Source organism: Mangrovibacter yixingensis (genome assembly GCF_020523985.1).
Lineage (GTDB): Bacteria > Pseudomonadota > Gammaproteobacteria > Enterobacterales > Enterobacteriaceae > Mangrovibacter > Mangrovibacter yixingensis.
Window position 1 is genome coordinate 1 of record NZ_JAIVKM010000002.1, and the last position, 54,708, is coordinate 54,708.

The 54,708-nt window shown below is 50.5% G+C and carries 66 protein-coding genes, 1 other RNA gene, 2 pseudogenes and 1 other annotated feature (1 of these 70 only partly in view); of the genes and pseudogenes, 16 read left to right on the forward strand and 53 right to left on the reverse strand.

Translation table 11 applies throughout. The annotated features are described in order from the left end of the window. Positions 1-400: 400 nt before the first annotated feature. The 3 genes from clpB to rluD form a co-directional block, all read right to left on the reverse strand. The gene (gene clpB / locus LC084_RS10560) at positions 401-2,974 is read right to left on the reverse strand and encodes an ATP-dependent chaperone ClpB (protein ID WP_226571211.1); all 2,574 of its coding nucleotides are present in this window, start codon (positions 2,972-2,974) and stop codon (positions 401-403) included. Positions 2,975-3,103: 129 nt separating this feature from the next. Beyond that, positions 3,104-3,832: a purine nucleoside phosphorylase YfiH gene (gene yfiH / locus LC084_RS10565; RefSeq protein ID WP_226571212.1), complete on the reverse strand. Its 729-nt coding sequence runs from the start codon at positions 3,830-3,832 to the stop codon at positions 3,104-3,106. Then, the gene (gene rluD, locus LC084_RS10570) at positions 3,829-4,809 is read right to left on the reverse strand and encodes a 23S rRNA pseudouridine(1911/1915/1917) synthase RluD (protein WP_226571213.1); all 981 of its coding nucleotides are present in this window, start codon (positions 4,807-4,809) and stop codon (positions 3,829-3,831) included. The genes yfiH and rluD overlap by 4 nt, the downstream gene beginning before the upstream one ends. A 132-nt stretch (positions 4,810-4,941) precedes the next feature. Between rluD and bamD the strand changes: the two genes are divergently transcribed. The 4 genes from bamD to pheA all read left to right on the forward strand — a co-directional run bounded on the left by bamD (position 4,942) and on the right by pheA (position 7,692). Next, entirely contained in the window at positions 4,942-5,679 is a 738-nt protein-coding gene (gene bamD / locus LC084_RS10575) for an outer membrane protein assembly factor BamD (RefSeq protein ID WP_226571214.1), read from the forward strand. Between the two features lie 268 nt (positions 5,680-5,947). Beyond that, positions 5,948-6,280, forward strand: a complete 333-nt coding sequence (gene raiA, locus LC084_RS10580; protein ID WP_226571215.1) for a ribosome-associated translation inhibitor RaiA — start codon at positions 5,948-5,950, stop codon at positions 6,278-6,280. A 103-nt stretch (positions 6,281-6,383) separates the two neighbouring features. After that, positions 6,384-6,510: a sequence feature (Phe leader region), on the forward strand. Further along, positions 6,385-6,456 carry a pheA operon leader peptide PheL gene (gene pheL / locus LC084_RS10585; protein WP_197499305.1) on the forward strand — a complete coding sequence of 24 codons (72 nt, stop codon included), beginning with the start codon at positions 6,385-6,387 and terminating at the stop codon, positions 6,454-6,456. (Overlaps the previous feature by 72 nt.) Before the next feature lie 21 nt (positions 6,511-6,531). Then, complete coding sequence (gene pheA, locus LC084_RS10590) at positions 6,532-7,692, forward strand: bifunctional chorismate mutase/prephenate dehydratase (RefSeq protein WP_226571216.1); 1,161 nt, start codon at positions 6,532-6,534, stop codon at positions 7,690-7,692. A 29-nt stretch (positions 7,693-7,721) separates the two neighbouring features. Here pheA and LC084_RS10595 read toward each other — a convergent pair whose 3' ends face one another. The 3 genes from LC084_RS10595 to aroF form a co-directional block, all read right to left on the reverse strand. Further along, positions 7,722-8,591 (reverse strand): SMP-30/gluconolactonase/LRE family protein, encoded by an 870-nt coding sequence (locus tag LC084_RS10595; protein ID WP_226571217.1) that lies wholly within the window; start codon positions 8,589-8,591, stop codon positions 7,722-7,724. Between the two features lie 68 nt (positions 8,592-8,659). Continuing rightward, on the reverse strand, positions 8,660-9,781 hold the full coding sequence (gene tyrA / locus LC084_RS10600) for a bifunctional chorismate mutase/prephenate dehydrogenase (RefSeq protein WP_226571218.1): 1,122 nt from the start codon (positions 9,779-9,781) through the stop codon (positions 8,660-8,662). A gap of 12 nt (positions 9,782-9,793) precedes the next feature. After that, the gene (gene aroF, locus LC084_RS10605; RefSeq protein ID WP_226571219.1) at positions 9,794-10,864 is read right to left on the reverse strand and encodes a 3-deoxy-7-phosphoheptulonate synthase AroF; all 1,071 of its coding nucleotides are present in this window, start codon (positions 10,862-10,864) and stop codon (positions 9,794-9,796) included. 847 nt (positions 10,865-11,711) lie between these two features. On the opposite strand from aroF, the gene lpxP reads away from it, so the two are divergent. Then, positions 11,712-12,626 carry a kdo(2)-lipid IV(A) palmitoleoyltransferase gene (gene lpxP, locus LC084_RS10610; protein WP_226571220.1) on the forward strand — a complete coding sequence of 305 codons (915 nt, stop codon included), beginning with the start codon at positions 11,712-11,714 and terminating at the stop codon, positions 12,624-12,626. A 167-nt stretch (positions 12,627-12,793) separates the two neighbouring features. On the opposite strand, the gene rplS is transcribed toward lpxP, so the two are convergent. From rplS to ffh, 5 genes are all read right to left on the reverse strand, one after another. Then, on the reverse strand, positions 12,794-13,141 hold the full coding sequence (rplS, locus tag LC084_RS10615) for a 50S ribosomal protein L19 (RefSeq protein WP_165463469.1): 348 nt from the start codon (positions 13,139-13,141) through the stop codon (positions 12,794-12,796). A gap of 45 nt (positions 13,142-13,186) precedes the next feature. Then, the gene (trmD, locus tag LC084_RS10620) at positions 13,187-13,957 is read right to left on the reverse strand and encodes a tRNA (guanosine(37)-N1)-methyltransferase TrmD (RefSeq protein ID WP_036104045.1); all 771 of its coding nucleotides are present in this window, start codon (positions 13,955-13,957) and stop codon (positions 13,187-13,189) included. Between the two features lie 29 nt (positions 13,958-13,986). Then, positions 13,987-14,535: a ribosome maturation factor RimM gene (rimM, locus tag LC084_RS10625; RefSeq protein WP_226571221.1), complete on the reverse strand. Its 549-nt coding sequence runs from the start codon at positions 14,533-14,535 to the stop codon at positions 13,987-13,989. Between the two features lie 18 nt (positions 14,536-14,553). Then, positions 14,554-14,802, reverse strand: a complete 249-nt coding sequence (gene rpsP, locus LC084_RS10630; RefSeq protein WP_226571222.1) for a 30S ribosomal protein S16 — start codon at positions 14,800-14,802, stop codon at positions 14,554-14,556. 225 nt (positions 14,803-15,027) lie between these two features. After that, the gene (gene ffh, locus LC084_RS10635; RefSeq protein WP_226571223.1) at positions 15,028-16,389 is read right to left on the reverse strand and encodes a signal recognition particle protein; all 1,362 of its coding nucleotides are present in this window, start codon (positions 16,387-16,389) and stop codon (positions 15,028-15,030) included. A gap of 163 nt (positions 16,390-16,552) precedes the next feature. On the opposite strand from ffh, the gene LC084_RS10640 reads away from it, so the two are divergent. Beyond that, the gene (locus LC084_RS10640) at positions 16,553-17,338 is read left to right on the forward strand and encodes a cytochrome C assembly family protein (RefSeq protein ID WP_226571224.1); all 786 of its coding nucleotides are present in this window, start codon (positions 16,553-16,555) and stop codon (positions 17,336-17,338) included. A gap of 27 nt (positions 17,339-17,365) precedes the next feature. Continuing rightward, positions 17,366-18,658: an HlyC/CorC family transporter gene (locus tag LC084_RS10645; protein WP_226571225.1), complete on the forward strand. Its 1,293-nt coding sequence runs from the start codon at positions 17,366-17,368 to the stop codon at positions 18,656-18,658. A 72-nt stretch (positions 18,659-18,730) separates the two neighbouring features. On the opposite strand, the gene grpE is transcribed toward LC084_RS10645, so the two are convergent. After that, complete coding sequence (grpE, locus tag LC084_RS10650; RefSeq protein ID WP_226571226.1) at positions 18,731-19,315, reverse strand: nucleotide exchange factor GrpE; 585 nt, start codon at positions 19,313-19,315, stop codon at positions 18,731-18,733. A gap of 123 nt (positions 19,316-19,438) precedes the next feature. Here grpE and nadK point away from each other — a divergent pair, with 123 nt between their 5' ends. The 3 genes from nadK to bamE all read left to right on the forward strand — a co-directional run bounded on the left by nadK (position 19,439) and on the right by bamE (position 22,636). Beyond that, the gene (gene nadK, locus LC084_RS10655; RefSeq protein WP_226571227.1) at positions 19,439-20,317 is read left to right on the forward strand and encodes an NAD(+) kinase; all 879 of its coding nucleotides are present in this window, start codon (positions 19,439-19,441) and stop codon (positions 20,315-20,317) included. A gap of 86 nt (positions 20,318-20,403) precedes the next feature. Then, a complete protein-coding gene (gene recN, locus LC084_RS10660) occupies positions 20,404-22,065 on the forward strand; it encodes a DNA repair protein RecN (RefSeq protein WP_226571228.1) in 1,662 nt (553 codons plus the stop codon). 223 nt (positions 22,066-22,288) lie between these two features. Beyond that, positions 22,289-22,636: an outer membrane protein assembly factor BamE gene (gene bamE / locus LC084_RS10665; protein WP_226571229.1), complete on the forward strand. Its 348-nt coding sequence runs from the start codon at positions 22,289-22,291 to the stop codon at positions 22,634-22,636. Positions 22,637-22,741: 105 nt separating this feature from the next. On the opposite strand, the gene LC084_RS10670 is transcribed toward bamE, so the two are convergent. Together LC084_RS10670 and LC084_RS10675 are read right to left on the reverse strand one after the other, a co-directional pair. Then, positions 22,742-23,035 (reverse strand): RnfH family protein, encoded by a 294-nt coding sequence (locus LC084_RS10670; RefSeq protein ID WP_226571230.1) that lies wholly within the window; start codon positions 23,033-23,035, stop codon positions 22,742-22,744. Then, the gene (locus tag LC084_RS10675; RefSeq protein WP_226571231.1) at positions 23,025-23,462 is read right to left on the reverse strand and encodes a type II toxin-antitoxin system RatA family toxin; all 438 of its coding nucleotides are present in this window, start codon (positions 23,460-23,462) and stop codon (positions 23,025-23,027) included. Before LC084_RS10675 ends, LC084_RS10670 begins: the two co-directional genes overlap by 11 nt. A 147-nt stretch (positions 23,463-23,609) precedes the next feature. Between LC084_RS10675 and smpB the strand changes: the two genes are divergently transcribed. The 4 genes and pseudogenes from smpB to LC084_RS10695 all read left to right on the forward strand — a co-directional run. After that, on the forward strand, positions 23,610-24,092 hold the full coding sequence (gene smpB / locus LC084_RS10680) for an SsrA-binding protein SmpB (protein ID WP_036104014.1): 483 nt from the start codon (positions 23,610-23,612) through the stop codon (positions 24,090-24,092). A 97-nt stretch (positions 24,093-24,189) separates the two neighbouring features. Beyond that, positions 24,190-24,553: a transfer-messenger RNA gene (gene ssrA, locus LC084_RS10685) on the forward strand. Between the two features lie 227 nt (positions 24,554-24,780). Beyond that, a complete protein-coding gene (locus tag LC084_RS10690; protein ID WP_226571232.1) occupies positions 24,781-25,803 on the forward strand; it encodes a hypothetical protein in 1,023 nt (340 codons plus the stop codon). A 178-nt stretch (positions 25,804-25,981) separates the two neighbouring features. Beyond that, positions 25,982-26,140, forward strand: a pseudogene (locus tag LC084_RS10695) (transposase domain-containing protein); the annotation flags it as partial. On the opposite strand, the gene LC084_RS10700 reads toward LC084_RS10695, so the two are convergent. Next, a complete protein-coding gene (locus tag LC084_RS10700; RefSeq protein WP_226571233.1) occupies positions 26,106-26,672 on the reverse strand; it encodes a recombinase family protein in 567 nt (188 codons plus the stop codon). The pseudogene LC084_RS10695 and the gene LC084_RS10700 sit on opposite strands and share 35 nt — an antisense overlap. Before the next feature lie 29 nt (positions 26,673-26,701). Between LC084_RS10700 and LC084_RS10705 the strand changes: the two genes are divergently transcribed. Together LC084_RS10705 and LC084_RS10710 are read left to right on the forward strand one after the other, a co-directional pair. Beyond that, the gene (locus tag LC084_RS10705) at positions 26,702-27,223 is read left to right on the forward strand and encodes a phage tail protein (RefSeq protein WP_226571234.1); all 522 of its coding nucleotides are present in this window, start codon (positions 26,702-26,704) and stop codon (positions 27,221-27,223) included. After that, complete coding sequence (locus LC084_RS10710) at positions 27,223-27,825, forward strand: tail fiber assembly protein (RefSeq protein ID WP_226571235.1); 603 nt, start codon at positions 27,223-27,225, stop codon at positions 27,823-27,825. The genes LC084_RS10705 and LC084_RS10710 overlap by 1 nt, the downstream gene beginning before the upstream one ends. Here LC084_RS10710 and LC084_RS10715 read toward each other — a convergent pair. The 38 genes and pseudogenes from LC084_RS10715 to LC084_RS10905 all read right to left on the reverse strand — a co-directional run. Beyond that, positions 27,822-28,298 (reverse strand): tail fiber assembly protein, encoded by a 477-nt coding sequence (locus LC084_RS10715; RefSeq protein WP_226571236.1) that lies wholly within the window; start codon positions 28,296-28,298, stop codon positions 27,822-27,824. The genes LC084_RS10710 and LC084_RS10715 overlap by 4 nt on opposite strands. Before the next feature lie 12 nt (positions 28,299-28,310). Beyond that, the gene (locus tag LC084_RS10720) at positions 28,311-28,943 is read right to left on the reverse strand and encodes a gp53-like domain-containing protein (protein WP_226571237.1); all 633 of its coding nucleotides are present in this window, start codon (positions 28,941-28,943) and stop codon (positions 28,311-28,313) included. 2 nt (positions 28,944-28,945) lie between these two features. Then, positions 28,946-29,527, reverse strand: coding sequence for a YmfQ family protein (locus LC084_RS10725; RefSeq protein WP_110026509.1), 582 nt, complete (start codon positions 29,525-29,527; stop codon positions 28,946-28,948). After that, positions 29,518-30,585 carry a baseplate J/gp47 family protein gene (locus LC084_RS10730; protein WP_226571238.1) on the reverse strand — a complete coding sequence of 356 codons (1,068 nt, stop codon included), beginning with the start codon at positions 30,583-30,585 and terminating at the stop codon, positions 29,518-29,520. Before LC084_RS10730 ends, LC084_RS10725 begins: the two co-directional genes overlap by 10 nt. Continuing rightward, positions 30,578-30,991 (reverse strand): phage GP46 family protein, encoded by a 414-nt coding sequence (locus LC084_RS10735; RefSeq protein WP_226571239.1) that lies wholly within the window; start codon positions 30,989-30,991, stop codon positions 30,578-30,580. Before LC084_RS10735 ends, LC084_RS10730 begins: the two co-directional genes overlap by 8 nt. Beyond that, complete coding sequence (locus LC084_RS10740) at positions 30,988-31,545, reverse strand: phage baseplate assembly protein V (RefSeq protein WP_226571240.1); 558 nt, start codon at positions 31,543-31,545, stop codon at positions 30,988-30,990. Before LC084_RS10740 ends, LC084_RS10735 begins: the two co-directional genes overlap by 4 nt. After that, positions 31,545-32,615 carry a phage baseplate assembly protein gene (locus tag LC084_RS10745; protein WP_226571241.1) on the reverse strand — a complete coding sequence of 357 codons (1,071 nt, stop codon included), beginning with the start codon at positions 32,613-32,615 and terminating at the stop codon, positions 31,545-31,547. The genes LC084_RS10740 and LC084_RS10745 overlap by 1 nt, the downstream gene beginning before the upstream one ends. Then, positions 32,612-33,934, reverse strand: a complete 1,323-nt coding sequence (locus LC084_RS10750; protein WP_226571242.1) for a DNA circularization protein — start codon at positions 33,932-33,934, stop codon at positions 32,612-32,614. Before LC084_RS10750 ends, LC084_RS10745 begins: the two co-directional genes overlap by 4 nt. A gap of 167 nt (positions 33,935-34,101) precedes the next feature. Next, positions 34,102-34,641 carry a hypothetical protein gene (locus LC084_RS10755; RefSeq protein WP_226571243.1) on the reverse strand — a complete coding sequence of 180 codons (540 nt, stop codon included), beginning with the start codon at positions 34,639-34,641 and terminating at the stop codon, positions 34,102-34,104. A gap of 83 nt (positions 34,642-34,724) precedes the next feature. After that, on the reverse strand, positions 34,725-36,599 hold the full coding sequence (locus LC084_RS10760) for a phage tail tape measure protein (protein ID WP_226571244.1): 1,875 nt from the start codon (positions 36,597-36,599) through the stop codon (positions 34,725-34,727). Positions 36,600-36,683: 84 nt separating this feature from the next. Further along, the gene (locus LC084_RS10765) at positions 36,684-37,007 is read right to left on the reverse strand and encodes a phage tail assembly protein (protein ID WP_226571245.1); all 324 of its coding nucleotides are present in this window, start codon (positions 37,005-37,007) and stop codon (positions 36,684-36,686) included. After that, positions 37,004-37,360, reverse strand: a complete 357-nt coding sequence (locus LC084_RS10770; protein WP_110028288.1) for a phage tail tube protein — start codon at positions 37,358-37,360, stop codon at positions 37,004-37,006. The genes LC084_RS10765 and LC084_RS10770 overlap by 4 nt, the downstream gene beginning before the upstream one ends. After that, entirely contained in the window at positions 37,360-38,856 is a 1,497-nt protein-coding gene (locus LC084_RS10775) for a phage tail sheath subtilisin-like domain-containing protein (RefSeq protein WP_226571246.1), read from the reverse strand. Before LC084_RS10775 ends, LC084_RS10770 begins: the two co-directional genes overlap by 1 nt. After that, on the reverse strand, positions 38,853-39,041 hold the full coding sequence (locus tag LC084_RS10780) for a DUF2635 domain-containing protein (protein WP_226571247.1): 189 nt from the start codon (positions 39,039-39,041) through the stop codon (positions 38,853-38,855). The genes LC084_RS10775 and LC084_RS10780 overlap by 4 nt, the downstream gene beginning before the upstream one ends. 3 nt (positions 39,042-39,044) lie before the next feature. Then, positions 39,045-39,605, reverse strand: a complete 561-nt coding sequence (locus LC084_RS10785) for a phage tail terminator protein (RefSeq protein WP_226571248.1) — start codon at positions 39,603-39,605, stop codon at positions 39,045-39,047. After that, positions 39,605-40,111: a hypothetical protein gene (locus LC084_RS10790; protein WP_226571249.1), complete on the reverse strand. Its 507-nt coding sequence runs from the start codon at positions 40,109-40,111 to the stop codon at positions 39,605-39,607. The genes LC084_RS10785 and LC084_RS10790 overlap by 1 nt, the downstream gene beginning before the upstream one ends. Continuing rightward, positions 40,104-40,493, reverse strand: coding sequence for a phage head closure protein (locus LC084_RS10795; RefSeq protein ID WP_226571250.1), 390 nt, complete (start codon positions 40,491-40,493; stop codon positions 40,104-40,106). Before LC084_RS10795 ends, LC084_RS10790 begins: the two co-directional genes overlap by 8 nt. Then, a complete protein-coding gene (locus LC084_RS10800) occupies positions 40,490-40,819 on the reverse strand; it encodes a head-tail connector protein (protein ID WP_226571251.1) in 330 nt (109 codons plus the stop codon). The genes LC084_RS10795 and LC084_RS10800 overlap by 4 nt, the downstream gene beginning before the upstream one ends. Positions 40,820-40,861: 42 nt before the next feature. Next, a complete protein-coding gene (locus LC084_RS10805) occupies positions 40,862-42,070 on the reverse strand; it encodes a phage major capsid protein (RefSeq protein WP_226571252.1) in 1,209 nt (402 codons plus the stop codon). 12 nt (positions 42,071-42,082) lie between these two features. Continuing rightward, positions 42,083-42,733 carry an HK97 family phage prohead protease gene (locus tag LC084_RS10810; protein ID WP_226571253.1) on the reverse strand — a complete coding sequence of 217 codons (651 nt, stop codon included), beginning with the start codon at positions 42,731-42,733 and terminating at the stop codon, positions 42,083-42,085. Next, positions 42,723-43,949: a phage portal protein gene (locus LC084_RS10815; RefSeq protein ID WP_226571254.1), complete on the reverse strand. Its 1,227-nt coding sequence runs from the start codon at positions 43,947-43,949 to the stop codon at positions 42,723-42,725. The genes LC084_RS10810 and LC084_RS10815 overlap by 11 nt, the downstream gene beginning before the upstream one ends. After that, positions 43,949-44,131: a hypothetical protein gene (locus tag LC084_RS10820; protein ID WP_110028250.1), complete on the reverse strand. Its 183-nt coding sequence runs from the start codon at positions 44,129-44,131 to the stop codon at positions 43,949-43,951. The genes LC084_RS10815 and LC084_RS10820 overlap by 1 nt, the downstream gene beginning before the upstream one ends. Positions 44,132-44,143: 12 nt before the next feature. Then, entirely contained in the window at positions 44,144-45,877 is a 1,734-nt protein-coding gene (locus LC084_RS10825; protein WP_226571255.1) for a terminase large subunit, read from the reverse strand. Then, positions 45,874-46,368, reverse strand: a complete 495-nt coding sequence (locus tag LC084_RS10830) for a phage terminase small subunit P27 family (protein ID WP_226571256.1) — start codon at positions 46,366-46,368, stop codon at positions 45,874-45,876. The genes LC084_RS10825 and LC084_RS10830 overlap by 4 nt, the downstream gene beginning before the upstream one ends. Positions 46,369-46,496: 128 nt before the next feature. Then, positions 46,497-46,847, reverse strand: coding sequence for an HNH endonuclease (locus tag LC084_RS10835; protein ID WP_226571257.1), 351 nt, complete (start codon positions 46,845-46,847; stop codon positions 46,497-46,499). Between the two features lie 177 nt (positions 46,848-47,024). Continuing rightward, a complete protein-coding gene (locus LC084_RS10840) occupies positions 47,025-47,291 on the reverse strand; it encodes a hypothetical protein (protein WP_226571258.1) in 267 nt (88 codons plus the stop codon). Then, a complete protein-coding gene (locus LC084_RS10845; RefSeq protein WP_226571259.1) occupies positions 47,288-47,596 on the reverse strand; it encodes a hypothetical protein in 309 nt (102 codons plus the stop codon). Before LC084_RS10845 ends, LC084_RS10840 begins: the two co-directional genes overlap by 4 nt. Before the next feature lie 107 nt (positions 47,597-47,703). Beyond that, the gene (locus LC084_RS10850; RefSeq protein WP_226571260.1) at positions 47,704-47,982 is read right to left on the reverse strand and encodes a hypothetical protein; all 279 of its coding nucleotides are present in this window, start codon (positions 47,980-47,982) and stop codon (positions 47,704-47,706) included. 11 nt (positions 47,983-47,993) lie between these two features. Beyond that, a complete protein-coding gene (locus LC084_RS23205; RefSeq protein ID WP_264193495.1) occupies positions 47,994-48,455 on the reverse strand; it encodes a lysis protein in 462 nt (153 codons plus the stop codon). After that, positions 48,455-48,991, reverse strand: a complete 537-nt coding sequence (locus tag LC084_RS10865) for a lysozyme (protein ID WP_226571263.1) — start codon at positions 48,989-48,991, stop codon at positions 48,455-48,457. Before LC084_RS10865 ends, LC084_RS23205 begins: the two co-directional genes overlap by 1 nt. Continuing rightward, positions 48,991-49,296, reverse strand: a complete 306-nt coding sequence (locus tag LC084_RS10870; RefSeq protein ID WP_226571264.1) for a hypothetical protein — start codon at positions 49,294-49,296, stop codon at positions 48,991-48,993. Before LC084_RS10870 ends, LC084_RS10865 begins: the two co-directional genes overlap by 1 nt. Positions 49,297-49,449: 153 nt before the next feature. Continuing rightward, positions 49,450-49,644, reverse strand: a complete 195-nt coding sequence (locus LC084_RS10875; RefSeq protein WP_226571265.1) for a hypothetical protein — start codon at positions 49,642-49,644, stop codon at positions 49,450-49,452. Positions 49,645-49,859: 215 nt separating this feature from the next. Continuing rightward, complete coding sequence (locus tag LC084_RS10880) at positions 49,860-50,924, reverse strand: DNA-methyltransferase (protein ID WP_226571266.1); 1,065 nt, start codon at positions 50,922-50,924, stop codon at positions 49,860-49,862. Positions 50,925-51,074: 150 nt separating this feature from the next. Then, positions 51,075-51,278: pseudogene (locus LC084_RS10885) on the reverse strand (DprA-like winged helix domain-containing protein). A gap of 164 nt (positions 51,279-51,442) precedes the next feature. Continuing rightward, a complete protein-coding gene (locus tag LC084_RS10890) occupies positions 51,443-52,327 on the reverse strand; it encodes an SDH family Clp fold serine proteinase (protein WP_226571267.1) in 885 nt (294 codons plus the stop codon). A 573-nt stretch (positions 52,328-52,900) separates the two neighbouring features. Then, positions 52,901-53,659 (reverse strand): antitermination protein, encoded by a 759-nt coding sequence (locus LC084_RS10895; protein ID WP_226571268.1) that lies wholly within the window; start codon positions 53,657-53,659, stop codon positions 52,901-52,903. Positions 53,660-53,672: 13 nt separating this feature from the next. Beyond that, complete coding sequence (locus tag LC084_RS10900) at positions 53,673-54,665, reverse strand: DUF968 domain-containing protein (protein WP_226571269.1); 993 nt, start codon at positions 54,663-54,665, stop codon at positions 53,673-53,675. Then, positions 54,662-54,708, reverse strand: partial view of a phage antirepressor KilAC domain-containing protein gene (locus LC084_RS10905; RefSeq protein WP_226571270.1) — the final stretch only. It continues 655 nt past the right edge of the window; the window shows 47 of its 702 coding nt (coding positions 656-702); its start codon lies beyond the right edge, outside the window; the stop codon is at positions 54,662-54,664. The genes LC084_RS10900 and LC084_RS10905 overlap by 4 nt, the downstream gene beginning before the upstream one ends.

The window sequence follows — 54,708 nt, forward strand, 5'->3', positions numbered from 1 at the left end:
ATGAATTAACTGTTAGTCACTCTTTAAGACTTGATAATTTTTAGCGTCTTTCGACGTTAAGATATCAGTGCTTATGAGTGCCCACACAGATTGTCTGATAAATTGTTAAAGAGCAGTGCCACCGTATTTCCGGGTGGCGCGGGCTGCGTATATTACGCTTTCCCGCTGCAGAGTCAAGCATTTATTTTCACTTAACTTTGCCTGACAGGCCGGTTTGTTTGCCGTTGTGCCGTGTCAGTGGTGGCGCATTATAGGGCCTAATCCGAAGCTGGCAAGTGTTTAATACGAAAAAAATATCGTTCGATTACTTTCCAGGCAAATTACGTCTCTAAATATGATTTCTGGATAAAACTTATACAAAAACAGGCCCTGCAGGGCCTGTTTTTGTTATTTTTGTGATTTACTGCACTGCAACAATCGCGCCGTCTTTAACTTTCAGCTCAACTGTTTTACCCGGAACCAGCTGACCCGACAAAATCTGTTGAGCCAACGGATTCTCAATCTGCTGCTGAATAGCTCGTTTCAACGGCCGAGCACCATAAACTGGGTCATAGCCATTTTCACCAAGCATAGCCAGCGCTTCATCCGTTATATGAAGTTCATAACCTCGTTCTTCTAAACGTTTATACAACCGCTGCAACTGAATATTGGCAATAGAAGCAATATGGCGTTCTGAAAGTGGATGGAAAACAACCACCTCATCAATACGGTTAATAAACTCTGGCCTGAAACTATGGGTCACAACCCCCATCACAAGTTCTTTCATATTGCCGTAATCGAGCTCACCAAACCGTTCCTGGATTAAATCAGACCCCAGGTTTGAAGTCATGATGACTACTGTATTCCTAAAATCGACGGTTCTCCCCTGGCCATCAGTAAGACGCCCATCATCCAATACCTGTAATAAGATATTGAATACATCAGGATGTGCCTTTTCAACTTCATCCAACAAAATGACTGAATACGGGCGGCGACGTACGGCTTCAGTCAAATAGCCACCTTCCTCATAGCCGACATATCCTGGAGGTGCCCCAACCAGACGGGAAACCGAGTGTTTTTCCATAAACTCAGACATATCTATACGGACCATCGCGTCATCACTATCAAACATAAAGTTCGCCAGAGATTTACACAACTCCGTTTTCCCAACCCCTGTCGGCCCAAGGAACAAGAAAGAACCGATTGGGCGATTAGGATCAGAAAGCCCCGCACGGCTACGGCGAATGGCATTCGACACAGCCTGGACCGCTTCATCCTGACCAATTACACGCTGATGCAATTGATCTTCCATACGCAACAGCTTATCTCTCTCGCTTTCCAACATGCGCGACACAGGGATCCCCGTCCAACGGGCAAGTACTTCAGCAATTTCGGCATCAGTCACTTTGTTGCGTAACAGGCGCATCGTTTTACCTTCAGACTGCGTTGCTGCTGCCAGTTGTTTCTCCAGTTCAGGAATTTTACCGTACTGCAGCTCAGACATTCTTGCCAGGTCGCCAGCACGGCGAGCCTGATCAATGGCAATTTTAGCCTGTTCTAATTCAGCCTTGATGGTTTGGGTACCGGACAACGACGCTTTTTCAGCTTTCCATTCCTCTTCCAATTCCGCGTAATCACGCTCTTTCTGAGATAACTCATCATTGAGCATTTCCAGACGCTTTTTACTGGCATCATCAGATTCTTTCAGTAACGCCTGCTGTTCCAGTTTTAACTGAATGATTCTGCGGTCAAGACGGTCCAGCTCTTCAGGTTTCGAGTCAATCTGCATACGAATGCTGGAAGCTGCTTCGTCGATCAGGTCAATTGCTTTATCTGGTAACTGCCGGTCGGCAATATAACGATGCGACAACGTGGCCGCAGCAACAATGGCCGGATCAGTTATTTGTACATGATGATGCAATTCATAGCGTTCTTTTAAACCACGTAAAATAGCGATGGTGTCTTCAACGCTGGGTTGCGCGACAAATACTTTCTGGAAACGACGTTCCAGCGCAGCATCTTTTTCAATATACTGACGATATTCATCAAGCGTGGTTGCACCAACACAGTGTAATTCCCCACGGGCAAGTGCAGGTTTCAGCATATTGCCTGCATCCATTGCGCCATCGGCTTTACCAGCACCAACCATAGTGTGTAATTCATCAATAAACAGAATGACATTGCCTTCCTGTTTAGATAGATCATTCAGAACCGCTTTCAAGCGTTCTTCGAATTCACCACGGTATTTAGCCCCCGCTACCAAAGCCCCCATATCCAGAGCCAGTACACGACGGCCTTTCAAACCTTCAGGTACTTCGCCATTGATAATACGTTGGGCAAGCCCTTCCACGATGGCAGTTTTACCTACACCAGGTTCACCAATTAATACCGGATTATTTTTAGTACGACGTTGCAATACTTGAATAGTACGGCGAATTTCCTCATCACGGCCAATAACCGGGTCGAGTTTGCCTTGTTCCGCACGTTCAGTCAGGTCAAGCGTATATTTTTTTAAGGCTTGCCGCTGGTCTTCGGCCCCCTGATCATTCACGTTTTCCCCTCCGCGAATTTGTTCAATCGCTTGTGTAATATTGGCAGTTGTTGCTCCAGCAGATTTCAGAATATCTGCCAGTGAACCACGCGACTCAAGTGCCGCCAGGACGAACAATTCAGACGAAATAAAGTTATCGTCACGTTTTTGCGCCAGCTTGTCACACATGTTTAATACACGGACCAGGTCCTGCGAAGGCTGAACATCTCCTCCGGTACCTTCAACCTGAGGTAACCGGGATAACGCATTTTCCAGGGCGCTTTTAAATTGAGTGGTATTAACGCCAGCAGAAGTCAGTAAAGGACGTACAGAACCTCCCTCCTGATTGAATAAAGCACTCATCAGGTGAAGCGGTTCGATAAATTGATTGTCGTGCCCAAGAGCAAGAGACTGAGCATCAGCGAGAGCAAGCTGGAATTTATTAGTAAGACGATCCAGACGCATAATTCCTCCCATAACAGGTCAAATTTGCTACTGGAGATTAAATGAGGTCATCCCTCAATTATTCAAGGTTAATGACCATAATTATGTTTGGGAAAAGTTACACGTACCGGATCGTCTTGATTTAATAGGTTATATCAGCCAGACAAAACTTGCCATACGTCCGGTCTTTCCGTCCCGACGATAAGAGAAAAACGTACTGGATTCACTGAATGTGCAATGATCACCACCGTAAACTTGGGTAATACCCAGATTTGCCAGGCGCTGGCGAGCCAGTTGGTAGATATCAGCGAAATATTTCTCACCTGCTGACCGAAATGCCTGCTGTGCTTCCGGAGCCTTTTCCATAAATGCGGACCGTACTTCCGGGCCAACTTCAAAGGCCTCAGGGCCAATCGCTGGGCCTAGCCATGCAAGTAAATTGGCGGGTTCATCTTCAAAACAAGCAACGGTCGCTTCAATAACACCTTCACACAACCCACGCCAGCCTGCATGTGCAGCCGCCACTTCCGTACCAGCAGTGTTACATAATAAAACGGGCAAACAGTCAGCCGTCATTACCGCACACACTTTTCCTCTTTGCCGGGTATATACCGCGTCTGCACGCTTATTTTCCCAGGGAGTATCCAGGTTAAGCACGTGGGTTCCATGTACTTGTTCAAGCCATTCGGGTTTTGCTGGCAAACCGGCAGCCGTATAAAAAAGTTGCCGGTTTTGTTCAACATGAGCGGCATCATCACCACAGTGAGCGCCCAAATTCAGGCTCCCCCAGGGTGGCTGACTCACCCCGCCAATTCGGGTACTACTGCATGCCATTACACCTTCAGGCAACGGCCACTGCGGGGTGATCACTTTTGTCATAACCAGTCCACTTGATCTTTGTAGGTTTCGAAATCGTCACGCATTACTGCAATAAGATCAACCATGTCTTGTGGAATAGGCGCATGCCATTCCATTTCTATCCCTGAAATGGGGTGATACAAACGGAGCATAGTTGCATGTAACGCCTGCCTGTCGAATTTACGTAAGGTGTCAATAAACGCTTCAGAAGCACCTTTCGGTGGACGAGGACGACCGCCATACAGAGGGTCACCAACCAGAGGGTGACTGATGTGTGCCATATGTACACGTATCTGGTGAGTACGCCCGGTTTCCAGGCGCAAACGCAGGCGAGTATGAACCCGGAACTGTTCCATAATCCGGTAATGAGTCACGGCGTGTTTGCCCATAGGATGCACAGCCATATGGGTACGTTTAGTGGGATGCCGGCTGATAGGTTCATTAACCAAGCCACCAGCTGTCATATGCCCAATTGCCACTGCTTCATATTCACGGGTAATTTCCCTGCGTTGTAAAGACTCAACCAGGCGCGTTTGCGCTGGAACCGTTTTTGCAACCACCATCAACCCAGTAGTGTCTTTATCCAGGCGATGCACAATCCCTGCACGTGGAACATCAACAATCGGTGGGTAATAATGCAGCAGTGCGTTCAGAATAGTACCATCCGGATTTCCAGCTCCCGGATGGACAACCAAATCGCGCGGTTTATTAATGACGATGATATCTTCATCTTCATACACGATATCCAGTGGGATATCCTGCGGCTCAAATCGTGCTTCTTCTTCAATTTCTGCATTGATGGAAACTAACTCGCCACCAAGCACTTTTTCTTTGGGCTTATCGCAAAGCAGACCATTAATTTGAACGCGGCCCTGCAAAATCCACTCTTTTATCCGAGAACGGGAATAATCCGGGAACAATTCAGCCAAAGCCTGATCTAAGCGTTGGCCGAGCTGAGTTTCGGAAACCGTTGCAGTGAGTTGTACTAGTTGTGCCATATACAGCTTCTTTGTTTAACGTTGGGTTTTTACGGCTTTGCCGTTTAATATAGTGTGCTATTGTAGCTGGTCTTGACCGGAAGCTTCACGGAAAGTCTCCCGGAATAACATTTTGAGGAAAGCCAAAACGTCATGATGCGTATGAAATATCTGCTGGCAGCCGCCACACTGAGCCTTGTTCTGGCTGGTTGCTCCAGCTCCAAAGATGAGGTTCCTGATAATCCGCCTTCTGAAATTTACGCGACTGCTCAGCAAAAGCTGCAGGACGGTAACTGGAAAGCGGCGATAAAGCAACTTGAAGCGCTGGATAACCGTTATCCGTTTGGCCCATATTCGCAACAAGTTCAGTTGGATCTTATCTACGCCTATTATAAAAACGCAGACTTGCCGCTGGCACAGGCAGCGATTGACCGCTTCCTGCGTCTGAACCCCACGCATCCGAATATCGATTACGTGCTTTACATGCGCGGCCTGACCAACATGGCGCTCGATGACAGCGCCTTGCAGGGTTTCTTCGGTGTGGATCGTTCCGACCGTGACCCGCAACATGCTCGTGATGCGTTTAACGATTTCTCCAAACTGGTACGTGGTTACCCGCACAGCCAGTATGCGAACGATGCAGAGAAGCGGATGCTGTTCCTGAAAGACCGCCTGGCAAAATATGAGCTCTCCGTGGCGCAATATTACACCAGACGAGGCGCATGGGTTGCTGTTGTTAACCGCGTGGAAGGCATGCTGAAAAACTACCAGGATACACAGGCTACTCGTGATGCCTTGCCTCTGATGGAAAATGCTTACCGCAAAATGCAGTTGGATGCACAGGCAGATAAAGTCGCTAAAATTATTGCGTCAAATAGCCCTAACACCTGATTAGCGGTTCAGACAAAAAACGGTAGCCAATGGCTGCCGTTTTTTTATGCTATTGACACACAAACTGTCACTTTTGCAGTTGTGTTATCCAGTCAACTATGGCGCTTTTTAGCGTATTCGACAAGGCCTAAATAGCCTCATCCTGTCCTGCCTCACAAAACACGTTAGATTGACAAAAAGTGACAAAATTACGTGATTTTACTCACGCATTTTGACATTCAGCGAGGTATGCTGAAATCACCAAGACGGAAAGACAAGAGGTAAATTTATGACAATGAACATTACCAGCAAACAAATGGAAATCACCCCAGCTATTCGCCAGCATGTTACCGAACGTCTCTCCAAACTGGACAAATGGCAAACGCATCTTATTAATCCGCATATTATTTTGTCCAAAGAACCTAAAAGTTTTGTTGCCGATGCAACCATCAACACACCGAATGGGCATCTTGTGGCCAGTGCAAAACATGAAGATATGTACACCGCCATTAATGAGCTGATAACCAAACTGGAGCGCCAACTGAATAAGGTACAGCACAAAAGTGAAGCCCGCCGGGCAGATGCTTCAGTTAAAGATGTGATTAGTGCCGAAGAGGCATGATACATCGCAGGTACATTATCTAACGCGCCCTGCGGGCGCGTTTTTTATTGACAGAACGAAAACTCTGCAGGTACTTTACTGTCATCACTTTCAGAGAAACATACATGAAACAACGTCTGTTCTTCTTCGCATTCTTCTTTATCTTCCCCATTTCGGGGGGGCGATTCGTCATATAAGAAGCACGCGAAGACGAATAAGCAGGCCTCCCCAAACCGGGAGGCCTTTTTTATAGCTAACAAAAAGGTTGAGTTATGACTCCGGAAAATCCATTACTGGCCCTGCGGGACAAAATCAGCGCAGTTGATGCAAAACTGCTGGATCTCCTGTCTGAGCGTAAAGCGCTGGCGGTGGAAGTAGGTAAAGCTAAACTGGCGACACACAGACCTGTGCGCGATATCGACAGAGAAAAAGATTTGCTTGAGCGCCTTATTGTTCTGGGTAAACAAAAGCAACTCGACGCACACTATATTACCCGCCTGTTCCAATTAATTATTGAAGATTCAGTTCTTACCCAACAAGCCCTTCTGCAACAAAACCTGAATAAAACGAATCCGCATACTGCACGAATTTCTTTCCTGGGCCCGAAAGGCTCCTGGTCACACCTGGCTTCACGCCAGTATGCCGCCCGCCATTTTGAAGAGTTTGTTGAATGTGGGTGCAATAAATTTCAGGATATTTTTAGCCAGGTCGAAACAGGTCAGGCCGATTACGCCGTTGTTCCACTGGAAAACACCAGTTCTGGCGCAATTAATGATGTCTACGATTTACTGCAGCACACTAATCTATCAATTGTTGGTGAGCTGACACTGCCTATTGACCACTGCGTACTGGTTTCCACAACAACAGACCTGGATACCATAAAAACCGTTTACAGCCACCCACAGCCATTTCAACAATGCAGCCAGTTTATCAATCGCTACCCGCACTGGAATATTGAATACTGTGAGAGCACCGCAGCGGCAATGGAAAAAGTGGCACAGTCTTCAGACCCTTCTGTCGCGGCTTTGGGGAGTGAACCTGGCGGCGCTTTGTATGGCCTGCAAGTTTTGGAACGCAATCTCGCAAACCAGAAGCAAAATATTACCCGATTTGTCGTACTGGCTCGCAAACCAGTGAATGTTTCTGACCAGGTTCCAGCCAAAACCACACTGCTTATGGCTACCGGGCAGCAGGCAGGAGCACTGGTCGAGGCATTGCTGGTTTTGCGTAACCACAACCTGATCATGACCAGGCTGGAATCCCGACCGATTCACGGTAACCCGTGGGAAGAAATGTTTTACCTGGATATTCAAGCCAACCTACAATCCAGCGCCATGCAACATGCTTTGGCTGAGTTGGAGAACATCACCCGTTACCTAAAAGTATTGGGGTGCTACCCCAGCGAAAATGTGATTTCTGTTGAACCGGCATAACAGTCTTTCACCAGCAGAACAGCCCATAGCTAGCCCGAAAAACGGGTTGCAACTATCCCTTCCACATCAACCGGCAGGGTGAAGATAGCACCTGACAAGGGGTACTCAGCCTGCCCCTCGTCACTCATATTTTCCCGGGTTGTAGTAATAAACAACGTGCGCATATCCGCGCCACCAAAACAGACCATAGTGGGCATCGGTACCGGCAAATGCACTTCCAACAATTGCTGCCCTTGGGGTGAGAAACGGGCAATGCGACTGCCACCATGAAATGCACTCCAGTAGCACCCTTCAGCATCCACTGCAGCCCCATCAGGCAACCCTTCTGCAGGAGTAAAATCACGGAACACCCGGCGTACACCAGGGTAACCCTGTTCATCCATTCTGCTCTGATAAATTACACGGTTAGGGGAATCAGAGTTATACATATATTCGCCAGAAGGACTGAACGCCAGCCCATTCGCTCCCTGCAAATCACACTGAATAACTTGTGATTGCAAAGTGCGGTCAACACGCACCAGCAGCGCGGCATTAAAATCACCAGGCCCCCAGAAAGTGCCGGCATAAAAGTTACCCTGGCGATCGGTTCCCCCATCGTTAAACCGTGCAAGCAGTGGGTTATTCGGGTTATCACACACTTTATGCAGCAAAATACCATTTGCATTGCTCAGCCAGATACCACTGCGCATTGCCACAATAAAACCGCCTGACTGGCGTAAGGCGAAACACCCTACTTCTTCCGGAAAGCGAATAATACGGTGCTGGCGCGATGATAGCTGGAAACAATGAATTTCCTGTTCCAGGATATCGGCCCAGTACAGTGCTCCGGCCTGCTCATCCCAAACAGGGCTTTCTGGCAAGTGCCCGATATAATCCAGTAACAGTTCTGGCTCGCCCATAGCTTCCCCCAAAATAAAAAAGCCAGCAGACCTACTCTGCTGGCTTTCAAGTATAAAACCTGTTTTGCTTATTGGCGGTTATCGTTTGCCTGGCGTAACAAATTTCGGCTTTCTGCCTGGAAATGCTGCGCGTAATCACCAAACCAGTGTTCAACTTTACGGAAACTATCGATAAAGGCTTGCTTATCGCCATGCTCTATCAGGCTCAGTGCTTCACCAAACCGCTGATAGTAACGCTTGATAAGCGCCAGATTATTTTCGGAAGACATAATAATATCGGCATATAACTGCGGATCCTGTGCGAACAGGCGCCCAACCATTGCCAGTTCAAGCCGGTAAATCGGCGAAGACAGCGCTAACAGTTGGTCCAACTGGACATTCTCTTCAGCCAGATGCAAGCCATAAGCAAAAGTTGCGAAATGGCGCAATGCCTGAATAAACGCCATATTTTGGTCATGCTCAACAGCACTGATGCGGTGTATACGCGCCCCCCAAACCTGAATTTGTTCGAGGAACCATTGATACGCTTCCGGCTGACGGCCATCGCACCATACAACGACTTGTTTAGCGAGGCTGCCAGTATCGGGACCAAACATTGGGTGCAACCCCAAAACAGGCCCTGAATGGGCAGCCAACATCGCCTGTAGAGGCGAGTTCTTCACCGAAGCAAGATCAACCAGGATACAATCCTGCGGCAATGGAGGAAGCTGTTTAATCACTTGCTCAGTCAGGTGAATAGGGACACTGACAATAACCATTCCAGCATCATGCAAAAGTGCTTCCGCCTGCCCCCAATCCCCCTGCTCCAGTATTTTCACCTGATAACCAGACAACACCAGCAGTTTTTCAAATAGCCGCCCCATTTGACCCGCACCGCCAATAATGACGACAGGACGTAACCCCGGCATTAGAGTCTTAAAGCCTTTATCGTTCTCGCTGGAATAAGACTCACGCATCACCCTGCGCAACACGTCTTCGATAAGATCCGGAGGTACCCCAAGCTTTTCAGCCTCATGACGACGAGAGGCCAGCATTGACGCTTCCCGTTCTGGAACATAAATCGGCAGGCCGTAACGGCTTTTTACTTCACCAACTTCAGCAACCAGCTCAAGGCGACGAGCCAATAACCCGAGTAACGCTTTATCCACTTCATCAATTTGATCGCGCAGTGCAGTCAGTTCTGCAACCATTAATTCGTCCTCTTAAGCCTGACGCGCAGTAATATGCTCACGAAGATCTTCATGGATATTACACAGCAACGCCTCGGTCGTTTCCCAACTAATGCAAGCATCGGTCACGGAAACACCGTATTTCATTTCGTTGCGAGGTTGCTCAGATGACTGGTTGCCTTCAAATAAGTTACTTTCAATCATCAGGCCAATAATAGAATGATTGCCATCTTTTATTTGAGCGACAGCCGATTCCGCAACCCCTGTTTGACGGCGGTAATCTTTGTTTGAGTTGCCATGGCTGCAATCTATCATCAGAGATGGACGGAGTCCCGCCTTCTGCATCTCTTTTTCACATTGAGCAACATCTTCAGGGCCGTAGTTTGGTGCCTTACCACCCCGTAAAATAACATGGCCATCCGGGTTACCCTGGGTTTGCAGCAGGCAAACCTGTCCTGCCTGGTTAATCCCCATAAACCGGTGTTGCATAGAAGCGGCACGCATCGCATTAATTGCGGTAGCAAGGCTACCATCGGTCCCATTTTTAAAGCCAACAGGCATAGACAGCCCGGAAGCCATTTCACGGTGAGTTTGCGACTCAGTTGTGCGGGCACCAATTGCAGACCAACTAAACAGATCACCCAAGTATTGCGGGCTGTTCGGATCCAGTGCTTCTGTTGCCAGTGGTAACCCCATACCAACCAGTTCCACCAGTAAGCGGCGCGCAATTTTTAGGCCAGCTTCGACATCAAAAGAACCATCCATATGAGGATCGTTAATCAGCCCTTTCCAGCCAACGGTAGTACGCGGTTTTTCAAAATAGACACGCATCACCAGATACAAGCTATCGCCAACTTGTTCTGAGAGCGTTTTAAAACGACGTGCGTATTCAATTGCTGCTTCGGGATCATGAATAGAACAAGGACCACACACCACTAACAAGCGCGGATCGCGCCCGGCAATAATATTTGCAATGGTTTTACGAGATTCAGACACTTGTGCTTCCTGCTCTGCGCTAAGCGGAAACTGCGCTTTCAGTTGATCAGGCGTAATCAAAATTTGTTCATCAGCGATGTTGATATTATTAAGTGTGTCTTTTTGCATGGTGGCAGTCCTGTAAAAACGAAGTTTGCGATATTTTCCCCGAAAGGCGCGTTAACCTTACCACAGCAGGTAAAGATTTCAATCCAAAATACGTAATCATTTCTTTACACCACTAATTTAATTGCTATAAAACGAACTAATTCGCCATAAAATCGTAAAGATATAATTACACCACTTGGAACGAAATTGCTAACACACTGATCTCACGCCACTCAGCACTACATGTGTTTACAACAAAAAAACAGATATTTTTTCCACTCATACAAACCTGGGAAAAGCCATGTGCTTAATAAATACGCTATTCCCAGACAAACGAAATGATAACAAACGTTACTATCATAAGGTTATTCACATACTGTCAGCACGAGCCAAAATTCATATGCCACGACTCGTCTCAATGGTTTTTTTGATTTTTGCTGGCGGTTTTTCCTGGCAGAGTGGAGCTACTGGCTCAGCGAGGCTTAGCTAAGCCCAGAATGTGCTTCTCCCACAGCAAACAATATTTGGGTTCGTTGATCTCTTCGGATAACGCGGCAAATATGCAAGTTGGAATCACCCACACACGTTTTAATGGCGGCACAGATAATTACGGTGACTCACTGAAAGACTGGGTGACAAATTTCCGGTAGCCAATAATGCAACACGTGAAGGGCGTGCTGTAAACCGCCATAGAGCAAGCGTTATTACAACGCCTTAATTAGCCTACCCTTTAATTTGATTAAACATTCGTAAACAGGTGAATCGTTTCATACTCCAGTTGTCTAAATATCATATTCACAATATAAATAGGCTGGTTGACAATCTATTTTTTCTACCAGCCACCCAGCTTCATGTCACTGGAGAATGCATGCTTTCAGGCTTCAAGAAATCCTTCCTTCACCCAAGAAACTGGTTAACCTGGCTTGGTCTTGGTGTTTTATGGGCAATAGTTCAGCTTCCTTATCCGGTTATTGCCTGTATTGGCCGCACACTAGGTAAAGCCTCACGCCCTTTTCTTAAACGCCGGGAGAAAATAGCCAGACGTAACATTGAATTATGCTTTCCTGATATGAGCACAGTTGAAAAAGATAAACTTATCGATGACAACTTTATTTCTCTCGGCATGGGGTTGGTAGAAACAGGCATGGCGTGGTTCTGGAGCGATTCACGTGTGAGAAAGTGGTTCGATGTTGAAGGTTACGCTCACCTTGACCAGGCAATAAGTACTGGAAAAGGCGTAATCGCGATCGGTGTTCACTTTATGTCACTTGAGTTGGGTGGCAGAGTGATGGGGTTATGCCGGCCAATGATGGCGACCTACAGGCCTCATAACAGCCCATTAATGGAGTGGGTACAAACAAAGGGTCGACTGCGTTCAAACAAGGCAATGATTGACAGGCGGAATCTAAAAGGCCTGGTCAACGCACTAAAAAGCGGGGAAGCAGTATGGTTTGCTCCAGACCAGGATTACGGCCCGAAAGGCAGTGTCTTCGCCCCATTCTTTTCAGTACCGGATGCCGCTACCACTAATGGTACCTATGCGGTTTCCCAACTATCCCATTCAAAGATGCTGACTATCACTATGGTTCGTAAACCCGGCCATGCCGGTTACCGTTTGCATATCAGCAAAGCCTTCGATGACTATCCAGACAGCAAGATACTGGCGGCCAGGTACATTAACAAAGTTATAGAGCAAGAAATCCTGCGCGCACCGGGGCAATACTTGTGGGTACACCGGCGTTTTAAAACTCGCCCCGAAGGTGCTGCACCACTCTACTCATAACCTGAGAGAACAACAGGGCGTGCATGCTCAAATCGTCGGGGGAAAGCAGAGTTATAAAGAGGTTGTATATAGAGAAATATAGCGATGAACGTTACAAAGAAAAAGGGGCTGACATAATGCCAACCCCTTGTTTTCTATTAACTTTAAGATGACGCTTGCGCGTGTACTTAGTTAAGACGCTCTTTGATACGAGCCGCTTTACCAGTACGTTCACGCAGGTAGTACAGTTTAGCTTTACGAACGGCACCACGACGTTTGACGCTGATAGAGTCAACAACCGGTGAGTGAGTCTGGAATACACGCTCAACACCTTCGCCGTTGGAAATTTTACGAACAGTGAATGCAGAGTGCAGACCGCGGTTACGAATAGCGATAACCACGCCCTCGAATGCCTGCAGACGTTTTTTAGAACCTTCAACAACCCATACTTTCACTTCCACGGTATCGCCCGGACGGAAGGAAGGTACGTCCTGCTTCATCTGCTCTTGTTCAATTTGCTTGATAATGTTGCTCATAATTTAATCTCTTATCCTGGGTAAACTGATGTTTCGGGTGGCAGCCTATGCTTCGCCATTCCCATCATGTTTATGTTGCTGCTTATGTTCCCGCTGGAACTCCGCCAGCAACTTTGCTTGCTCTTCAGTCAGAGCCAGGTTTTCCAGAAGTTCAGGTCTTCTAAGCCAGGTGCGGCCCAGCGACTGTTTCAAACGCCAGCGGCGAATCTCTGCATGATTTCCCGACAGTAATACTGGCGGTACTTCCATGCCTTCCAGAACCTCAGGCCGGGTATAATGTGGGCAATCCAGAAACCCATCCGCAAATGAATCTTCATTTGCTGACGCCTCATGACCCAGAACACCAGGAACAAACCGGGCAACCGAATCAATTAACGTCATGGCAGGTAACTCACCACCACTGAGCACGTAATCACCGATAGACCATTCTTCATCAATCTCGGTTTGTATAACGCGCTCATCTATACCTTCGTACCGGCCACAAACCAGAATCAACTTCTCATTTGTTGCCAGCTCACTGACGCCAGCTTGATCAAGCTTGCGCCCCTGAGGTGACAGATAGATCACCTTAGCGCCTTCACCTGCCGCGGCTTTGGCTGCATTGATGGCATCCCGCAAGGGTTGAACCATCATCAGCATCCCAGGTCCGCCACCATAAGGACGATCGTCCACAGTACGGTGCCTGTCATGCGTAAAGTCACGAGGACTCCAGCTTTCGATGCTGAGCAGGCCATTTTTTACAGCCCGACCAGTTACCCCGAAATCGGTAATTGCGCGAAACATCTCGGGAAACAGGCTAATTATGCCAATCCACATAGCGCTGTTATTACCGTATTATCCGGTGGTTAAAAACCAGGATCCCAATCTACTTCAATAGTTTGAGTAGTGAGATCGACTTTCTTGATAACCTGCCCGTCCAGGAACGGAACCAACCGCTCCTTGACACCAAATGCATCTTTCAGGTTTGCCTTAATGACGAGAACGTCATTCGACCCGGTTTCCATCATATCAATGACTTTACCCAGGCTATAACCTTCAGTTGTGACTACCTGGCAACCCATCAGGTCTTTCCAGTAATAATCACCATCTTCCAGTTGCGGCAATTGCGACGAATCCACGACAATTTCACAATTAGTCAGCAAATTCGCGGCATCACGGTCATCAACACCTTTCAGTTTGATGACAACATCCTGATTGTGGTAGCGCCAGCTTTCCAGCTCAACAACTTGCCACTGACCCGCCTTCTGGATAAACCAGGGCTGATAGTCAAAAATGCTTTCGGTCTCTTCAGTGGAAGAAAACATTCTGAGCCAACCACGAATACCGTAGGGAGACCCCATTTTCCCCAGAACTATGGGTTCAACGGGCGTTGATACGGTTTGTTGCTTGCTCATCATGACCACCGCGACAGATTAAGCTGCTTGTTTTACTGATTTGATCAGCGTAGCAACGCGATCAGATACAGTTGCGCCCTGGCCAACCCAGTGAGCGATACGATCCAGATCCAGGCGTGAGCCTTCTTCTTTTTCGCCAGCCAGTGGGTTGTAGAAACCAACGCGCTCAATGAAGCGACCGTTGCGCGCATTACGGCTGTCAGCAACGACAACCTGGTAGAACGGACGCTTTTTAGCGCCGTGACGTGCTAAACGAATAGTTACCATAACATCCTCTTGAGTTAATAAAACAACCGGGCTCCATCGAGGAACGGAGCCCGGTGTCATATAAAAAGCCCGAAAATTTTACTCATTTCTGCGTAAAAATCAATTCAATTTACGGGTTGTGTCGCCCTGATGCAGTGCAGTACCCGCTACACCAACGTTTAGTTAACGCACTGGCAACGTAATGCCAGAAAACAAAAGCGCCACCAAACGTTGGCTAAACAGGCATCAACGCCCCGGGAAGCCCGGAGGCATCATACCTTTCATACCACGCATCATTTTCATCATCCCGCCCTTCTTCATTTTCTTCATCATGCGCTGCATGTCGTCGAACTGTTTCAGAAGACGGTTAACATCCTGAACCTGCATACCGCAACCAGCGGCAATACGGCGTTTACGGGAACCCTTGATGATATCTGGCTGAGCACGTTCTTTGAAGGTCATTGAATTAATGATAGCCTCCATCCGCACCAGCACTTTGTCGTCCATCTGGGATTTCACGTTATCCGGTATTTGGCCCATGCCTGGCAATTTTCCCATCAGGCTCGCCATACCGCCCATATTGCGCATTTGCTTCAGTTGCTCAAGAAAATCGGTCAGATCAAAGCCATCACCTTTCTTCAGCTTGGTTGCCAGTTTCTCGGCCTGAGCACGGTCAACTTTACTTTCGATATCTTCAATCAGCGACAGCACATCACCCATACCGAGAATACGTGAAGCAATACGGTCCGGATGGAAAGGCTCGAGTGCTTCAGTTTTTTCACCCACCCCCAGGAATTTGATAGGTTTCCCGGTGATATGGCGAATAGATAACGCCGCACCACCGCGAGCATCACCATCCACTTTAGTGAGGATAACGCCTGTCAATGGCAGTGCTTCGTTAAACGCTTTTGCGGTATTCGCGGCATCCTGCCCTGTCATGGCATCAACCACAAACAGGGTTTCGACTGGGTTAATAGCGTGATGGACTTGTTTGATTTCATCCATCATTGCTTCATCGACGTGCAAACGGCCTGCGGTATCCACCAACAGCACATCGTAGAATTTCAGTTTGGCATGTTGCAGCGCGCTGTTAACAATATCCACAGGCTTTTGCTGAACATCAGAAGGGAAGAAATCAACTTCAACTTGCTGCGCCAGGGTTTCCAACTGTTTGATAGCTGCCGGGCGATAAACGTCGGCAGACACCACCAGAACTTTCTTTTTATGTTTTTCGCGCAGGAATTTACCCAGTTTCCCCACACTGGTGGTTTTACCGGCCCCCTGCAACCCCGCCATCAAAACAACAGCCGGGGGTTGTGCCGCCAGGTTGAGCGCCGTGTTCTCTTCACCCATCGCCGCCACCAGTTCTGTGCGGACGATTTTCACGAACTCCTGGCCTGGCGTCAGGCTTTTGTTCACTTCATGGCCAACCGCACTTTCTTTAACACGGTTGATAAACTCACGCACCACTGGCAGAGCGACATCTGCTTCCAGCAGCGCCATGCGCACTTCGCGCAGCGTATCTTTAATATTGTCTTCGGTAAGCCGCCCACGGCCGCTGATATTGCGCAGCGTGCGCGACAAACGGTCTGTTAAATTATCAAACATTGTCTTCTTACCCGAATGGTAACTTACGGCCGCAAGCGCGACAGTGATTCATGAATTGGCGGAGTATAACATGAAGCCGCCATTGATGTTATGCAACGGTTGGAGCCGAGAGCGTGTAACGTTATACTGCTCTTTCTGATTCTGGCTAACACCGACATCTTATATGCCTGTTTTTTCTATTCTTGCGCTGGCGGCCTATTCAGTCAGCCTCGCGCTCATCATCCCTGGTCTGTTAAAACAACAGAGCGGTTGGCGCCGTATGGCGATTTTGTCGGCAATTGTCGCCCTGATCTGCCATGCTCTGGCACTTGAATCCCGTATTTTTATCAATGGCGGGCAAAACCTCAGTTTGCTTAACGTTGGCTCACTGGTCAGCCTGATGATTTGTATCGTGATGACAGTTGTCGCGACAAAAAACCGTGGCTGGCTACTGTTGCCGATTGTGTACGCATTTGCCCTCATTAACCTGGCTTTCGCCTCTTTTGTGCCTAATGAGTTTATTACTCACCTGGAAACCACTCCAGGCATGATGGTGCACATTGGGTTGTCTCTGTTCTCCTATGCTACGCTGATTATCGCGGCGCTTTATGCCCTGCAGTTAGCATGGATTGACTACCAACTGAAGAACAAACGCCTGGCGTTCAGCACAGATATGCCGCCCCTCATGGGCATTGAACGGAAAATGTTTCACATCACGCAAATTGGTGTGGTGCTGCTCACACTAACCCTGGCAACCGGCCTGTTCTACATGCACAACATGTTTACCATGGAGAACATTGATAAAGCCGTGCTGTCTATCCTGGCATGGTTTGTCTATATCATTCTGTTGTGGGGGCATTATCATGAAGGGTGGCGTGGTCGCCGCGTTGTCTGGTTCAATATGGCCGGTGCGCTGTTACTCACTCTTGCCTACTTTGGAAGCCGTGTACTGCAACAACTCCTCGGCTAATTTTCTTATTAATAAAGGACGATTTTTTTGGAAGATATTTCCACCACCACGTTGATTATCACCCTGGTGATCATGGTGTTGATTTCCGCCTACTTCTCCGGTTCGGAAACCGGAATGATGACTCTTAACCGTTATCGCCTGCGCCATCTTGCTAAACAGGGTAATAAATCGGCGCGGCGTGTTGAAAAGCTCCTGCGCACACCAGACCGCCTGATAAGCCTGGTGCTGATTGGCAACAACCTGGTCAATATTCTGGCTTCTGCACTGGCAACCATTGTTGGTATGCGCCTGTATGGCGATGCCGGGGTTGCTATTGCCACAGGTGTACTCACCTTCGTGGTACTAATTTTTGCTGAAGTGTTACCCAAAACCGTCGCCGCGCTCTACCCGGAAAAAGTCGCGTTCCCCAGCAGTGTGTTATTGGCTCCACTCCAGGTCATCATGATGCCTCTGGTGTGGTTGCTGAACATGATAACTCGCCTCTTAATGCGTACCGTGGGGATAAGAACCGACGCTGTGGTGAGTGCCGCACTCACCAAAGATGAACTGCGCACCATTGTTAATGAATCCAAATCCAAAATCTCCCAGCGTAACCAGGACATGCTGCTTTCTGTGCTGGATTTGGAGAAAGTGAGTGTTAACGACATCATGGTGCCGCGCAATGAAATCGTGGGCATTGATATCAACGACGACTGGAAATCGATTGTTCGCCAACTGACTCACTCACCGCACGGGCGTATCGTCCTCTACCGTGAATCATTGGATGACTCAATAAGCATGCTGCGTGTGCGTGAAGCCTACCGGTTAATGACGGAGAAAAAAGAGTTCACGAAAGAAGTGATGCTGCGCGCCGCCGATGAAATTTATTTTGTTCCCGAAGGAACACCACTCAGTACCCAGTTAATTAAGTTCCAGCGTAATAAAAAGAAAGTGGGCCTGGTGGTCGATGAATATGGCGATATTCAAGGGCTGATTACCGTTGAAGATATTCTCGAAGAGATTGTCGGGGATTTTACTACCTCTATGTCGCCTTCTCTGGCGGAAGAAGTCACTCCACAGAATGATGGCTCTGTCATTATTGAAGGGAGCGCCAACATTCGCGACCTCAATAAAGCCTTCAACTGGCAATTCCCCGAAGACGAAGCGCGTACCGTAAATGGGATGTTGCTCGAGGCTCTGGAAGAAATACCCGCGGCAGGCACACGGGTGAATATAGGCCAATACGATATTGATATTCTCGATGTGCAGGACAACATGATTAAACAGGTAAAAGTAACACCTGTCACACCACTCAAAGCCAGTGTTCAGGAAGCGGAATAATCACTGTTGACTCTACGCACAAAAAAACCTCTACCCGGCCAGGCAGAGGTTTTTTTCTACCCAAGAAAGGTATCAGGCTTTTGCTTTAGCAACAGTTACCATAGCAGCACGAATAGTACGGCCATTCAGAGTGTAACCTTTTTGCATAACGTGAAGCACGTTACCTGCTGTAACCTCTTCTGATTCTACCATGGCAATAGCCTGATGAACGTTCGGGTCCAGCGGTACATTCACATCACTAATCACTTCAACACCAAACTTGCGCACCACATCCAGCATAGATTTCAGGGTCAATTCAATCCCTTCAACCATAGATGCCATATCTGCATTGGCTTTATCTGCAACTTCCAAAGCTCGATCCAGGCTATCGATTACTGGCAGTAATTCATTAACGAATTTTTCCAGCGCAAATTTATGCGCTTTTTCGACATCCTGCTCAGTACGGCGACGCAGGTTTTCCATTTCCGCCCGTGCACGCAACACGCTGTCGTGTTCGCGCTGCTGAACTTCGGCTAACTGTTTCTCCAGGTTAGCAATCTGTTCATCGCGCGGATCCACCTGGTCCGCTGTGTCCGCAGCGTCTACTTCATCATGCTGTTCCATAACGATTTCATCCGGCTGAAGTTCTTCAGGTGTTTTCTGATCTTTACTGCTCATGAAATTCTCCGCGTTTTTTCGCATTTGTCTCGCTGGTTCGCTTATTATGGGGATCCGTTTCTGTGTTTCAAGGGAACAGGGCAGATTGTCGTGATCCAACCCCCATGTAAGGACCCCGTAATAATGAACAAACAGTTTAACTGCATCGGCATTGTTGGGCACCCTCGTCATCCTGGCGCGCTCAGCACCCATGACATGCTATGGCGCTGGCTATGCAGTAAAGGTTATGACGTCATTATGGAACAGCAAATTGCACACGAACTGGGCCTGAAACAAGCCCGTACAGGCACACTGGCAGACATAGGCCAGCAAGCAGACCTGGCTGTTGTGGTTGGCGGTGACGGTAATATGCTGGGGGCCGCAAGGGTTCTTGCCCGTTACGGAATTAAAGTGATAGGCATCAACAGGGGTAACCTGGGCTTCCTGACAGACCTTGACCCGGATAACGCCCACCAGCAACTCGCCGATGTGCTCGAAGGCCACTATATCAGTGAGCAGCGCTTTTTACTGGAAGTGCAGGTCTGCCAAAAAGACAGCCCGAAACGGCTTAGCACAGCAATAAATGAAGTAGTACTGCACCCTGGCAAAGTGGCGCACATGATAGAATTTGAAGTCTACATAGACGAAAAGTTCGCTTTTTCTCAGCGCTCCGACGGCCTGATTATTTCCACGCCGACAGGCTCTACCGCTTATTCTCTTTCTGCAGGCGGCCCCATTCTTACCCCTTCGCTGGACGCCATTACATTAGTGCCAATGTTCCCGCATACGCTTTCAGCACGGCCACTGGTTATTAATGGCAGTAGCACCATTCGCCTGCGCTTCTCTCACCGTCGTAATGACCTGGAGATAAGCTGTGACAGCCAGATTGCGCTCCCCATTCAGGAGGGCGAAGACGTCTTCATCCGCCGTTGTGACTACCAGCTAAATCTAATACATCCGATTGATTACAGTTATTTCAACACATTAAGCTCAAAACTCGGTTGGTCAAAAAAATTATTCTAAAATTAGCTTTTGCCACTTTACTGTATATAAAACCAGTTTATACTGTATGAAAACACAGCTCTGTTATTTTATACAGGAAGGTGGCTATGCTGTCACAACTCACAATAAGTAACTTCGCAATCGTTCGGGAACTGGAAATTGATTTTCACGCCGGGATGACCGCTATCACTGGGGAAACAGGTGCTGGGAAATCAATTGCTATTGATGCTCTGGGGTTGTGCCTGGGTGGCCGCGCAGAAGGTGACAGCGTGCGAGCCGGCACAGACCGGGCTGATTTATGCGCCCGTTTTCAGCTAAAAGACACACCAGCGGCGCAACAATGGCTGGAAGATAACCAACTGGAAGACGGCAACGAATGCCTGCTTCGCCGGGTTATCAGCGCAGATGGCCGCTCTCGTGGATTTATCAACGGCACCGCTGTGCCTCTGTCTCAATTACGTGAACTGGGGCAGCTACTTATTCAAATTCATGGGCAGCATGCCCACCAGTTACTGCTCAAATCAGAACATCAGAAGGCCCTGCTGGATGGCTTTGCCGGTGAGTATGCACTCACTCAGGAAATGAAACTGTGTTGGCAAAACTGGAACCAAAGCTGCCGTGCACTGGCACAACACCAGCAACAAAGCCAGGAACGCACTGCCCGGCTGGAACTGTTGCATTATCAGCTAAAAGAACTCAACGAATTTGCGCCCCAGGCAGGTGAGTTTGAACAAATCGATGAAGAGTACAAACGCCTGGCAAACAGTGGGCAGCTGTTGTCCACCAGCCAGCAAGCATTAGCCGTATTATCTGATACCGAATCAGCCGATGTACAAAGCCTGCTGTACACAGCCCGTCAGCAGGTTAGTGAGTTAGTAAGCATGGACAGCAAACTCTCCAGCGTGCTGGATATGCTGGAGGAAGCCGCCATTCAGGTCAGCGAGGCCAGCGATGAACTACGCCATTACTGCGAAAGCACGGAACTTGATCCTAACCGCCTGTTTGAACTGGAACAGCGTATTTCCCGCCAGATTTCTCTGGCGCGCAAACACCACATTTCCCCGGAAGAACTGCCTGGGTTCCACCAGGCTCTGCTCCAGGAACAGATGGAATTGGAAGAACAAGGCGAAGTACAAGACACACTAAGCGACACCGTAGCACAACATCATATTCGCGCACTGTCTGTGGCCCGTACCCTGCACGAAAAGCGTGAAATGCGCGCCGCAGAGCTGAGCCAGTTAGTGACTGATAGTATGCACTCACTATCCATGCCTCACGGGCAGTTCACTATTGATGTCACCTTTGATGAAAACCACCTGACACCAGAAGGCGCAGACCGCATTGAGTTTCGGGTATGCACTAACCCGGGCCAGTCTTTACAGCCTTTAGGTAAAGTTGCCTCTGGGGGTGAACTGTCGCGTATCGCGCTGGCTATTCAGGTGATCACCGCCCGTAAGATGGATACACCAGCACTTATTTTTGATGAAGTGGACGTAGGTATCAGTGGGCCAACTGCCGCAGTGGTTGGTAAATTGCTCCGCTCGCTGGGCGAATCCACTCAGGTGATGTGTGTGACACACCTGCCTCAGGTTGCTGGTTGTGCCCATCAGCATTTCTTTGTCAGCAAAGAAACCGATGGCACCGTTACCGAAACCCATATGCAGGCACTGAATAAACGCGCCCGTCTGAATGAACTCGCTCGTCTGTTAGGTGGCAGCGAAGTCACTCGTAACACGCTGGCGAATGCCAGGGAATTACTGGCAGCCTGATTCGCAACAATTACCCTCAGCTTCTGCACCGTGCTGTGTTTGTATAAAAAACAAACACAGCACGTTTTTTATGCCCTGTTTTCCCACTTACACTCAACTTTTTTTCAACTCTAAGGTCATACTGAAGCGCCTTAAGGTTTTAAACTGGCTGAAGGTTTATTATCATCGGCTACATGACACATGAGCCAGGCACAACTCGGGCCCAAAAAGGAATCTAAAAACTATGCGCTGTAAAACGCTGACTGCTGCCGCAGCGGTTCTTCTGATGTTAACCGCTGGTTGCTCCACTATGGAGCGAGTGGTGTACCGCCCTGATATCAACCAGGGGAATTACCTTACCAGTACTGATATTGCTCAGGTTCATAACGGTATGACCCAGCAGCAAGTTGCTTACGCACTGGGTACCCCAATGATGACCGACCCGTTCGGCAGTAACACATGGATTTATGTTTTCCGCCGCCAGCCAGGCCATGAAAAAGTGACCCAGCAAACCCTGACGCTTACTTTTAACAGCAGCGGTATCCTTACTAATATCGATAATAAGCCAGCTTTAACCGGTAAAGAAGGTTAAGTGCTCGCCTGCTTACCAGGCATTATGCCTGGTACAGCCAATAAAAAAGGTGCCAATGGCACCTTTTTTATTAGTCGGTTTACTACAGGGCAACCAACGGCAGCTTTATTTTTTGTTTGCCGACTGCTCCGCCCGCATACGCCGTAACGCTTTCGGGTCAGCAGTTAATGGCCGGTAGATTTCCACCCTGTCGCCATCCTGAACTGTATCGTTCAACTTAGCCGGGCGGCTGTAGATGCCAACTTTGTTCTTCTCAAGGTTAATATCTGTGCGCAATGCCAGTAACCCGGAAGCCTCAATCGCCTGTTGCAGGGTTGCCCCTTCGGTAAGCGTTACTTTGCGTAAATACTGTTTTTCCGGCAGGGCATATACCACTTCCACAGTGATTTCAGGCGACACGGTAAACCTCTTTCGCCCGGCTGGTGAACGCATTCACCATATTCGCGGCCAGCTCTTTAAAAATACGCCCAAAAGCCAGCTCAATCAGCTTGTTGGTAAACTCGAAATCAAGCTGAAACTCAATGCGGCACGCTTCCGGCGTGAGCGGCGTAAACTTCCAGCCTCCCATCAATTTTTTAAATGGGCCATCCACCAGGTGCATTAAAATCCGCTGGTTACTGGTCAGTTCATTGCGCGTGGTAAAAGTTTTACTGATCCCCGCCTTTGAAACATCAACGGCAGCGGTCATATGTTGTGAAGAACTTTCAATCACCCGGCTGCCCACGCAACCGGGCAAGAAGTCCGGATACGATTTTACGTCGTTAACTAACTGGTACATCTGCTCGGCACTGTATGGCACAAGGGCAGAACGATTGATCTGCGGCATAGTGTTTCCCGTGTTACATAAATCGCACAAATAATATCATTTATCGACGAGTAAAGAAAAACACTGAACGCAGCCATGGTAAGATGATATGTTTCTCACACTGGATGGGATGCATTTACGACAGGAATCCGTATACTGAGCAGCATTATGACGAAGAAAAAAACACACAAACCTGGCTCAGCCACCATTGCGTTAAATAAACGTGCCCGCCACGAGTTCTTTATCGAAGATGAGTTTGAAGCTGGCCTGTCCCTGCAGGGGTGGGAAGTGAAATCCATGCGTGCAGGTAAAGCAAACATTGGCGACAGCTACGTTCTGCTCAAGGATGGCGAGGCTTATTTATTTGGGGCCAATATCACCCCGCTTCAGGTCGCTTCCAGCCATGTAGTATGCGACCCAACCCGTACCCGTAAACTGTTACTGAACCAGCGCGAGCTCGATAACCTGTACGGGCGGGTAAACCGCGAAGGTTATACCGTGGTCGCACTGTCTCTGTATTGGAAAAACGCCTGGGCAAAAGTCAAAATTGGCGTTGCCAAAGGTAAAAAACAGCACGACAAGCGTACAGATATTAAAGACCGCGAATGGCAGGTTGATAAAGCCCGCATCATGAAACACGCGGGGCGTTAAAAGTGAATGTGCTGTTTTATTCAGCACTTAGGTAAAACGGATTCAGCCAACGCTGGTGTGCAGCAACTGAATTCTGTTATACTTTCACGAATACTTTGGGGCTGATTCTGGATTCGACGGGATTCGCGAAACCCAAGGTGCATGCCGAGGGGCGGTTGGCCTCGTAAAAAGCCGCAAAAAAATAGTCGCAAACGACGAAAACTACGCTTTAGCAGCTTAATAACCTGCTTAGAGCCCTCTCTCCCTAGCCTCCGCTCTTAGGACGGGGATCAAGAGAGGTCAAACCTAAAAGAGATCGCGTGGATGCCCTGCCTGGGGTTGAAGCGTTAAATCCAATCAGGCTAGTTTGTTAGTGGCGTGTCCGTCCGCAGCTGGCAAGCGAATGTAAAGACCGGACTAAGCATGTAGTACCGAGGATGTAGGAATTTCGGACGCGGGTTCAACTCCCGCCAGCTCCACCAATCATGATTGGACAGTGTATGGACTACACTATATAAAACAGGATGTTAGTCGTTACGGTAGTACGCTGACCAGACAGCAACGTGACAAAAAAGGATACGCAAAGGAGCCGCGGCTCTCTGTTGTGAAAAGCTCGCTTCGGCGGGCTTTTTTTTCATTCCCAGACTCGAATCATCATGCTTATCTTTCATCGATTGAGCCTGGCTAAAAACATGGTAAAGGTATGCATATGGACGCTACTGCGGACTTTTTGATTCGTAGTGAAGAAGATTTTTTAAATTTTTTGGAAGCCATTAAAAATTGCGAGGGCTTGGAAACAGAGGAATTTCTCTTTCCACATGTAAAATTTGAAGGCTGGCCTGTTCTTGATATCAATGTTAAAGGTGAGCGGTACCATTCCTCCATCACTTCAGCCATGCTGTTTGGGATGTCGATGCTTAACGAGGAAATTCAGCGCGCTTTCGCTACCATAAGATATGGCGCTCAAAATCTTCAACGATTAACGAATGAAGATAAGCAAAGACTTGATATTGTTTTTAACATTAGCGAAGGTTCCAGTGACGCTGAAGGTGTTACTGATAAGATCATCAACGCAGTGACTAGTTTTCTACGGGATTCTATGAACGGTATGACGGGTTGGCAAAAAATGTTGGTTGTAATCGCGATTGTTGGCGCAGCCAGCACTTGCGGATATCACTACATTTCTGAAAATGCCGAGAGTGAAAGGCATGCAACCGACCGACAAGTAGAAATCGCACAAACAACTTCTGATGGTATTAATAAAGCAATCAGAGCCACTTTAGATTACAAAATTAACGGCAAATCAGCCACCAGTGAAGAAGTTATCCACCATGGGCAGGCAGGGAAAAGTGCATTAGTTAAGCAACTCGCCGCAGATCCTACCGTTGAATCAGTAACTCTCGGTAATGAGAAACTCTCCCGCGAAGAGCTAAACACATATAATGGCCGACAGGCTATTGATAGGGACCGCCTGGAGAAAACAGATACGTTCTTTGTTAAAGGCGTAACAAGAACAGGACCAACAAACCAAGATATCAATATTAACGTCGTACGAGTTTCGAATGCGGATAGTTTCACTATAAAAGCTTCTGCTGATGTGATAACTCAAGATGAATTAACTGCCATTACTGATGCTTTGTCGAACAATACAACCATAAAAATTAGATACTTGGAAGTTATCGAGAAAGGTACCATCTCTTTAGGTCAGTTTAACACGGTTGCTACAGACTAATCTTTTTAGATATATAATCTTCTGTCATGGGGTGTCGTAGGTTCAAACCCTCTTGAGCCGACTAAACTCCCAAAGAAAACCAGCCTGTTAGGCTAATGCCGATCAGTTAAGTATCAGTTGACCGATCCAGTGGCTGTGTAAAAATCCGGAATTGCTCACCCGTTTCCGGATTTTTTTTATGCATATTGGACAAGCTCTCGATCTGGTATCCCGTTATGATTGTCTTCGTAACCCTCTGACTTCTCTGGACGACTATCTGGATCAGAAGCTTATTTCCCGCTGCCTTGAAGAATCCGGCACCTTCACCCTGCGCCAACGCCGCCTGCCGCTGGAAATTTCTTGTACAGTGTTGATACACCGACATCAAAAATCAGTGCTACGGTTTTCCGCGACTCCCCGGCAGCAATAAGCCGCCCCACCTGATCCCATTGTTCCGGTGAGAGCTTCGGCCGCCTACCACCAACTCTTCCCTCCTCTCTGGCAGCAGCCAAACCAGCCCGGGTGCGTTCGACAATAAGCTCACGCTCCATTTCCGCCAGGGCACCCATCACATGGAAGAAAAATCGCCCCATGGGTGTGCTGGTATCAATGCTGTCTGTCAGACTGCGAAAGTTAACACCACGCTGCCGCAGATCCTCAATCAGTACAACCAGGTGACGCATGCTGCGCCCTAACCTGTCGAGCTTCCACACCACCAGCGTGTCGCCGTCTGAAAGCATCCTGAGAAGCTTTTTTAACCCAGGGCGGTCTGATGTCTTTCCGCTGATTTTATCCTCAAAAATTAGCTCACATCCTGCACACTCGAGTGCATTTCGTTGTAATGCCGTGTTCTGGTCATTTGTTGACACCCTCACATAGCCTATCAGCACAAGTATTTCTCCCGGCAAAAGCCGAAAGAATGCCAAATAGCGGACGAACGGTCATTCTCTTAAACCTTGGTTTGGGAGAGGGGTCGGCATTACCTGTTGGTATACCTGTTCCGTGGCCAACATCCACAGCACCAACAGGCTGGCTGAAATGCAACGGTGCTACGTTCACTGCTGCAAATTATCCGAAGTTGGCACTGGTTTATCCCAGCCTTGTACTGCCAGACCTGCGGGGAGAGTTTATTCGTGGTTGGGATGATGGTAAGGGGATTGATTCAGCAAGAACTCTACTGAGTGAACAAGGGGATGCCATTCGTAACATTAAAGGTGGCATGGATGATATCTATTGTGGTGCTTCAGCTGGTGTGGATTCAGGTACTGCATTTTCAAGCTCTATCATTCAGGACACCACTGTTTATTGGGTTACTGCTGGGGCTACAAATGCTAATCGGCGGGTTACGCGGCTTGTGATGGATGCATCGAAAATGGTGCCAACAGCGAGTGAAAACAGGCCACGAAATATTGCGTTTAACTACATCGTGAGGGCTGCATAATGACGTCAGCAGTATTGGATAAAACCAAAATCACTACCGTGGCAGGGAATATCACCGTTTATAACTTCTCCGAACAAACCGGCGAATTCACTGGTTCAAGCGACGAGTACCTGTTAATTGGCGTTGGCCTCCCTGCACATTCAACTGACATTGCGCCAGGCGCACTGGATGCTGGCTATGTGTCAGTGTTCACCGGCACAAAGTGGGAGCAAAAAGAAGATCATCGTGGTCAAACAGTCTGGTCAACGACAAGTCGGGCTGAGTCAGTAATTGATTATATCGGCGCGATTAAAGATGGTTTTACGAGTATCTCGCCACTCTCTGAATATGATAACTGGGATGGCTCCTCCTGGGTTACGGACACCGATAAGCAACACGCAGCAGAGGTGTCTGCAGCAGAACAAACCCGACAGCAGCTCATTGACACGGCAATGGCTTCCATCAACGTTATCCAGCTCAAACTGCAGGCGGGCAGAACGCTGACTGACACAGAAACTACGAAACTGAACGCCATGCTGGATTATATCGACACAGTGAACGGTGTAGACACTTCAACTGCCCCAGATATTACCTGGCCTGACGCCCCTGAGTCTTCAAGTTAACTGGATGAACCTGGCTCTGTCGGCCAGGTAATATCTGGGGCAGTGCTGGTATCAATAGCGGTTACCGCATCAATGTAATCCAGCACTATATTGAGCCTAGTTATTTCATCACTGGTTAGTGTGCGTCCGGCCTGCAGCTTAAGCTGTAGCACACTGATATCCTGTAGCGCGGCGTTTACCCGGTTTTCTTTTTCATTCTCTGCCGCCGCAATTTGGTCCTGCTTTTGCTGTTCTGCTGCAACATCAGTCAGCACCCAGGTGTTATTATCACTGTCCCACGAATGGTAATTGTCGGGTCGGGCTTCCGAGGCTGTCAGTACGCCATCAGTCAGGTAGATATAGCACCCGCTGTTAACGGCTTTATAGAATTTGTTAGTCTGATCTTCGGTAATACTCACTGCATCAGATGGCAGGGCGTCACCAAAGTTTAACCCTGCTCCGTAAAAAGCCTGCGTTTGAACTGAAAATTGCATAATCCCCTCCTGTCAGTAACCAATCACAATCCATTTAACCGTGGTGTTAGCCAGTGTCGATGTCCCGGCCGCACGCCCATAAACACCTATAGTGCTCAGTGATAATGGAATAACAGCAACCACTTTTATGGATGAATAAGACCCGGCCTCACAGCCAACCCCTGCGCAATATTTAGTTGGAAAGGTTGTCGGGAGCGTGACGGTTGCTCCGGATGTTGTTGTTGATGTGCTGCCCCACTGGATGATGAGTTTTTTCTTTTCGCCATTAATCACCATGGGTATGTCGATGTGTCCTGCATCATCCAGAACTCCGGTGCACACCCCCGCAAGGGCGATATCTCCCAAACCAAGGTTTGCGAGAGCGGTGGCAATCGCTGCAGCACCATCAGCTTTGATGTCAGCAAACGGATTCGCCCGGCTTAAAAACAGCAATGGCAGCGCTGTCAGTAACTGGTTGCGTTGTGTTTTATCAAGGGCAATACCCGCCGCCTCAATAACACCGCAAATTTCCTCCTGGACAGAATCAAAATAATCAGCGTCCAGTGCCGTGGGCAGTTCACCCGTTTGCGGGTTACCGCCGGTAAAGCCGTTCTTGCCCTCGCCGAACTTGTCGGCCTGGGCTGTTGATGTATCAATACGATGCATGGTTACTCCGTGTAGCGGAAAATGACGTACGTGTGAGACGGTGCCAGTTTGCTGATAACACATTCAGCTACCGTGTCACCCCAGGCGCGTAAGGAAGACGTGCAGGTATCCACACAGGTCATTGCCGTGATTTGCGCTGACTCAGGGATATTGACCTGCCAGTAATAGCGCCACTCGTTAGAAAAAAGAGAATCAGTACAGAGTGAGTTACAGGTGAACTGGCTTTTCTGGTACCGGGTTATCGTGGCATCCGGATAACCCAGCGCTTCAAGCTGTGCCTGGTAAAAGGCCTCGTTAATGCCTCCGGCCAGGTTCAGTTTCGCATCCAGCCGCTGGCGCCGTTCTGAAAGTGTCTGGGTACCATCAGGAGTGCAGCTGTCCGGCAGGCCAGAAATCGTCTCGTAGCGGTCGATAAGTTCCGTCACCGTACGCGGGTCGATTTCATCCATCAGGTCATTACCCCGGGTGTGTACCCGGGACAGTGACGGTGCCAGGCCGGTCAGCAATAAATCATCCGGATCCCATGCCGGGCCACGCGGGAGCAAAACGCCCAGCATCTGCCGGTACTGTGCTGTCAGGTCCATGTAAAGTCCCCCACCACCCCAATTTCACCTTTGGCGATGTCGGTATCTGCTGCAGGGCTGACCAGTTCATGACTGTATTCCCCGGTGGCGATGGAAATGGCCTCGCTGATACGTGACGGTTTCAGCACGCCTTCCGGCACACCATCACGCAGCATCATGGCTCTGACTTCTGCCATCACGGCATAGCGCACTTCTTCGGTGTCCGGGTTCAGGCGGATGTGAAAATCAACGGTATGGGCTGCCGGGGCAAACACATACACATCAGAACCGGCAACCGGGGCCAGAGGTTCAATGTAAGCCTGTGCGGCCTCCACCACAGCATCATCCGGTATCGGGTTAATCAGGTCGCTGTTCGCCACCATCACGCCGACCGTTCCCACACCACTCCAGTGGCGGTAAGTCCATGCCCGGGTGATACCGGAAACCTCTTTAGCCCAGGTGATGTAATCCTGATCCGCACCGCTTTGGGGTGTGTAATACCAGCGCTCAATGATCCGCCCGCGCCAGGTTTCCAGGTCTTCTGTATTGGTTCCCCCTTCCACCGTGTCAGCCACACCGGCAGAGGTGAGCCCTTCAACCGGAGAAGTCAGCCGCATGGCGATACCATCATCGGTATTGCCTGTTGTTCCGGTATCATCACAGGTCACCGGCACCCGTAAAACGCCTTCTGACGTGGTGGCCGCAGCTGTGGTGGTGAACGACACCAGATCATCGCGCTGTATGGTGACCCCGGAGTCAATCGTGATACCCGATGCAGCACCCTCCCAGCGCACATAACCGGCTGCCGCAGTGGCATCTTTGCGGGGGCACCGTTTCATATTCCCGTGACGTAACAGCCAGTCTTCATCCGCCAGGTCCGGTAATAAATTCCGGGCAAGATAATCGATATAGCCATACACCGTATGCACCGCCGCGGCCTGCACCCGCGCATACACCTCGGCATCAGTGCGGCGAAGTGCGGCAAGTGTGGTGTCGGCGGAAAGCCGGGTAAGAATATCGCTGCGGATGGCGGTAATTAACTGGGGGAGTGTCGGGCGGGTAAAACCGCTGTCAGCCATTCAGTTCACTCCATAGGTCATTAAACCGGATTTCCTGTGTGGTGCCGTCATTCCGGTAAATCATGACAGCCAGGTAAAGCGTACTGAGGCCGGTACGTTCGGCGGTAACGTCCACCCGGGCGGCCACACCATCGGATGTCAGCCACGCCAGTGCCTGGGTTACATACTCCCGGGCTTTGAGTGGTGTTTTATTGGTGAGTTTCTGGCGCTTAAGGAGATACAGGCGGGAGCCGATACGGTCATTCTGCTGTGTTGGGTAAGTGTCGCCCCACCAGCCATTCGGCTCTTCCGGGCTGTCATCGGTTTCGGCATGCCGCCAGGTGAACAGGGAGATCACCACCGCCCGGGTTAACGCATCCATTGGATCAGAGACTTTCTGCTCTGCCCCGTTCACAACCAGGATCATGCGTCCTCCATTTTCTGGTTCGGTTCATCCGTTGTTCCGCCGCCATCGCCGTTTTCATCATGCGTGTGCGAGTCAAATACCCGTCGCATGGCGGCCATTGTTTTGCCCGTGCTGTCACACCTGTCCGTAATATTCCCGGTGGCTTCAATATCCATCTCAAACCGGGCTTTCGGGGCATTGGTGACCGTTACCGGATTCCCCGCACCGTTAATCACTATTCCTGAACGGCTCAGCGTGACAGACTGACCAATGTCGTCATAAATCGCCACTTCTCCGGCAGCCAGGCCTTTTATGCGGTACCGGCGGTCACTGGCCACCAGCACCACACCATGTGAGCGGTCGCCGTCAAAGTACGCCGCCACAGCTTCTGCCCCTGCTTTGGGTGCTGAGGTAAAGCCGTAAGGCTCCAGGTGTTCAATATCACTTTTCCCCTCACCGCCCGGCATGGATATCTGCAGAACCTGGCACTTTGCCGTGGTGGTCGTGGTGCGGATCACGGCTCGCTCGAGCAGATTACTGATTGCCTGGTGCAGGGAATGAAACAGATTTGCCATCAGAAGTACTCCTGTGTACTGCTGGCCTTCTTCTTGCGGGGTTTGGGGGGTTCCGGCAGATAAGCGTCAGGCGGGCCGACACGAATTTCACTGACCGTTCCCCCCTCATCCACCTGCCAGGTGACTTCTGCGATAACCATTTCCCGGTTGTCAAAACCCACCACCGGGTCGAAGACAATCACCTGCATATTAGGCTGCCACAGGGTGCCATCCCCCTGACGCCAGCCCTGTACCGTATAAGTCACTTCATCCGTTCTGGCAGCACGCTGGCGCATTTCAAACTCACTGCGTGAACCGCAACTGGCGGATGTGGCATTGCCGGTCTGGCGGATAATCAGCGGGCGGTAACGGGCTATGCCGTTATCCACGGTTTTCCCGCGGATTGCCGTTGTGGTTGCTTCGCCAAAATCGCTGTCGTTACCGGCGCGTTTACCCGCCACCTCGTAGACAGAAAAACGATCCTTAATACTCTGCTCGGTGTCACAGCTCAGAATGTTTTCGCCAAAGACCAGGGCGGTGGTGGCTTTAACCGCACCCGGGCTGCCAATCACCAGGTTACCGCTGGCATTGTCATAGGCCAGCGCCTGCTGCAACCCCAGCATCTTGTTCAGGACATCCATCACCGTATCGCCCTGGTCTGCCTGAATACCCTGCAGTGCGCCGGTGACGCCCCCGGCATCCACCACACTGATACCAAATGGCTTCGCCAGGGCGCTGGCTATCTGAACCATTGAGCGGCCACTGTATTGCGAGGGGGTGGCAGAACAGTCAATGAGGTCAGCCGTTTTGCTGCGACCGACAATACCCATGGTGATGCTGTGCGCGTCATAACGAACAGGCGTGGCCTCCACCCAGCCGGTAATCACCAGGTCGTCACCAATCAGCACTTCAACCCTGTCACCATTGCGGATCCGCGCCCGTTTCTTTGCCTGCTCTTCATCACCGGGCCACTGCCGGGTTATCTGAACATTAAAATCACGGGCAATACGTTCGATACCGGCTGATATTCTGACCGACTCCCAGCCGCCCCACTCCCGCCCGTTTACCCGCAGAATAACTGTATTGTTCATACTGCCGGGATCCTCAGGGTTTTCACCGGCACAAAGCCGGGGTGAATGACGCCGTTACGGGCAGTTATGTCACCTTCCCGCCCGGCATCGTCATACCAGTCGGCAGCCAGAACCAGTGCAGGAAGGACCTGCACCGGAGTGCGTTCAGTCAGACGGGTCGACTGTTCCAGCCTGGCGCTGATGTCGTTATTCACATCCGTGCGGATCTGGCGCAGGGCAAGAAACAGTGTGTCATCCGTCACCCGTGTCAGCTCCTGGTCAATTGCGGTATTCAGCACTTCCCGGACGGCGGTTAAATCATCCCATGACGGGGTTTCATCGGTACTGACAGATGTGGTGACGCCCACGCTACCGGCATCGGTATCAGGCAAAATATCCGTTACCGCCGGGTGGCTGACCTGAGCAGTCTGCCCGGTTGTCACGGTGGTGGTGGTGCTTTTTGGCAGACTGACAACGGTATAAGCCGCTTCACTCAGTGCCGTTGTGCGTATGGCCTGCGCCACCGTATTGCTCTGGGTGGTGCGGGTCTGCGTTGTGGTGCTGTCCGTTTTCCAGACACCTCGCGGTGCCAGACCGCTATCCAGCGTGACACCTGACAGGCCTTTGACCATGGAGATAAGATCAGACGTGTTTCCACTAAGACGGGTACCGGCCCGCCACAGCGTCTGCAACTGGTTGACAAAGTTCATGCCACTGGAAGGCGGCATCAGCAACACCGACAGGTCACCCTGCAACAAACGGGATGCCGCACTGATACCGGAATCCACGTACTTAAACGCATCGGTGACGGTGTCCATCATGGCAGAAGCATCGTCCAGAACGCCGCTCTGAAGAAAATCAGACAGCCCGTCCAGACCAAATGATGAGAATGCCGACGAAATACAGTCATCCAGTAAGGAGCAGGAGTCGGCCAGTTTGGTTCCGGTCGCAATACCGGCTGAAGGAAATGACAACTCCCCCGCTTCGATAAAGCTGAAACTGACGCGGCACATACGCCCTTCTTCCCGGGTATGGCTGACACGAGCCTCATCAGAAACAGTCACTGTCATTTCACCATAATACGGGTGGACCAGTGTGCAGGAGCCCGGTTTCTCGATGGCTTCAATCAGGCGGTTACGCTGCTCAAAGTAATCGTCACCAACCAGATAAGCCTGAACACTGAAGCGGCGCGTAGCCCGGCCTAAATCCTCCACCCAGGGCTTATCCCGGCCAGGATATTCATGTGTCTGTGTCCGTCGCCCAAAGGAGGCTTCATCCTCGTCCACTTTAAACGGAACACCACGTAGTGAGGCATCCTGGAGATTATCTGTCCAGCTCATGGTTTCTCCGGGTATAAAAAAACCCGCCGAAGCGGGTTTATATAAAAACGAATATTTGAGTGGCTTACATCTGCCCACTCATGTGCAAAGTCAGTCAAAATCAGGCCACAGTATTCAGGCTTATCAGAAGAGATATTTAGCGAAGGCCAGACAAAGCTAACTGATAATCAATTTTCTTTATTTGTGATATAGAGAGATTGATTAATAACCTCTTTCTGAGACTTAATGTAATCATCAGTGACCTTCGTCACGGCATTGTATAAATTATCACCGGATGCCAGAGGAACTGTTTCTGATCCCAGAGTCAGTGTGAAACTGGGTTGATACTGGCTCGTGTAGTGAACAGCTGTAGTGACTTCCAATTTAGCAGGGACCTTGAGAGATATTGACTCTGGTGTCGCTTTCTTTTCATCATCCTTGACCCCAACATTGATAGCATCAGCTGCCAGCTGTAGCTTCTTTTTAAGGGCATCTTTGTACTCATCCATATTAGCCATCGTGAGCAGTTCATTATCCATACTCTTATCGTCAAACTGGAGTTTGACGCTGACAACTTTATGCTCTTCACGCACATCACCCAGCTTAACGGCTCCCCCGTCCAGTTGAATAACATGCTCATCCTTAAACGTCACATTTCCCGAGTAAACCAGAGATGCGAAGATCACTGAAGCACCAATAACAACACTTCCCGCTATGATTTGTTTCATTTTTTTTCCCTTTATTGATGTATGTATAAATCCTACAGCAATGCTAGGAATATTCTTAAAAATTATTATGTAGCGACACTAAACTATCGCCCTGAATAACGGTTGTACCCCACATCGTAGCTGACATTCCATGGGTTAGCCGCACCAGTCCCAGGCGTTACCCGCATGCCCGGTGGCGCATTATCAAAAGACACTTTCAGTTCACTCTGTTGTGGCCTTGGGCTTGCCAGCGGTACTGATGAATTCTGGCTGCCGTCAACATTCAGCAATTCTTTCAGCCGGGGAATAAAGCCTTTATACCCCCGGTCACTCTCGGATTTCTGCACCTGTTCGGCCATATACGTGCCAATATCCATATTATTTTTCGCCGCTTCCTGGTGCATGGAATCCAGCTTTTTCATCAGTTCAAACAGAACACTGATGGTCACCGTAATGGTGCCCATGCTGGCTATGCCGCGCAGGTTTTTAGCCAGCCCACCCGCAGCACCATTGGCACCGGACAGCCCTTTCAGCATCGATGTCAGCCAGGCACCGGCAACAAGGGTGGAGATCCCCATCAGTACCGGCTCCCACCCACCAAGGAGTTGAACCACGTCATTGATGTTATTCCAGACATCTTTCACCACCGGCCCGACTTTATCCCAGTTACTGACAATCAGCCCGGCACCAATCACCAGCAGGGACACCATTTTACCCATGGTGGACATCTTCATAATGGCATCAAAGGTTTTGAAGGCCTTTGTCGCCACACCAACGGAAGACGCAATGCCCACCAGCGTTAAACCAAACTTCAGGGTTTTGCGGATCAGTTCCGGGTTCTCTTTTACAAACTGGCGGAACTGCTCGAGCATCGGCTGAATTTTCTTTGTCAGCTTCACGATGTCCGGGAGGAAGATTTCACCGATAGTGATACTGGCCGCATCGAACTGGTTTCGCATCAGTTGCAACGCGTTCGCCGTGGTGGCGGCCCGTGAATCGTATTCTTTCTGCATGGACCCGGCATATTGCTGGGCGTCTGCCACACGCCGGAAATTGGTTTTCAGCAACTCCAGATTAGTGAGCATGGGGAAAATGGCAGCAGAAGATTCAGAGCCGAACAGGGTAAACAGCGCGGCAGACTGACGGGCTTTGTCCACCTTACTGATAGTCTCGAGCACTTTAAGCACGGTACCGGCGGCATCTTTCTGCATGTCCTGAGACAGTTTGACACCATCAAACCCCAGTTGCTTAAGGGCACCAGCCTGAGATTTACTCAGCGCCTTCCCGGCTGTCAGCGTTTTGGTGAAATTCTTGATGCCGGTGGCGGCAATTTCTGATTCCACCCCCATGCCCGTGATGGTGGCCCCCATCGCGGCAACCTGCCCACTGTTCAGCCCCGCCGTTTTACCAATTGCGCCAATTCGCGTCACAACATCAGAAATTTTACGGGCGTTGGCCGGGCCGGTATTGCCCAGGAAGTTAATCTTGTCAGCCAGCGTCACCACTTCACTTTGGGACATTTTAAACGCGGTACGCCAGGTCGCCATCATCTGGCCTGACTCTTCCGCTGTCTGGTCAAAGGCCACGCCCATTTTTACTGCATCTGAGGCGAACTGTTTTAGATCCTGCCGGGCAATACCTGCCTGCCCGCCTGCCGCCACAATCTGGCCTATCCCTTCGGCAGCCATGGGAAGCTGAGTGGACAGGGTCAGAATGTCATCACTCATCTCTTTAAACTGCTGCGGGGTATCAAAGTTCACAACCTTACGGACATCGGCCATGGTCGATTCAAACGCAATGGCCTTATTGATCGGGACCGCAAATGCTGTGACCAGCGCGGCGCCCATGGCAGCCGCATTGATCATGATGCTTTTGGCTTCTTTCTGAAACCCTTTGAGGTTTTTGCTCATCCCTTTCAGTGGACCGGACATCTGGTCCACTGCGGTGATGATGGCCTTCAACTCAAAACTGTCAGCCATGATTTATTTCCTCACTGATGCGTACCGCTTCGGCTTCCATTTCCAGAAACCGGCTGACTGCCACAGATTTCAGTTCCAGAGGGTTTATGCGCCAGAAGTGGGCGGTGTTGTAGAGTCGCTTTCTGAGGTGGCGCTGCTCTCCGACCCCGTAAAAAAACCGACGATACTCATCGACACCATAAACACATCTTTAAGCACCATCTGGCTGGCCGATGAACGTGGGATCCCCGCCAGAACCGGGATGTATTTCAGGGCAGAGCGCGTATCCAGCTTCATTTCACCACTTTCGGTATAACTGAACGGGATACCCATTTGCTCCACTTCATCGTAGGTGGGCTCACGCAGCTCCAGCACGCTGAGTTTTTCCCCGGCAGCCATAATGGCCCGGGTCAGTACGATTTCTTTCACTGGTAGTCTCCTTCGGTACCGTGGAATTCAGCATCCACTGTCCCTTCTTCGGGATTGTGGTTCGCTTCACCATGCAGCCAGGAATTTGACAGGACGTAGACCATACCGTTAGCCAGTTCGGCGGTAATGGTCATCGAATCTGATGAGGTGATTTTGCTGACAGGGAAGTCTTTTGGCACCTTGAAGGTGCCTTTGACATACGGTGCCCGGTGGGTTTCCTTCCGGTCAACCGAGCCATCCAGGCCAATCACATCATCATTCAGCGTGGTGTTCATCGGCACTTCAATGCCGCCGGTCAGCGACAACTGAAGCCCGTCAACTTTGAAATAACAGGTACCGGCAATACGGGACATTATTCACTCTCCTCGTTGTACTGCAGGCGGAACTGGTTCAGCACAGCAAACGTCCGCAACTGGTTGACATAATCCGGCGGGAACAGCACATCCACCCGGTTCGGGTTATCCGTGTTGCGTTCAACAATCAGGTGGGCTTTAAACAGGTCGTAATTCTCGACGATCCCGTTACGCTCCATGGTGCGGTACACCGTGCACAACTCCCCTTTAATGACCGCCGGGGTGACGATGGCCTGACCGGCACCGAACCGGGTACCGTCATCAGCCAGTTTGTGGCGCGGGTACTTGCTGGTGATGATGCTTTTCAGCTGGCGTAACACGTAAGCGCTGGTGTGCAGGGTTTCACTGTCCAGATAGCTGTTATCCGCCACCCCGTACTTGTTGGTCTGGTACGTGGTGATATCGCGCTCAATACACAGCTCTCCGCCGGACGTATACGCTGTGGCAATACCGCGTTTCAGCAGCGACTGGCGCTCTGTCATGATGAAACGTGAACCGGCTTTTGCCGGGAGTGCGCCGGTCAGCACACCGGTCTGCGTGGGGCGGGCCGGATCATTACGGATAAACACCGCATTACGGGCCGTGCGCAGCGCCACCAGTTCATCCACCGCCGTCTGGGTTTCCGGCTCATACCCGGCCACTGAAACATGCTGTTTGTTCTGGGTGTCACCAAATGTCACCAGGTCAGACAGGGTGCCAGCTTTGGCGGTATAAACATGCCCGTATAACTGCCGGGCGTAACTCCAGCGACCGGAATCGTCGTTCATTTCCAGTGCCAGGGTTTCAACCGAGGCGGAATCACTGAATGGCAGGCCGATAAAATCAAACGCTTCATCGCCCATCGCCGCCACTGCGGCATCGAGTTCTGGTGCGCCGGTCCCCCCTGACATCGCCACAATGGCGACCGTCACACCGTCCGGTAAGTCTTCCCCACCCACGGTATCGTAGTAATTCATCACCACAGGAATCTCATTGCCACACAGCCCGGCATGCCGGGCTGTCAGGGTTATCACCCCTGCCCCCGCCGCAGCTGTCACGGGTAAATCCAGGTCAGCATTGATGGCATCCGCCAGAGCAGAAGCCATCTCACTCACCGTGTCACCGGTGGCAACGGCTGACTGCACCCGTTCGGTACCGATATACAGACTCAGTGTGCCAGAGGCCTGAGCCGCACCGGTCAGGGTGAGGGTCCCGGTGGCGGCGTCCCCTTCCGGCGCATCCACCGCAATCACCCATAATTCTCCATAGGGATCGACATTACGGTATTTGCTCACCATCCGTGCCAGCTGGCTTCCGCGCCCGGCCTGTTTCCCGGCCAGCCCGGCAGACGGCATGATCACCAGCTTATTACGCGTGATACTGCTGCCCGTGTTCGCCATGGCGATAATCAGTGATGCCCCGCTGTCGGTTTCCGTGTTGGCCTGGCTGTTATCCATTTCGGCATAAAACAGCGGCACACGGAGATCCGATGGCACCGAATTAAAACTGACGGTCATGCTTCACCACCTTGTTTGTCGGTTGCTGTGGCAGCTTTTGTCACCGCCACAACCTCTTCCACATCTCCGGCCGCCAGGCGCCGGATCCAGTAACTGCTTTTTTCGACGTTTCGCCCGGTTTCAGGCAAAAGGTCGCCACGGGCCGGGTCGGGAACCGACCGCCCGTTTACAGGTTTCAGTTTCATGAATTACTCGCTGAGGTTAATTTGTGTGTGATGTTCGATGTTGCCGTCCGGCCCGTCACCCGGGTCGATGTAGTCAGTATTGATGTCCATCCCGGTGAAAGTATCCAGTGCGTCCAGTTCTTCCTGCTGGCGGGTCATGTCTTCGGTGATTTCCCGGTCGCAGGTAAAATCAAACTGGTAATAAAGCCTGCCCCGGTCCATATCCAGTAGCTGCCCACCGGCATAAATAACAATGTCACTGCCTTCATCCGGGCGCATACCCAGCAGGGCCTTCCACAGGGCAAGCTTGACCTCTTCAACTGCATCATAAGAAGCCGCCTGGCCGCGCTGGTCACGGGAGTTATCCAGCACCACAATGACCGAGAACCCTTCCCGGATAACCTGCCAGTAGTCTGTCTGGCTTTTCTGCTCCAGTGCGGCATCTTCCAGTGGGACAACATAGGCTGCCGGCAGGCGCATTTTCCCGGTTTCCGGCAGGCCTTTAAATTCAGCGGCACCCGCCACATACCCACCAAACACCGGGCAACGCCCCCGAATGGCGCCAATAATCACCGACAGTTTCATTACCGTTTTTTCCTTTCTGGCCTGAGTGATTTTTTCAGCTCACGGCTGAGTAAATAACGCGTCCATGGCTGCCGGTTTTCCAGCACCTGGACCATAAAGTTATTGCGGGGAGCAATGCGCCAGCCACTGCCACCGGAAGCCCCACGGTGGTGGCGTTTTTGCCGCTTCGCACCACGGCGAACACCGTAGAACAGAAAGGCCGGGTAAAAATCGCCTTCAATCAGCCGGTTCCCTTCCCCTTTCTTCTGGTTCGGCGCGATCCGGACCATCAGCCCGGCACGGCGCTTTGATGCCCGTGGCACGTAATAGCCAATGGAGCGGGCCAGCCGCCCGGTCTGATACCCGGGGTTTTGCCCGGGAGTTGAAACAGCCCGCTTCATGACCAGCCGCCGGGCATCACGCATGTGGACCTGACCAATACGGATAAATGCCCGGCGCAACCTTGCCCGGTTGAACACCAGTTCTTGCGGTTGCTGAAAATCGACATGGAACACCGGTTTAGCCATACATAGTGTCTCCCGGCGTTTCTGCGCCCAGATCTTCACACTCCAGGAGCAGGTAACGCCGGGCCATATTTAAATCGCGGCAGCGGCGAATGGCGTACACCCTCCCGCTGTAAACCACCTCGTAATCAGAGGTCAGCCCGGCCCGGTAGCGCACGGTGAAATAGTGGGTAATGGCACTGTCAGTCTGGGCGGATTCATGCAGCACGGTGGCACTGACCTGCCGTACTTTTGCCCAGGCATACTGGCTGTTCTGGTATTCCGGCGTGTTGCCATAATCATCCGCCGGGATATCGGTACGCTGGCGTAGCAGAACCCGGCGGTTAAGTTCGCCGGGCTCAGGCAACTGGTAATCAATACTGGTTTGTGACTGGCGGTTTTTCATTGCGGAATAAACCTGTAGGGTCCGGCAATCCACTGATACGCCATGGGCGTTTCACTCTGTTCAAAATCAGAAACCGTGGAGCGGTGTTCATAAAAATGGGTGACCAGCATCAGCATCGCAAGACGCAGATCGTCCGGTACCACCAGCGCGGTTTCGTCTCCACCTTCCGGGATATCCGCTTCTGCCGCATAAAGATTACGGTTAAGAAATGTCGCCGTTCTGGCCTCAGCAGCTGCCCCGATCAGTGTCAGAAGCGCGTCTTCATCGGTATACGTTTCTTCCAGCCGGAGTTGCTGCCTGATAACAGGCAGAGAAAGAATGCTCATCGGTCACTCCACCGGGAGCCTGCGCTCCCGGTTTGATGGAAATTACTCTGCAACACCAATCTGCAGCAGTTTGATGGACTGCGAATCCGTCAGCATGCCGCCGGTGCGTTTGGTGGTGTAGAACCCGACAAAAGGCTTGTTGGTGTAGGGGTCGCGCAGAATACGTGTCCCGATACGGTCAACAATGGTGTAGCCGCGTTTGAAGTTCCCGAATGCAATCGCTTTGGCATCAGCCGCAATGTCCGGCATCTGCTCATTCTCGGCAACGGCGTAACCGGCCAGGGAGGACGGCTGGTTCAGCTCCAGACCGGGGCGCCACAGATAGTTGCCTTCACTGTCTTTGAGGATGCGCACGGCAAACAGGCTGTTGTTGTTCATCATGAACTTAGCCCCGTTGCGGTGAACCTTACGCAGGGTATAAATCAGTTTCACGATGGCATCCGCTGTTACCCCGGCAGCCGCCCCGGACAGAATATGTTGCAGGGTACCGAAGGCGCGGGTTTTATCCGGATCCAGAGAAGAGGCATAAGCCAGAAAGCCCTTGGGCTTTTTGGTCCCGTCACCACTGGTGAAGGCAATTTCTTCTTTCTCGGCAAACTCGGTCGCCAGCTCACTGTTGATCCAGTCTTCCACGTTAAAGAACGCATCATCCAGCATGGTCTGGGTGGCCTGAGGGTTGCCGTAGATTTCGCCCATAAAGGGTTCAATCTGCCCCAGTTTCGATGCGTCCGTTGCCGGACGGGCATCCGTTTCTCCTACCCAGCCAGAAGCCGTTCCGCCCAGGTTAACCAGTTTTTTGTAACTGGCCCCACCGACCGTAATGGTCGTGGCTTCCTGGCGCATCACCACTTCATCTTTCAGCAGGGTAAGAATGCTGCGGTCCAGATCTTCCGGTACGGCATAACCACCGTCTTCATCGTTGCCCACCTGCAGGGTTTTACGCTCCAGGTCGCGCAGCCCGTCATCACGGCCTTTGCGGACAAAATCCATAAAGGCCGCTTTATGCTCACCGGCCTCTTTGGTCTGCGTGGCGCCGCCAGGGCGTTTCAGTTGTTTCAGTTCGTCTTCCAGTGCAGATTTCAGGGAATCTAGTTCGGTCAGTTTCCCGTTCAGGGTATCCACCTGCCCGGCCAGCGCCGATTTTTCCTGCTCAACCGCCTCAAGGCGTTTGTCGTTTTTCTCGCGGAAGTCATTGAACTTCGCCTGCAGCTCCTGCGCGACCTGCTCAACGTCTTTAATTTCAACAGCCATATTCACTCCTGATTAAAAGGTGATGTTTTTAAGTGCATCCAGTGCGGCGTTCAGGCCACCGGCGTCACGCCGGGACAGTTCGCCATAGCCCCCGGCCATGAATGCTTTGGCCTGGGTGCGGGAGAGTCCAACATCGCGCAGGACCCGCTCGACAGTTTTCTGATCCGGCAGTTCACCACGGGCAAAAGCGCTCTTTACGCCACTCACCCGGGCTTCATCATTGGACGGGAAAGTCACCGGACTGACTTCCCACAGGTCAACATCCTTGAGGAGAAAGGCTTCTTTGGTCCGGTCGTACTCCCAGTCTTTCAGGACATAACCAATAGAAAGGCCGGTTAACGAACCGGCCTTCATGTGTGCATGCGCCCGACGCGCCAGGGGATCATCGTCAATCAGTAACCGTCCTTTGACGTAGAGCCCGACATCGTCCTCACGCATCTCGGTATAAATGCCAATCGGCTCGGACATCTGGTGCTGCCACAGCATCGAGGGCAGTGCGTTTTTGCTTTTCCAGCCCGCAAGCGAATTGCTGAATGCGCCGGGTACCACAATGTCATCGAAGCTGTCTTTCACCCCGAAAACGGAACCATAGCCTTCAAATTCCCCGGCATCGCTGACAGATTTCAGTTTCAGCGGCACATCCAGGCGTTGTTTAGTCAGCATGGTGATCACCTTCTTCCTGTTTTTTCTTGCTGCCATCAGAGGGTTTTGTGGTCATGTTCATGGGCGTCAGGTACACATCACCACCCGGTCGCGGGTTGCGATCCTCCAGTTCAAGGCAGTCATTCGGGGAGTACATGCCCCAGTTAATCGCCGTGGCATAGGCTTCAAAGCGCGATTTCATGTCACCCCGCAACAGAGCGCCCACGTTAAACTTGGCGTAATACGTGCCCTGCTTGCTGTCGCGCACCAGGCCAATATTGATGCGCTGCTCGATACGGGTGAGGTAAGGCACCAGGGAATAGTTGATAAAGCCCATCCCCAGTTCCTCAATGTTGTTGAAGGTGGCCCGGTCCGTGTTCTGCACCATATGCATGGGGACACGAAACAGGCGGCAGATTTCTTCAAGCTGAAATTTACGGGTTTCCAGAAACTGGCTGTCCTCGGCACTGAGCGCCATGGATTTCCAGTCGAGCCCCATTTCGAGGATCATCGGTTTATGGGCATTGGCCAGCCCCTGGTGCTTCGCTTCAAAATCCGCTTTAAGCCGGTTATAGGCGATATCACTCAGCTGCTGCTCAGTACGTAATACGCCGGACGTGACCGCACCATTCCCAAATAACCGGGCGCCATGCTCTTCGGTCGCCAGACCGAGTGAAATGGCCTCGCGGGCGTAGGCTATCGGGTTAAGCCCCACCAGCCCGTCCAGTGTCAGGATCCGCACATGCCAGATATCTTCCTGCCCCAGCACATCCGTGGAGCCATCGGGAAAGGTTACCCGGTAAACCGGCTGCCACTGGTTATTCAGTTTGGGGGTGACTGAACCCGGGTCGAGGGGGAGCAGTTCCACCACTTCGCCAAGGGCTTTCACCTTGTAGGCGTAGAAATTGCCACGCAGGCACAGACATAACACCACCAGCTCCCAAAACTCCTGGGGGGTCATGTAGTCATTAGGTTTCAGTGACAGCAGCTTATACAGGCGCTCACTGGTCGCCTTTTCTTTGCCCTTCCCCACTGAGCGGTACAGGCTGCAGGGCAACATACCAATGGATTCGGACAGGACACGGATACAGCCAAACACGGCAGTCAGCCGCATGGCTTTCTGGCTGCTTACCCGTTTCCCGGTATAGGTGTCCCAGGAATACCCCACATCCTCGGCCAGTGCGGCAGGCGTGGTCACCGGGGCATCCCCTTTCCGGAACAGGCCGGGGAAAAACATTATTCACCTCCCGCCGGGCCGGTACTGGTGGTGGATAAAAAGCGCGCTGTCAGGCAGGACCAGAGCAGGCACAACAGACCACCGGTGATGAAGCCTGCCGGGGGATAAATCAGCCATGCGCCATATGACAGCAACAGGGCCCCCAGCACGCCGATTAATGGCGTGAGTATCATCAGGATCATAAATGCCTCAGGTTAAAGTGAACGGATGCCGTAGGACTCGATACGGTCAGACAGGGTTTCTTCTTTTTCGTACAACATCGCCCGGCCGATGGTCATGATCATTGCCACGGCGCCGTCAATCTTGTTTTCGTTCTGCTCTTTGACGGGTTTCACCACATCGTCATTGCCTGGCAGAAACTTGCCGACCACATTGCTGATACACCAGGACATGATGGGGTTGCCGTCATGGTGAAAACGCCCGGACTCAATGGCGGCCTCCAGCTCCTTCGTCGGGTCGGACATATTGGTGTAGTTCTGAATGATGGTAATGGGCGACAGGTCTTCATCTGCCAGGTCATGAGACAGGCCGGTTGCCCCGAACGGGTCAATGGGCGACTCTGAAACCGGGTTGAGTTTGTTGGCGGCTTTGGCTTCTTCCAGAATATAGCGGTAATCCACCTCAGCCCCATCCGTGACCGTCAGCAATCCCATTTCCACCCATTTCTGGAAACGTTCAGCCGTGCGCCGGTCTTCACTGCGTTCAGTGCTGTACACCGTGTCATACGGCACCCAGAACCGTGGCGCCACACTGTAATAATGGGTTTTACCGTCAATCTCCCGGGTGAACAGCCTGGCCATACTGTTCATATCCAGCTTGCGCGCCAGGTCGAACCCCAGAATACAGGGTTGCCCTTCAAAACTTTCCAGCGTCAGGCTTTTATCCTCGCAACGCTGCCAGCTCACCTGGTTAAAATACGCCGCACGGGCCGCCACCCAGATATTCAGGTGTTTGGTTTTAAACACACCGGCCAGACGGGCATTATTGATGGCCCGCTGTTGCTGGCTCAGCAGAAAGTCACGGTAGACCGACACCCCCATATTCGGGTTGGCTTTTTCCAGTACCGCCGGGGAAGTCCAGTCGTCACCTTCATCAACGGTGTAAATCACACCAAGCAGTTCATCGTTCGGTACCGCCCCACTGAGCATTTCAATGACTTCGCGCCGCTTGTCGTAACAGGGGCCTTCAATGTTGTACCCGGCGGTTGTGATGGCCCACATCAGGGGCTGGCGCCGCGCCCCCATCCCGGTGAGCATGGTGGTGTACAGCGAGTCAGTGGGGTGTTCGTGGTATTCATCCACAATGGCACAGTGCGGTGAAGCACCGTCACCCGGGTTACCAATCAGGGGTTCAAAACGGGCGCCATCGCCGGGCCGGTTCAGGTTTGAGGCATTCACTTCAATGCCAAACGCCTCCACCAGCAGCGGAGTACGTTTACACATCAGCCGGGCCGGGCGAAACACTTCCCAGGCCTGTTTTTCCGTTGTGGCACCGGAATACACTTCCGCGCCAAACTCATCGTCACAGGTGAAACAAAACAGGGCCACACCAGCAGAAATAGCCGACTTGCCGTTTTTCCTCGGGATCTCGGTATAAACCTCGCGGAACCGGCGTAGTTTGGTACCCTTCTGCACCCAGCCAAATGCGCTGCAGACAATAAACAACTGCCAGGGCTCCAGCGTTATCGGCATCCGTTTGTAAGCCCACTCGCCTTTGGTATGGGGCAACAGCTGGATAAAACGCGCCGCCCGCTCGGCCAGGTCTTTGTCAAAGCGGTAACGAAACTTCTTCCCTTTCTCCGCCGCCAGATCATCAATATGGCGCTGGCAGGCCTGAATCACATACTGGCATGCCGGTTTCTTTCCACGAACGATATCGCGGGCGTACTGATTCGCGGCATTCACGTTCGGGTATGATTTACGGGTCATGGGGTGATCATCTTAAGAAAGGGGTTAGTGGTTTTCTTCTGCCCGGCCAGCCCCACCAGGCGCTGGCGGCTGCTCGGGTCCAGTCCCAGCATGGAGCCGGTGGAACTCATTTCGGATTCCTGCTCTTTTTTCGCCGTCAGTTCCGGGTTCTTAATCAGCCCACCCATTGCGCCGGTTATCGTATTGCCCTGGCTGGCAATGTTGCGCACTGAGCGCCGCCAGAACTCGTAGGCCACGCACCACCGTTCCAGTACAGCCAGGTCGGTGACACACAGCAGCCCCTGACCACATAACTCTTTGGTCGTCAGCTCCCACATAATGGCGGCCAGTTTCAGATCATCTTCGATAAACCATTCAGGCGGTGCCACACCCCTGATGGGTGTGAATGTCGGTTCCTCTTTATTCAGGGCTCGTTTGCCGGGGTTTCCGGCCAGCTCCTTGCGCGCCGTTGGCTTGGGGCGGCGCCCGGAACGCCCCTCCGTTCCAGCCATATGCGGCACTCCTGGTTAAATTTCATTTTTCGCGGGTATAAAAATTCAGGGGGGCGGGCAGTCCGGAAGGTGACAGGTGACAGAGATTTGACCCGCCCCTCCCCTGTGAGCCATCGGCCAGGGTGGTGTTACTTCAGGCGCTCACGCGCTGTTTTCGCTGCATGGCACGGCCAGCACAGGCTTTGCAGGTTTGAGTCTTCATCTGTTCCGCCCTGCGCCTTGGCAATGATGTGGTCGACACAGGACGCCTCAACTGCCCGGCCTTGTTTCAGGCAGGACTGGCACAGACCTTTATCACGGCGAAGAATGCGAGCCCGGATAACTTCCCACTTTGTGCCGTACCCACGCTGGTGGCGGGACTGCCCTGGCTTGTACTGTTTCCAGCCCTCGCTTTTGTGGTTTTCGCAGTAGCCAGAGGGATCAGTAGTGGTGTTGCGGCAGCCACGTTTGCGGCAGGCTTTTGGTGTACGAGATGGCATTGAGTATCCTTTTAGATGTGAGCCTGTCACATGGGACAGCCACCCGAGAAAACGCTTTCCTCAGGCTCACGACTGAAAGACTCTCGATTATTTAACTTATGAATAGTCCAACGAACCTCCCACTATAGTGGGGAGTTATATCATTAGACTAATGTAAAATTAAATTGTTTTAAATTGCTATTTTTTTATATTCTCGAAAGTAGCATCTACCATATTCTTCCCAAATTCGCCCATCTCTTTATACATCATTTTTAAAAAATTCACTGTATTGGCCGCTGGGCCTTCAAACGTCCATTTACACCCACTAAAATTACAATTAATTAAATTAAAAGTTTTCAACCCCTTAAATACTATTATGCAATCTTTGAAAGTACACTTTTCATAATGATTTCCATCCAGTTCAACGACAGAATTTTCAAACACACTTGAAATATATTTAATCATGTCAATTCAAATCCTTGCGTTGTATCAGCATCCTGAACATTATTACCGATAATTTTATTATTAGCTTGCATAAATCCCCTGTCGTCGTTGTAATCACTTGGGGCATAAAGCGCAACATGGTTGAAATTCAGTGTCACAAAAAAAAGCAGCACAAGAAGGCTTGGGAAAATCATTAGAAACCAAATATACGTACCCTGCTGCGTTCCATCAAGAAATGGCAACACTAGGTTGGCAGATACCTCAACTATCCCTGCAAAGATACCGATAATCGTTAACGGATTTTTTATGTGGTTTATTGCCGACAACGTCTATCCCTCCTAAGTATCATTTTCTGGATGGGATTATAACAGCAACTTGTAAAAAGAGCATTATCGCAGGCACTCAGTGAATACCTGCTGTAATGCCCGCTAAGCTATTCAAGAGAAACTCCCAGCGCTTCGAGAAATTCATTTTTTTCCGCTATGCGGCGATCAAGCTCATCAAGGACATATGGGCGGATATTCTCAATAAAAGTATCATCCTGATAGGCTGACTGAATAGTTATGCCAAGACCGGCACCACTGGCAATCATGTCGCGAACACGGTGTAATTCAGTAACCTGCTTCGAAACATGATATGCCTTACTGAGATACTTTATCTTCATGGGGCAGCCCTTAACCATGCTACCGTCCTGCGGTTTTGCTTCGCTCATAATTTCCTCGGTTATTTCAGACACTGCTGCCTGATGTAGTCCTGCAAGTAGTTCACTTGCCTGTAGATAGTGGCGATTCGCTCTCTGAGGGTGAAATAATTCCGTTGAGCGGAGTCTGTAAGTCTGGGGCTGGTTGCATCGCCCACGCTGCCGGAGGTGGGCGATCGGTCCTTGGTGCAGGTGGCGTTGATCTGCAACCGGCGTTTACCAGCAACAACATCGCGTTCAAGCTGCTCAATAGTGGCTTTCGCATCAGCCAGTTCTCCTGTGTATTTGGCATCAAGGGCTGCAACATCGCGCTGGCGAACCTGCATGTCTGAAATGGTTGAGTTCGCCAGGTTCAGTGACTGAGTGGCCTGGTCTCGCTGACTTTTATAAGTGATGGCGTTATTGCGGTAGTGGTCTACAAACCAGCCAAGAACTGCCACCAGCCCGAGAAGAACGATACAAACAACCGAAGTTACTCGGTTCATCAGTCTATCCCCCAACACGTCAGCGCTGATTCCTGGTCCCGCCGCGATACCTGACCGTAGCAGTTATTTGAACGGATACGGCAATCACTCCCGCCATCTTTAATCCACCAGCGAATCGCTTCGCAGGCACCTTTACGATCACCGGCATTGATGCGCCTGTAGAACGTGGACGGGAAACACTTCCCCGAGCCAATGTTGTACGGGCAAAACGAGGCGATCCCAGCTTTCTGTGGTTCAGTCAGGGTGACATGGATATTGCGCTCAACCCACGCCAGTGCTTTATCACGCTCCACGGCATTCACCTGGTCACATTTTGCCTGGGTTAACGTCATTCCTTTTCTAACCGGTTTGCCATCCACCAGCGTGGCACCACGGCAAATAGTCCAGATACCGGCACCGTCCTTGTAGGCATTCAGGTGATTACCTTCTTTCTCGTTCAGGAACTGGTCCAGGATAACTGAGGCTGGCGCACCGGCCAGTACCAGCGACAAAACAGCGGCACTGAGTTTGTAGCGCAGTTGAGGAGAAGCAGCCATTATTCACTGGTCTCCTTTAATGCATCAGCAACCACGCTGACTACGGCTGGACGTTCTGAGGATGGCTTATCACCCTCTTCCTCAAGATACTCACGTATCATGCTGGTGCGTTTTTCGTCTTCCTTCCTGCGCCGCCTGGCATCGATACGCCCGTTTACATAAGAGGCCAGAGAAATCACGACACCAATCAGGCCAAATATCATGTAAACGACATCCTGCGTGGTCAGCCCCAGTCCGGCGGCAATCGCGGCAAGCCACGCAAAGAACTGCGTGACAATGTTTCCGGGTTGGTCGTTCATTTTCATAGTCTCTCACCTCCGATTGAACGGGGTGCTGTGTGCGGGGGAAAGGATTCAGGCTCCCGGGCTTCATGGTTCACGGGTTATCTGAGATTGATACCCGGGGCCTGAAAATAGAAAAGCCACCCGAAGGTGGCTTTGTGTAGTTGGGAGGGAGGGTTAAAGGGCCTGGCTGTCAGCTATATCCTCATCCCCCCTTTCAAGTTGCAGCTTGGTCAACAATTCTTCGATTGCTGCTGCTGATGTTGTCAGTACTTTAGTATCAATAATACTGAAGTCTCTCCCCATTGAATGGGTCTCATCTGCTATTTCCCTTAGATGAATGGCCAGTGCCTGGTATTTGTTCAGATGCATACTTTAGCGCTTTCATTTCATCACTTAGTGAGTGATTTTTGATCATGTTTCAAAAATATCAAAACAAAATTTGCCTATATGTCAAATCGGCATTAACTACCATCAGGTGAATAACGTGGCTTCTAACCAGTCAAAATTGAAACAGCCAGATAACAATTAATCGTAACTAAAATTTTATTTCAGAAAAATCAACCAATCTGATCCGTACCACAAGGTCATATATCCATGGTGGTATGACCAACAAACTTATTTATTTCATTCCGGGTAATGACGAAGCGATCGGTGTCGAGTTCCACACCAATCCCCCTTCTGCCCAGCAAAGTCGCCGCCTTGATGGTTGAACCCGACCCCATAAAGAAATCAGCCACAACATCGCCAGGCCTGCTGCTGGCCTCAATTATCTGGCGCAACATATCCGCCGGTTTCTCACAGGGATGTTTGCCCGGGTAAAACTGTACCGGCTTGTGTGTCCAGACATCGGTGTAGGGTACGGCTGCAGAAACCGAAAACGGGCGTCGCAGGGCCTTGTACTCGTCCAGTAATTCCACATACCGGCGGCTTAATGCCTGGTACTCAACCACCAGCTGGTGGTGTGGTGTTTCCAGTTCCTGCCGTTGTTGTTTCACCCTGGCTATGTCGGAAAACAGCGCCTGCAGTTTCAGGTAATCCGCTTCGTTGGGTAACTGCCACTGACTGGCACCAAACCAGTGTGAGGCCATGTTTTTACCCGTAGCCGCCACAATCTGTTTTGACGTGACACCCAGTGAAGCCCGGGCATTGCGGAAGTAATCAATCAGCGGTGTCATGACGTGCCGTTTGGTGTCGTCACACTTCGCCGCATAGCCATCATCTTTCGGCTTATAGGGGCCGAGGTAGTGACCGGCAAACAGGATACGTTCAGTCGCCGGGAAATAGGCCCGCAGGCTTTCTTTGTTGCAGCCGTTCCAGCGCCCGGAGGGTTTGGCCCAGATGATATGGTTAAGCACGTCGAAGCGGTTACGCATCAGCAGTTCAATATCAGCCGCCAGGCGGTGCCCGCAGAACAGGTAAATACTGCCCGCCGGTTTCAGCACCCGCCAGAACTCCGCAAGGCACATATCCAGCCAGGCCAGGTAATCACTGTCCCCTTTCCACTGGTTGTCCCAGCCGTCCGGTTTTACCCGGAAATACGGCGGATCCGTACAAATCAGGTCAATGGAATTATCGGGAAGGGTTTTGATGTATTGAAGGCAGTCATCATTGACTAGCTCAATACTGTTTATTTTTACAGTATTTTTCATAGATCAGTAAGCGTAACTCTGGTAGGCTCACTGTGCTTTTGCGCGAAAGCAGTGGGCCGTGGTTCGCTTGTGACCTGCAAGCATGAGCGAATGGCTGGCCGGGTGCGCTAACACCCACCAGCCGCCCATTTCCACAGCAGAAAACTGCCATTACTGGCAGCGCGTAAACTTTCCGCCGTCTCCCTCGTTCTCTTTCACCATACCAGCCATAGACAACTGGGTCAGTATCAACTGGCAACGTGGCGAAGTAATACCCGTTATACGGGCAATATCATCAACACAGGTTCATTTATCTGACGGTAAAAAGTGAAGGACTGCGGCGGCGGTTTCTGTCATATCTTGCTGTTTTAGCATGATAATATTTCCGGTTACTGAGTGTAGGCACACAGATAACTCTGGTTGGCTATGCCAGCAAGGTAAGAATGCAGTTGTAATACCAGCAGCACATATAGTAACCACTGAAATAAATGAAAAAGGCCCGCCAAAGCGAGCCTTTATATAAATGGAGTAATTCGATGTTATGACTGGATATTCCAGAGCATAGCATTCCCATTATGGTTTTCTATAATTTTGGCAACAGGAGCGCTTCCAAAAGTATGCATATAGCTGTGGTGTATGGTTAATACCAAATCCTGAAGCACTTGATCTGCTTCTAGTTCAACTACTTTAAGTCCAATTCGCTGAGCTTTATCTAAGTGAATATGCCTTGAATGTGTGTATGTTGTCTGATGATTGTTTAACTCATCACATACATGCGAGGCTTTTTGCTCACTGTCCTGTTCACCAAGGAACATCCCAGACATAAGCCAGTCCTTAACTATATCATTTGCCCATCGAATCGCTTTCTCACACTCACCTATAATGGTGGGGTTCAATTTTTGCAGCGTAAATTGCCATACTTGAACTGCTTGGGGATTAGAGAAAATTTCCGTTCTAGCTCTATCCCATTCTTCGATAATAGCGTGGGTTGAAAATCCGTTAAACTGAGGATCAATTGGGCCTAGGTTAGACTGCTTACCCATAACTATCTCTTTAGCACAACAGGCAAGCATTGTACCACATGACATTGAAATCATTGGAACAATGGCACGTATATTAGTGCCAAATTTTGATCGTAAATAATGACCAATAGACTCAAGTGCGGCTATATCCCCTCCCGGGGTATGCAGTATCAGGTCTAGCCCTTTCTTTGGATCTAACCCATTAATAGCAGTCATCAACCCATTTTTATCATCATCAGTCATCTGAAGGAGATGACGTATATTATCACCTCCCTTTTGAAGGAAACCGGAATAATAAGATATTACATTTCTTCCGGTATGCTTTGATAATTTTTTCAGATACTTACGGCGAACTTCATCCATTGGACTACGCTGAGAAAGAGCCGTCATCTCTCCCAGCACGTCGCTCCAGTTTGGCATAAGGTATCAGTATGAATATAAGGGTTTATTTGCAGCATTGTTAGAATCACTGCTCTTGGCTGTGCCTTGAGAATACCAAACACCTGTGTTACTGGCAGACCCTGGCTGCTGAGCGAAAACACGTTGTACGAATGAATCCGCATTCTCTCCAACCATCATTTCTGCTTGTTTTATGCCATACGTCTCATATAACTGTGCTGGGCTCATTGTGTCGACTCCTTATTTATCACCATATGTAGTAGCAATTGCATTTTTAAGGACTACATATAGACATTTAGCTGTGTTCCAGAAACTGAATGAGCCCCAAAAGGAGGCTCAATATGAATTTTTATACTCTATGTGGATAAACTATAGCGACTTATCCACAGAGTATACAATCCGAAAATAGCAAAAAGCGCACAATTCCATCAAAAAAAAAGACACAAAAAAACCCCGCAAATGCGAGGTTCGTTTTACCGGCTAACGGTAGATACACAATGCCCATCGTTAAGAAAATCCTAACCATTATTTTTGAATATTGCAAGCATCATGCAGACAAAATTCACAATAATGTTGCTATCGTGTGACTTTCTTCAATTGTTGTTCTGCGTATGTTTCTTCCTGCCAGCACTTCGTAACCAACATATTGATTACTGATGCGTAGCCGCTGTACCACTGATAACTCGTTAGATCCGGAACCAGTTTTTCAATCACTGCTTTAGCCAGTGTCGTTGGTACCCGACTGTAGCGATTGCCGTTACAACGCCCACAGACTTTCATGGTTGGGACACCAATCAACTTGGTTCGCTTCTCATCCAGAACGGTGCCCTTTCCTTTACACCCACGGCAGGCTGTACTGACTTCACCTTTACCATCACAGTGGGAGCAAAGTATTTCCACTTCCTCGCGGCGAACTGTGGGTTCTACACCTTTTACGCCAGGGTGTTTCACCACATCTCGCATCGTCCGGATCACGCCTTTCCCTTGGCAATGTGGGCATTCGCTTTTACTGGCTGCGGAACGTGAATAATCGGCATAGGCAAACTTAACCAGACAATCCACAATCTCCAGCCGGGTGGATTCTGTCAGCTTGTTCAGTACCGGATTATCAAGTGCCATCGCATAATTCGTTAAACTGTCAATGGCTGGCTGCGGATCCTGAATCCCCATTTTTGCCAGGAAGAGGTTAAACCCGAGTGGCGCTTTTGACTGAACCATGCCCTGAGCCGCCATCACATCAGTAATGGTGAGGGATGCGCTCCCGGTGGCCGGAGTCTCATCATTCAGTTTTGGTGATTTCGGTGAGTAAAATTTCGGTAATGCTTCCAGATTCATACGTATTCTCCACTTAAGCCAGAACGCCAGTTGCCAGCGCACGGTCAATAAAACGAAACCACAGAACCAGCTGGCTCCCGTACTTTTCCTCAAATGCCACGGTATCGGCGTGTAACTCGTCGTGGTGCGCCCTGCACAGCGGTATCACGAATAAGTCATGCGCCTTGGTTGCCATCCCACCCTGCCCGTGGCCGATAATGTGGTGGGGGTCGTCTGCGGGTTTACGGCAGCATTCGCAGGGCTGCGATTTTGCCCACTTCGTAAATTTTTGGTTTACCCAGCGCCTGCGCTTTGGGCGCAGCATGAAGGATTCCGGTGTTTCCGGGTCAACCGCCAGAGTAAGCACCGGTTTTACATGTTCCTCTATCACGCTGGTGGCCGGTACCGAAGGAATCAGGTCACATTCGCGGTAAACGGATTTGATGGGCTCCACCTGCCAGCCCAGTGCCTGTTCTGCCATTGGCTCAGGGAATGCCTCAAATACACGCTGGCGAACAGCCCACCAGCAAAGCTCAGGCAGTGTGAGTGTGTGGCTTTCATCAAAGTGAAGCGCTGCCCTGGCTTTATCCACTACCCACTCAACCACGTTTTTCCTGGCGATATCGGTAAGTGCCTTAAATGACTGATCGCGAAACTGGGTGTCGCAGTGCCAGCACAGGCGTAATGCGCCTTCGGCTTCTCTGCGGGTGGTTATCTCATGGTGGTGATAGTCACCCTCGCCCCACTGGCAGGTGTTCCCGTTCATCAGCAGCCAGGCCTCAAGGGCGCTGATGCCCCCGGCAGCCTGAATAACGCGTTCATCAAGAAAGAAACGAAGCAGGTACGGATCTTCCGTGAGTGGTTGCCTTACTGGCGGTACCAGGCCGGTGGGCAAATCTGCCATATCGGCGGGCTCATGCTCCACCAGCACACGGCCACGGGAAAAGAGTGGCATCAGCTCTGGTCCGGGGCGTAACAGCACAATGCCCATTTGCCGGGCGATATCAGGTGTTAACAGTGCCCTCATGCTGCGGATCCCTTCATCACATGTTCAATCCACAACCCGCTAA

What these genes read in the sequence shown, in the direction of transcription:
- LC084_RS10595 (WP_226571217.1), bottom strand. Translation starts at nt 8,591, where the DNA reads ATGGGCGAGCCAGAACTGTTACTGGATTATATCGGGCACTTGCCAGAA.
- LC084_RS10720 (WP_226571237.1), bottom strand. Translation starts at nt 28,943, where the DNA reads ATGCATCGTATTGATACATCAACAGCCCAGGCCGACAAGTTCGGCGAG.
- rpsP (WP_226571222.1), bottom strand. Translation starts at nt 14,802, where the DNA reads ATGGTAACTATTCGTTTAGCACGTCACGGCGCTAAAAAGCGTCCGTTC.
- trmD (WP_036104045.1), bottom strand. Translation starts at nt 13,957, where the DNA reads ATGTGGATTGGCATAATTAGCCTGTTTCCCGAGATGTTTCGCGCAATT.
- LC084_RS10715 (WP_226571236.1), bottom strand. Translation starts at nt 28,298, where the DNA reads ATGCAATTTTCAGTTCAAACGCAGGCTTTTTACGGAGCAGGGTTAAAC.
- LC084_RS10810 (WP_226571253.1), bottom strand. Translation starts at nt 42,733, where the DNA reads ATGCTGACTAAACAACGCCTGGATGTGCCGCTGAAACTGAAATCTGTC.
- LC084_RS10870 (WP_226571264.1), bottom strand. Translation starts at nt 49,296, where the DNA reads ATGAAAATGAACGACCAACCCGGAAACATTGTCACGCAGTTCTTTGCG.
- LC084_RS10850 (WP_226571260.1), bottom strand. Translation starts at nt 47,982, where the DNA reads ATGAGCGAAGCAAAACCGCAGGACGGTAGCATGGTTAAGGGCTGCCCC.
- LC084_RS10865 (WP_226571263.1), bottom strand. Translation starts at nt 48,991, where the DNA reads ATGGCTGCTTCTCCTCAACTGCGCTACAAACTCAGTGCCGCTGTTTTG.
- LC084_RS10835 (WP_226571257.1), bottom strand. Translation starts at nt 46,847, where the DNA reads ATGCCATCTCGTACACCAAAAGCCTGCCGCAAACGTGGCTGCCGCAAC.
- LC084_RS10690 (WP_226571232.1), top strand. Translation starts at nt 24,781, where the DNA reads ATGGACGCTACTGCGGACTTTTTGATTCGTAGTGAAGAAGATTTTTTA.
- grpE (WP_226571226.1), bottom strand. Translation starts at nt 19,315, where the DNA reads ATGAGCAGTAAAGATCAGAAAACACCTGAAGAACTTCAGCCGGATGAA.
- LC084_RS10785 (WP_226571248.1), bottom strand. Translation starts at nt 39,605, where the DNA reads ATGAAACTGTCGGTGATTATTGGCGCCATTCGGGGGCGTTGCCCGGTG.
- LC084_RS10740 (WP_226571240.1), bottom strand. Translation starts at nt 31,545, where the DNA reads ATGGCAAATCTGTTTCATTCCCTGCACCAGGCAATCAGTAATCTGCTC.
- LC084_RS10675 (WP_226571231.1), bottom strand. Translation starts at nt 23,462, where the DNA reads ATGCCGCAGATCAATCGTTCTGCCCTTGTGCCATACAGTGCCGAGCAG.
- LC084_RS10825 (WP_226571255.1), bottom strand. Translation starts at nt 45,877, where the DNA reads ATGACCCGTAAATCATACCCGAACGTGAATGCCGCGAATCAGTACGCC.
- LC084_RS10755 (WP_226571243.1), bottom strand. Translation starts at nt 34,641, where the DNA reads ATGAAACAAATCATAGCGGGAAGTGTTGTTATTGGTGCTTCAGTGATC.
- LC084_RS10730 (WP_226571238.1), bottom strand. Translation starts at nt 30,585, where the DNA reads ATGGCTGACAGCGGTTTTACCCGCCCGACACTCCCCCAGTTAATTACC.
- LC084_RS10705 (WP_226571234.1), top strand. Translation starts at nt 26,702, where the DNA reads ATGCCAAATAGCGGACGAACGGTCATTCTCTTAAACCTTGGTTTGGGA.
- LC084_RS10640 (WP_226571224.1), top strand. Translation starts at nt 16,553, where the DNA reads ATGCCTGTTTTTTCTATTCTTGCGCTGGCGGCCTATTCAGTCAGCCTC.
- rluD (WP_226571213.1), bottom strand. Translation starts at nt 4,809, where the DNA reads ATGGCACAACTAGTACAACTCACTGCAACGGTTTCCGAAACTCAGCTC.
- rplS (WP_165463469.1), bottom strand. Translation starts at nt 13,141, where the DNA reads ATGAGCAACATTATCAAGCAAATTGAACAAGAGCAGATGAAGCAGGAC.
- LC084_RS10820 (WP_110028250.1), bottom strand. Translation starts at nt 44,131, where the DNA reads ATGATCCTGATGATACTCACGCCATTAATCGGCGTGCTGGGGGCCCTG.
- LC084_RS10750 (WP_226571242.1), bottom strand. Translation starts at nt 33,934, where the DNA reads ATGAGCTGGACAGATAATCTCCAGGATGCCTCACTACGTGGTGTTCCG.
- nadK (WP_226571227.1), top strand. Translation starts at nt 19,439, where the DNA reads ATGAACAAACAGTTTAACTGCATCGGCATTGTTGGGCACCCTCGTCAT.
- yfiH (WP_226571212.1), bottom strand. Translation starts at nt 3,832, where the DNA reads ATGACAAAAGTGATCACCCCGCAGTGGCCGTTGCCTGAAGGTGTAATG.
- smpB (WP_036104014.1), top strand. Translation starts at nt 23,610, where the DNA reads ATGACGAAGAAAAAAACACACAAACCTGGCTCAGCCACCATTGCGTTA.
- LC084_RS10830 (WP_226571256.1), bottom strand. Translation starts at nt 46,368, where the DNA reads ATGGCTGGAACGGAGGGGCGTTCCGGGCGCCGCCCCAAGCCAACGGCG.
- LC084_RS10725 (WP_110026509.1), bottom strand. Translation starts at nt 29,527, where the DNA reads ATGGACCTGACAGCACAGTACCGGCAGATGCTGGGCGTTTTGCTCCCG.
- LC084_RS10735 (WP_226571239.1), bottom strand. Translation starts at nt 30,991, where the DNA reads ATGATCCTGGTTGTGAACGGGGCAGAGCAGAAAGTCTCTGATCCAATG.
- LC084_RS10745 (WP_226571241.1), bottom strand. Translation starts at nt 32,615, where the DNA reads ATGAACAATACAGTTATTCTGCGGGTAAACGGGCGGGAGTGGGGCGGC.
- lpxP (WP_226571220.1), top strand. Translation starts at nt 11,712, where the DNA reads ATGCTTTCAGGCTTCAAGAAATCCTTCCTTCACCCAAGAAACTGGTTA.
- LC084_RS23205 (WP_264193495.1), bottom strand. Translation starts at nt 48,455, where the DNA reads ATGAACCGAGTAACTTCGGTTGTTTGTATCGTTCTTCTCGGGCTGGTG.
- LC084_RS10775 (WP_226571246.1), bottom strand. Translation starts at nt 38,856, where the DNA reads ATGACCGTCAGTTTTAATTCGGTGCCATCGGATCTCCGTGTGCCGCTG.
- LC084_RS10895 (WP_226571268.1), bottom strand. Translation starts at nt 53,659, where the DNA reads ATGAATCTGGAAGCATTACCGAAATTTTACTCACCGAAATCACCAAAA.
- LC084_RS10900 (WP_226571269.1), bottom strand. Translation starts at nt 54,665, where the DNA reads ATGAGGGCACTGTTAACACCTGATATCGCCCGGCAAATGGGCATTGTG.
- recN (WP_226571228.1), top strand. Translation starts at nt 20,404, where the DNA reads ATGCTGTCACAACTCACAATAAGTAACTTCGCAATCGTTCGGGAACTG.
- clpB (WP_226571211.1), bottom strand. Translation starts at nt 2,974, where the DNA reads ATGCGTCTGGATCGTCTTACTAATAAATTCCAGCTTGCTCTCGCTGAT.
- LC084_RS10875 (WP_226571265.1), bottom strand. Translation starts at nt 49,644, where the DNA reads ATGCATCTGAACAAATACCAGGCACTGGCCATTCATCTAAGGGAAATA.
- LC084_RS10840 (WP_226571258.1), bottom strand. Translation starts at nt 47,291, where the DNA reads ATGATTAAATATATTTCAAGTGTGTTTGAAAATTCTGTCGTTGAACTG.
- LC084_RS10790 (WP_226571249.1), bottom strand. Translation starts at nt 40,111, where the DNA reads ATGGCTAAACCGGTGTTCCATGTCGATTTTCAGCAACCGCAAGAACTG.
- LC084_RS10815 (WP_226571254.1), bottom strand. Translation starts at nt 43,949, where the DNA reads ATGTTTTTCCCCGGCCTGTTCCGGAAAGGGGATGCCCCGGTGACCACG.
- LC084_RS10880 (WP_226571266.1), bottom strand. Translation starts at nt 50,924, where the DNA reads ATGAAAAATACTGTAAAAATAAACAGTATTGAGCTAGTCAATGATGAC.
- LC084_RS10800 (WP_226571251.1), bottom strand. Translation starts at nt 40,819, where the DNA reads ATGAGCATTCTTTCTCTGCCTGTTATCAGGCAGCAACTCCGGCTGGAA.
- bamD (WP_226571214.1), top strand. Translation starts at nt 4,942, where the DNA reads ATGATGCGTATGAAATATCTGCTGGCAGCCGCCACACTGAGCCTTGTT.
- rimM (WP_226571221.1), bottom strand. Translation starts at nt 14,535, where the DNA reads ATGAGCAAGCAACAAACCGTATCAACGCCCGTTGAACCCATAGTTCTG.
- ffh (WP_226571223.1), bottom strand. Translation starts at nt 16,389, where the DNA reads ATGTTTGATAATTTAACAGACCGTTTGTCGCGCACGCTGCGCAATATC.
- tyrA (WP_226571218.1), bottom strand. Translation starts at nt 9,781, where the DNA reads ATGGTTGCAGAACTGACTGCACTGCGCGATCAAATTGATGAAGTGGAT.
- LC084_RS10770 (WP_110028288.1), bottom strand. Translation starts at nt 37,360, where the DNA reads ATGTCCCGTATTGCCGGTACCTGTTATTTCAAAGTTGACGGGCTTCAG.
- LC084_RS10805 (WP_226571252.1), bottom strand. Translation starts at nt 42,070, where the DNA reads ATGGCTGTTGAAATTAAAGACGTTGAGCAGGTCGCGCAGGAGCTGCAG.
- raiA (WP_226571215.1), top strand. Translation starts at nt 5,948, where the DNA reads ATGACAATGAACATTACCAGCAAACAAATGGAAATCACCCCAGCTATT.
- LC084_RS10760 (WP_226571244.1), bottom strand. Translation starts at nt 36,599, where the DNA reads ATGGCTGACAGTTTTGAGTTGAAGGCCATCATCACCGCAGTGGACCAG.
- LC084_RS10780 (WP_226571247.1), bottom strand. Translation starts at nt 39,041, where the DNA reads ATGAAACTGAAACCTGTAAACGGGCGGTCGGTTCCCGACCCGGCCCGT.
- pheA (WP_226571216.1), top strand. Translation starts at nt 6,532, where the DNA reads ATGACTCCGGAAAATCCATTACTGGCCCTGCGGGACAAAATCAGCGCA.
- LC084_RS10795 (WP_226571250.1), bottom strand. Translation starts at nt 40,493, where the DNA reads ATGAAAAACCGCCAGTCACAAACCAGTATTGATTACCAGTTGCCTGAG.
- LC084_RS10710 (WP_226571235.1), top strand. Translation starts at nt 27,223, where the DNA reads ATGACGTCAGCAGTATTGGATAAAACCAAAATCACTACCGTGGCAGGG.
- bamE (WP_226571229.1), top strand. Translation starts at nt 22,289, where the DNA reads ATGCGCTGTAAAACGCTGACTGCTGCCGCAGCGGTTCTTCTGATGTTA.
- aroF (WP_226571219.1), bottom strand. Translation starts at nt 10,864, where the DNA reads ATGCAAAAAGACACACTTAATAATATCAACATCGCTGATGAACAAATT.